20 protein-coding genes and 2 pseudogenes (1 of these 22 running past the window's edge) are annotated in these 57671 nt (G+C 73.1%); 9 read left to right on the forward strand and 13 right to left on the reverse strand.

Going from position 1 to position 57671, the window contains the following annotated elements; genetic code table 11:
• Nucleotides 1–562: 562 nt before the first annotated feature.
• The gene (locus WBG99_RS00005) at nucleotides 563–2929 is read left to right on the forward strand and encodes a Helicase associated domain protein (RefSeq protein ID WP_338894289.1); all 2367 of its coding nucleotides are present in this window, start codon (nucleotides 563–565) and stop codon (nucleotides 2927–2929) included.
• 93 nt (nucleotides 2930–3022) lie between these two features.
• On the opposite strand, the gene WBG99_RS00010 is transcribed toward WBG99_RS00005, so the two are convergent.
• Together WBG99_RS00010 and WBG99_RS00015 are read right to left on the reverse strand one after the other, a co-directional pair.
• Complete coding sequence (locus tag WBG99_RS00010; protein WP_266082908.1) at nucleotides 3023–3208, reverse strand: hypothetical protein; 186 nt, start codon at nucleotides 3206–3208, stop codon at nucleotides 3023–3025.
• A gap of 203 nt (nucleotides 3209–3411) precedes the next feature.
• Complete coding sequence (locus WBG99_RS00015; RefSeq protein ID WP_338894290.1) at nucleotides 3412–4110, reverse strand: Clp protease N-terminal domain-containing protein; 699 nt, start codon at nucleotides 4108–4110, stop codon at nucleotides 3412–3414.
• Between the two features lie 293 nt (nucleotides 4111–4403).
• Between WBG99_RS00015 and WBG99_RS00020 the strand changes: the two genes are divergently transcribed.
• On the forward strand, nucleotides 4404–6518 hold the full coding sequence (locus WBG99_RS00020; RefSeq protein WP_338894291.1) for a helix-turn-helix domain-containing protein: 2115 nt from the start codon (nucleotides 4404–4406) through the stop codon (nucleotides 6516–6518).
• A gap of 91 nt (nucleotides 6519–6609) precedes the next feature.
• Nucleotides 6610–7167 (forward strand): XRE family transcriptional regulator, encoded by a 558-nt coding sequence (locus WBG99_RS00025; protein ID WP_338894292.1) that lies wholly within the window; start codon nucleotides 6610–6612, stop codon nucleotides 7165–7167.
• 77 nt (nucleotides 7168–7244) lie between these two features.
• On the opposite strand, the gene WBG99_RS00030 is transcribed toward WBG99_RS00025, so the two are convergent.
• Nucleotides 7245–8318, reverse strand: a complete 1074-nt coding sequence (locus WBG99_RS00030) for a hypothetical protein (RefSeq protein WP_338894293.1) — start codon at nucleotides 8316–8318, stop codon at nucleotides 7245–7247.
• Nucleotides 8319–8643: 325 nt separating this feature from the next.
• Here WBG99_RS00030 and WBG99_RS00035 point away from each other — a divergent pair.
• Nucleotides 8644–8757, forward strand: a pseudogene (locus tag WBG99_RS00035) (S24 family peptidase); the annotation flags it as partial.
• Nucleotides 8758–9023: 266 nt separating this feature from the next.
• Here WBG99_RS00035 and WBG99_RS00040 read toward each other — a convergent pair.
• Nucleotides 9024–9977: a helix-turn-helix domain-containing protein gene (locus tag WBG99_RS00040; protein ID WP_338894294.1), complete on the reverse strand. Its 954-nt coding sequence runs from the start codon at nucleotides 9975–9977 to the stop codon at nucleotides 9024–9026.
• A 70-nt stretch (nucleotides 9978–10047) separates the two neighbouring features.
• Here WBG99_RS00040 and WBG99_RS00045 point away from each other — a divergent pair, with 70 nt between their 5' ends.
• Nucleotides 10048–10887 (forward strand): alpha/beta hydrolase, encoded by an 840-nt coding sequence (locus WBG99_RS00045; protein WP_338894295.1) that lies wholly within the window; start codon nucleotides 10048–10050, stop codon nucleotides 10885–10887.
• A gap of 81 nt (nucleotides 10888–10968) precedes the next feature.
• On the opposite strand, the pseudogene WBG99_RS00050 reads toward WBG99_RS00045, so the two are convergent.
• Both WBG99_RS00050 and WBG99_RS00055 read right to left on the reverse strand, forming a co-directional pair.
• Nucleotides 10969–11809: pseudogene (locus WBG99_RS00050) on the reverse strand (transposase family protein).
• A gap of 64 nt (nucleotides 11810–11873) precedes the next feature.
• Nucleotides 11874–12329 carry a hypothetical protein gene (locus tag WBG99_RS00055; protein WP_338900153.1) on the reverse strand — a complete coding sequence of 152 codons (456 nt, stop codon included), beginning with the start codon at nucleotides 12327–12329 and terminating at the stop codon, nucleotides 11874–11876.
• A gap of 193 nt (nucleotides 12330–12522) precedes the next feature.
• Between WBG99_RS00055 and WBG99_RS00060 the strand changes: the two genes are divergently transcribed.
• The 4 genes from WBG99_RS00060 to WBG99_RS00075 all read left to right on the forward strand — a co-directional run bounded on the left by WBG99_RS00060 (nucleotide 12523) and on the right by WBG99_RS00075 (nucleotide 16193).
• Nucleotides 12523–12834 (forward strand): hypothetical protein, encoded by a 312-nt coding sequence (locus WBG99_RS00060; protein WP_338894296.1) that lies wholly within the window; start codon nucleotides 12523–12525, stop codon nucleotides 12832–12834.
• 805 nt (nucleotides 12835–13639) lie between these two features.
• Complete coding sequence (locus WBG99_RS00065; protein WP_338894297.1) at nucleotides 13640–14341, forward strand: hypothetical protein; 702 nt, start codon at nucleotides 13640–13642, stop codon at nucleotides 14339–14341.
• Nucleotides 14342–14358: 17 nt separating this feature from the next.
• On the forward strand, nucleotides 14359–15414 hold the full coding sequence (locus WBG99_RS00070; protein WP_338894298.1) for a ketoacyl-ACP synthase III family protein: 1056 nt from the start codon (nucleotides 14359–14361) through the stop codon (nucleotides 15412–15414).
• A complete protein-coding gene (locus tag WBG99_RS00075) occupies nucleotides 15411–16193 on the forward strand; it encodes an alpha/beta fold hydrolase (RefSeq protein WP_338894299.1) in 783 nt (260 codons plus the stop codon). Before WBG99_RS00070 ends, WBG99_RS00075 begins: the two co-directional genes overlap by 4 nt.
• Before the next feature lie 18 nt (nucleotides 16194–16211).
• Here the strand turns inward: WBG99_RS00075 and WBG99_RS00080 are convergent, their stop codons facing one another.
• The 7 genes from WBG99_RS00080 to WBG99_RS00110 form a co-directional block, all read right to left on the reverse strand.
• Nucleotides 16212–17024 carry a methyltransferase domain-containing protein gene (locus WBG99_RS00080; RefSeq protein WP_338894300.1) on the reverse strand — a complete coding sequence of 271 codons (813 nt, stop codon included), beginning with the start codon at nucleotides 17022–17024 and terminating at the stop codon, nucleotides 16212–16214.
• A 71-nt stretch (nucleotides 17025–17095) separates the two neighbouring features.
• Entirely contained in the window at nucleotides 17096–18205 is a 1110-nt protein-coding gene (locus WBG99_RS00085) for a MupA/Atu3671 family FMN-dependent luciferase-like monooxygenase (RefSeq protein WP_338894301.1), read from the reverse strand.
• 8 nt (nucleotides 18206–18213) lie between these two features.
• Nucleotides 18214–32604 carry an SDR family NAD(P)-dependent oxidoreductase gene (locus tag WBG99_RS00090; protein WP_338894302.1) on the reverse strand — a complete coding sequence of 4797 codons (14391 nt, stop codon included), beginning with the start codon at nucleotides 32602–32604 and terminating at the stop codon, nucleotides 18214–18216.
• Nucleotides 32601–43112, reverse strand: coding sequence for an SDR family NAD(P)-dependent oxidoreductase (locus tag WBG99_RS00095; RefSeq protein WP_338894303.1), 10512 nt, complete (start codon nucleotides 43110–43112; stop codon nucleotides 32601–32603). Before WBG99_RS00095 ends, WBG99_RS00090 begins: the two co-directional genes overlap by 4 nt.
• 2 nt (nucleotides 43113–43114) lie before the next feature.
• Nucleotides 43115–56146 (reverse strand): SDR family NAD(P)-dependent oxidoreductase, encoded by a 13032-nt coding sequence (locus WBG99_RS00100; RefSeq protein WP_338894304.1) that lies wholly within the window; start codon nucleotides 56144–56146, stop codon nucleotides 43115–43117.
• Nucleotides 56147–56307: 161 nt separating this feature from the next.
• Nucleotides 56308–57174 (reverse strand): ACP S-malonyltransferase, encoded by an 867-nt coding sequence (fabD, locus tag WBG99_RS00105; RefSeq protein ID WP_338894305.1) that lies wholly within the window; start codon nucleotides 57172–57174, stop codon nucleotides 56308–56310.
• Nucleotides 57171–57671 carry the 3' portion of a PfaD family polyunsaturated fatty acid/polyketide biosynthesis protein gene (locus tag WBG99_RS00110; protein WP_338894306.1) on the reverse strand. The gene runs 921 nt beyond the window's last position, so the window shows 501 of its 1422 coding nt (coding positions 922–1422); the start codon falls outside the window, past its right edge; the stop codon is at nucleotides 57171–57173. The genes fabD and WBG99_RS00110 overlap by 4 nt, the downstream gene beginning before the upstream one ends.

A 57671-nucleotide genomic window follows, 5' to 3' on the forward strand; every position in this document is an offset into this window, starting at 1 on the left:
GGATACCAGCGCTGGCGCGCTGCATAGGGAGCGGCTCCGCTGACGCTCCGCCAGATTCTCGCGCAAGCGCGAGAATCGAATTCCGCTTGCGGAATTCTGAGTGGGCGTTAATTCGCGCAAGCGCGAATTAAGGGAATCCCGCAAGCGGGATTCCTGAGGCTGGCAGTGAGGGGTGGGTGCATCACCCGCAGGACTGTGTAGTGCTTGGGATTCCCAGCTTTCACCCCTGTAATGGATGTGACAGGCCGTCGGCCTGACGGGGTGCCGACCTTGTTGTAGTGACGGGTTCCGCTGCGCTCCACCCTGAACCTCTCCCCCATCGTCTGCCTGTCCTGACATGTTCACCAACGCCCTGTCAACGTACAGGGAAACCGGGTGTTCGTGGGTGAGCTTGAGCACTGTGTCACCCACGGGCGCGAAAGTTGGTGTGCGGGTGATGCATCACGAGTCGTGACTGTGTAGAGTCTGGGATCAGATGCTACACCCCTACCGCCGCGCACCTTGCGCCTGGATTCCATTTGTAATTACGCGCTGCATTCCGCGAAAAGGAGAGCACGGGGACATGGCCGTGAAGCTGCGTGATCACCAGGTCGAGGCCGTTGCCGCCATTGTGCGTGGTCTTGATGTTCCGCCGGGTGGAATTCCCTGGAATGGTCTTCGTGGGCAGGTGCACGCCGCGTGTGGCACGGGGAAGACCATCATGGCTGCCGCGTCGGCGAGGCGACTTGTGCCCAGGGGGCGTGTGCTCGTACTGGTGCCGACGCTGGATCTGCTGGCGCAGACGGTGAGGGCGTGGCACGAGGCCGGGCACAGGGGGCCGGCGGTTGCGGTGTGTTCGCTTCAGGACGATCCGGAGTTGTGGTCGTTGAAGGTGCGCTCCACGACGAACCCGATCCAGTTGGCGCTGTGGCACGGCTCCGGGCCGGTCACCATCTACGCGACGTACGCCAGCCTGGGTGTCCTGGCGGAGGCGTTCGAGGGTGTCTACGGTCAGAAGCTTGATCCAGTAGACCTTGCGGTGGTTGATGAGGCGCACAGGACAAGTGGGTCGATGGGTAAGGCGTGGGCGGACATCCATGACCAGACCGTCATCCCGGCGTACCGGCGGCTGTACCTGACGGCCACACCGCGGATCTGGGAAGAGCGGCTCAACCGCGAGGTTACGGAAGGGGTGCGGGATCCGCTGCCGCGTGAGATGGCGGCTTCCATGGACGACGAGAGGGTCTTCGGGCCCGTCTTCTACAAGCTCTCGCTCGCATCTGCCGTGTCCCGGGGCTTGTTGGCGCGGTACCAGATCATCGTCCTGGAGCTGAAGGACCCGGTCGTCACGCCGGAGCGGCTGATGGGCGAGGAGCGGCACACCGAGGAGGTCCGCGGGCAGCGGCTCGGGGCGCTGCAGGCCGCGTTGCTGCACACGATGGCGCAGCACGACCTGCAGACGTGCATCACCTTCCACCACCGCACCATCGAGGCACAGGCGTACGCCGAGGGCCTGGAGCGCGTCGCTGCCAAACTGCACGCCGACCAGCCCGAGAGGTACCCGGCTCGGATCTGGGCCAACTGGCTGTGCGGCGAGCACGTCCCCGAACGCCGGCGGGAAGTCCTCGGCTCGTTCGGGGCCACGGCGCAGCGGGCCGTGCTCTCCAACTGCCGTGTCCTGGGCGAGGGCGTCGATATTCGAAGCGTGGATTCAGTCGCCCTCCTGGACCCCAAGGGCGCGCCGCACGACATCGTCCAGGCCATCGGCCGGGCACTCCGTCAAAAACCCGGACAAGGCAAACTCGCTTCTCTGATCGTGCCGGTATTTCTCCAGCCGGGCGAGCAGCCGGAGGACATGTTCACCTCGGGGTCGTATCGCCCTTTGGTGAAGGTATTGGAAGGTCTGCGCGCTCACGACGAAGAGGCAATCGAATTGCTTGCGATTCCGCAGGAGCCGCAGAAAGACGTCGCGCAGCCGTCCGTGAACATCGGCGTCGCGCCAGAAGACGGCGCGGAAGAATCCCGGCTTCTGCTCCGTTTCGCCGCCCCCAGGGATCCGGTGATGGTCGCAGACTGGGTCTCCTTCAACGTCATCGACACCGAACGCCAGGACTGGGCCCGCGGCTGGGCGGCACTCAAAAAATTCACCGCCCGCGAGCGGCACGCCCGCGTGCCCTACGGACACCGCGAGGGCGCGACACCGCTTGGACAATGGGTCGCAGAACAACGACGCGCCTACGCAGCCGGGCAGATGACCGGCCAGCGCGCGAGGCGACTCGAGCAGTTGGGCATGGTGTGGTCGCTGGCCGATGAGCGGTTCCAGGAGAACCTGGAAGCCGCCAAGGCCTACTACGACCAGCACTGGACACTGTGCGCGCCCCGGCCCGCGACCATGCTCGACCGGCCGTTGGGGATGTGGCTCGCGAATTTGAGGCGGCCAGGTGCGCTCGACGGACACCCCGAGTGGAAGACGGCGCTGGAGGCCGTGGACGAGGACTGGAACCCGTCGTGGCCAGCGGAGTGGCAACGGCACTACGCCGCACTACGCGAGCTCGTACGCGACGAAGACGGACAGGCCGACGTCCTGCCCGGCCTCACCGTCCACGGCATGGACATCGGGAAATGGCTGGCCCGACAGCGGAAACCGGCAGTCTGGCAGGCCCTGACCGACGGACAGCGCGAACGCCTGGAACGGCTCGGCATCACACCGCTCGCCCCGGAGCCGGAGGAGCCCGCGAGGGCTTCTACGACGTTCGAGCGGGGCGTCGCGGCCCTCGCGCAGTACAGAGCCCGCACCGGCACCGTGACCGTCCCACGCGGGCACACAGAGCGGCTGGAAGACGGAACCGAGGTCCGACTCGGGGTATGGCGCAGCAACATGCGCAGCAGGCGAGACTCGCTGCCCGATACGCGGCGCCAGCTGCTCGCGGACCTCGGTCTGTTCGACTGAGGGATGGCTCAGTGGCTGGTCGACGCGCTGCGTGGCGGGGGGCTGCTGAACGGGACTTCTGATCGCAGAGTTCTGTCTACGTCCCCGCTTCGCTCAGGAAACCGGCTCGGGAACGTCACCCGGCTTGACCGGCACGATCTCGACACGTGTGCAGCCCACAGCTTTGAGTTCGGTGCGGCGACGCTTCGCCGACCGTTTGTCGTACCTGCCGGCCGACGCCTGCGGGGCACCGTCAGGGTCGGTCCACAGCAGACCGTAGTGCTGCATCACGCTCGTCATGGCGATCACACTTCCCCTCCCCCGACGGCCATAAGCACGCTGCGCGAAGTGTCCCGTCTCAGGTAAGTCCGGGCATCATGCGGTGCTGACCTGCGGTGCCCGGACTGGAGTGAGACGGAATTCGGTGGAGTGTCTCACTCAAGTCCGGGCAGGTGGGCCTCGCTCTCGCAGTCCGGGTTGCTGTCCCTGGGCTGTTGCTGAACTCAGGTTTCGGCAGGCGCGGGGTCGAGCGTTGCCGGGTCGAACCCGGCGTCGGCCAGAACAGCGGCGGCCACTCCGCGGCCGACCCGGGCAAGACCGATCAGCAGGTCCTCGCAGTCGATGCGGTCGGACCCCTGCTGCTCGGACCGTGCCTCCGCGATGTCGATGGCCTTGCGGGAGTAGGGAGTCCAGGCGATCCGTTCGGCCGCCTGGGAAGCCCCCATGCTCAGCCGGGTTCCGACGGATTGGTGGACCGTCTCCGGTGAGACGCCGACGGCCTGCAGGAGCCGGGTGGCGCTGTTGTCCTGCGCGGTCAGCCCCCAGAGCAGGTGCTCAGTGCCGATGTAGTTGTTGCGGTGGTGCACCGCCGCCTGTTTGACGTGGACCATCGCCTGCCGGAGGTCGTCGGTCATCGTCTCGGGGCTGTAGCGCTTGTGCGGGGCGTGGAAGCGTTGCTGGACCGCTTGTCGGGTCACGCCCAGGGCGGTGCCGATGTCTGTCCATGAGTTGCCGTGCATCCGGCAGTGCTCGACGTAGTCCTCGACCAGGTCGTCTGCCAGGGCCTGTAGTTGACCCGCGAGTTGGGCGGCGGCCGTGAGCAGGGCGAGCCAGTCGGGCTGTTCTTGTCCGCCAGGGCGGTGTGCGGTGTCGCATCTCCGGTCCACTTCCGCGATGAGATCGTCCAGGTCTGGAAGAGACATGAGGCAAGTACGCCTTGACATTTCAGGATTGTCAAGGCGCACTTGCCTCTTTAGGGGCCGCAGGCACAGCCACAAGACGTACCCGCGAAAGACCGAGGCCCCACCAAGTACCCGTAGATGGCTGAGGCGTCAGCCCACTTGTTCTTCGAGACTTGCCCGGACATCACAGAGACAGGACACGAAGCCCACCGCCGGCAAACTCACCGCACCCGCCGCGCTGGAATGTGCGCAGAAAGGTTAAGGAGTGGGATAAGTTTGTGGTTAAGGACTGCCTGGAGCAAGGGTGCAGGGTCATGCCATCCGAGGAAGAGCTGTTCGCGTCCGTTGACGCTCTGCTGAACGAGGAGCCGCACCTGCCGCCACCGGCGGAGCGTGCCCGGCTGCGTGAGGCCGCCGGCATTACGCAGGCCCGCCTGGCGGCCGCGTTGAAGACCACGACCCAGTCGGTGAAGAACTGGGAGAACGGCCGCAGCGAGCCGAAGTCGCCGCGCCTGGATGCCTACCAGCGGCTGCTGAACGGGTGGGCGGCGAAGTACCCCGCCCCCGGCACAGCTCCGACAGCTCCGGTTGCCGCGACCGTGCCTGCGGCGTCTGCCGAACCGGGTGCGTCCAGGGCGGAGACGGCAGATGCCCCGACCCCGCAGGCTTCCGCCGTTCCGGCTGCGGCGCCGGCACGCCCTGCCGTCCGGCCCGCTGCGCCGTCGCGGCGTCCGGCCACGAAGAGGGCGGCGCTGCCCGCAGCAGACCCGCGCTTCCCGCACGGCCCGCTCGCGGTCCTGGACGGTGACGGCTGCGCGTACGGCACGGGCGGGATCGTGCTGGACTGCCCGGCGACCACCGTTCCGGAGTTGGTGGAGTGGACGCTGCGCGAGTCCGGCCTCGGTGCCGCGAAGCTGAACCGCTACGGCAAGGACTCCGACCCGCTGGTCGTCCTCACCGCCGCAGCCGCCGTGAAGCTCGGACTGCCCGAGCGCCTGGAAGGCCACGAACAGCGCCGCTCTCTGCGCCTTCCCGAGGATCACCCGGTGGTCAAACAGGTGGCGAAGGCGAAGTGGCGGCTCACCCAGCGCGGGTTCGGCCCCTGGGCAAGGATCTACCGCAAGGCCCAGGGACGCGACCGGCAGTGCGTACAGCTCGCCATCCTGTCGTGGGACGCCCTCGATGAGCGGTCCTGGCCCGGCGTGAGCGAGATGGAGCCGGCCGACGTCGCCCGCGTCCTGGGGGTGTACGCGACCCGGGTCATCACGCCGCGCGGATCGACGGCCGTATCGGGGCTGGAGCTGATGACCGCGCTGCGCCCGCCCACCCGCGCGGTGCGCGACGAAGCTACCGGGAACTGGGTGCCCGGCCACAACCCCGGCAGCCTTGGCACCGAGCCGATGGACCCCGCGCCGCCGGAAGCCACCCCCGAACACCCGGTCGTCGTGGACTCCGGCTGGAACGGTGGGTTCCTCAACGAGGAGGCGTACCAGTGGATGCGGCCGGTGGACCTACTGAGCGATGAAGAGTGCACACTGCCGTACGCGGTCGGCCTGGACCTGAACACCGCCTTCCTCGCCGCCGCGGCCCGCCTGGTCGTCGGCCTGTCCGGCCCCGACCACTTCCACGCCCCGACGTTCAACCCGAAGATCCCCGGGAGCTGGCTGGTCGACCTCTCCCACGTCGAGGGGGACCCGCGCCTGCCCTCACCGTTCACCCCGGACGGCACCCGCCCGACAGGACCGGCCTGGTACCAGACGCACACCGTCGCCTACGCCCAGGAACTCGGCCACAACGTGGCTCCCCTGGAGGGGTACCTGCGCCGCGAGACCGGCGCCTACCTGGACCCGTGGCACGACCGGCTCAAGGAGGCGTACGTCGACACCCTCGCCGACCTCGGCGTCACCAAGGATCTGGACGACCACGCCTTCCTCGCCGCGATGGAGCGGCACAAGGACGTCGACCCGGCGATGGCGGCGGTGCTGGCCGCCATCAAGGCCACCGTCAAGGGCGGCATCGGCAAACTGCGCGAGCGCCCCCAGGGCAAGAAGTACCAGGAGGGCGAACGGTGGCCCGCCCTCCAGCGCCCGACCTGGCGCCCCGACATCCGCGCCGCCGTCATCTCCAAAGCCCGCATCAACATGCACCGCAAACTCACCAACATGGCCAAGATGACGGGCCTGTACCCCCTCGCCGTACTCTCCGACTGCGTCGTCTACCCCTCGCCGGGCGACAGCCCGCTCGACTTCCTGCCCTACGCCGCCTCCGGCAAGCCCCAGCCCGGCGGATTCCGCCTCGGCCCCACCCCCGGCCTAGCAAAGCTGGAAGGCGCCCAGTCGATGCTCTGGGCCGTCGACCTCATGGAACAGGGCCACAACCCCGCCCGCCACATCAAGGGCGGCGACGCCGTCCTCGACGAAGGCGAGTAGGCCAGTGCCCGACACCGGATGGACGCACACGACCCGGACCCCGCCGACCGACACCGGCGGCCAGGATCCCACCGTCGAGAAAGGCTGAGCCGTGGCAGAGATCGACGACGCCATCGAACGCGCCGACCGGGAGAACTTCACCCGCCAGCCGCCCAAGACACTCCAGGCGCGCATCAACTTCCTGATCAAGCAGCTCAAGACGACCAAAGCCGTTGCCCAGGAGATCGGGGTCAGCCAGCGGTCGGTGGAGCGATACCGCAAGGGCGAACGCAAGCACCCGCCCAAGGCGATCACGGACCGGATCGACGCCGCCGTACGGCAGCGCTGGCAACCCCAGGTCCGCAAACGCCGACAGAAACAGGCCGCCACCACAACCGGGATCACCGTGGAAACCAGGGCCCGGTTCGGATACACCGCGCCGATCGGCACGACCGACGACGGACGGTTCAGGCGCCTTACCGTGCACCTCCCCCCGACGTACGCACAACGCCTCTTCGACGCCCGCAACACAGGCGCCAGCGACCAGCAGATGCGCGCGATCATCGCCGAAGGATTCAAAGACATCTACTTCCAGGACGGCGGAACCCGCGCCACAGGACTCACCGACATCACCCTCAACGACATCGACTACCTCGACCTCGACTACTAACCCCGACACCGACCCGCAGGCCCGGCACCTGCTCGTTGAGCCGAAGCGGGATAGTTGTCACAAAGGCATGGTTCTTGTCACCGGAAGCGAGCGATGCGGGCGGCCAGGCAGTCGGGGCACAGCCCAGAGTCCTCGCCCGGCCCGGGCGAGTAGTGCTGCTCGCAGCTTTCACACTTCCCCAGGGTGTCGAATCTGGTGCCGCAGGCGAAGCACACCGAGTGTCGGTGGCCCGGGGCGGAGGCTACGGTGGCGAGGTCAACCAAGACCGCATCCTCGCAACACTCGGGACAATGGGTGACTTCGACACCCCATTCGGCATGCGCTAGGCCGCTGTCCGCGGCCGCGAGCTCGGCAGTAGGCCAGGCGTGGTGACAGAACCGGCAGGACAGCGGCCCGCCGCCGGATCCGAGGACCACGGCCCATTGGGCGCACAACGCGCACTGCGCGGTGGCGTCGCGGACCTTCTCCAGCTCGAAGCGGAGCTGGTCGTGGCGCCGCTTGAGGAAAGACTGGATGGTGCTGAGCCGCGCGCGGACGTATGCCAGCTCTTCTTCGACCTTGTCGAGGGGGTATCCGGGCTGCACGGGCAGTTCAGCGTGGATGAAGTCCATGAGGAAGTCGAGGACTTCGGCGGCGCGGGCCTCCACCGCGGGGGCCGGGGCGGTCAGGCCGTAGTGCTGCAGAGAGTTGCGGGACTTGGCCAGCGCCTCCAGAGCCCGGGAGCCCTTTTCGTTGACGTCCACGCCGGCGATGTTGCGCAGTCGGTCGACGGCGGCCTTGGTGGTGCAGCTATCGAAGTCGCCGGCCTCGAACTTTGTGCGGGTGGCGGTGCCGGGATCCTTGAAGACAAGGCTCCAGTGCTCCTGCACCAGACGGGACTTGAGCAGGACCTCTGCGGCGGCCTGGAGATGCAGCACGGCGTACTTCAGGTCCCGCGGGGCCGGCGGGTCGACAACGGTGAGATGGTCGACCACGCTGCGCAGGTAGTCCAGACCGTTCTCCACCGGGGGGAAGTCCACGTGCGCCGCCTCCGCACGGCGCCGTGCGCTCGCCCGGGTGCCGTTCTTCGAGATCTTCCCGGCAGGGGCGGGCGCCGAGTCGGGGGCGGCCTGGAGCGGGGGCACATCACCCGGCTGGTCGTCATGGCTCATGGACGCATTCTGCAGAATTCACGGAGACACGGCCGCACAAGTGCCTGAGCTCCCCGTGCTGCTCAGGCGGTCGACGGTCTCCCAAGCCAATGACAACAACAGTGCTTCCGTTCTGCAAGTGACAAGTAAGCTCGCCGCCCCCGTGACAACCTCGTTGCCCTGCCTTGCAGGAACCGTAGGCCGATGCGGGCCGACGGTAGCAATCATCGCGCTTCGGCATATTTGCGACTGAGCTCTTCAGTTGGTGGCCGATGTGGCGAGCTCTACGCCCAGGCTCGCTCCGCATCGACACAGACGTAGATCAGGCCTCTTGCGCCTTCAGATAGGCGACTGGACCGCCGTCCGGTGTCAGCCGGTTGCGGAGAACGGTGACATCGTCGCCGCCACGCTCGACGGCGAGGCCACCGTCAAGCGCTTCAAGCGTGAGGACGGCCATGTCTGACTCCTCCCGCACAACTCGGCGTACGAGCCGATCCCGGGCGACGACGCGGCGGTACTGCGGCGCGTCTAACAGTGAGCCCTGTGCAACATGAAGTTTGCAGGTCACGGGTGCTGGTGTGAAGGGCGGGCGGGATACTCGTGCTGGGCGTCGGCCGGTGTCCACGGTGAAGATCGTCTGGCGTGCCGGTCTGGGCCGGTTGCCGGGTTCCGCTGCGTCGGCCACCGCGTCGCTCCTACGATCCGTGACTGGTTCCCGCAGCTTGATTACCGGGTTTCGCCGAAGGTCCGTCGGTAGGCGCCGGGTGTGGTGCCGAGGTTCGCCCGGAAGCGGCGGCGCAGGTTGACTGCCGAGGTGAGTCCGACCCGGGTGGCGATGGCTTCGACCGGAAGGTTGGTCTGTTCCAGCAGTACCCGTGCCGCGTCGAGGCGCTGGCCGAGCAGCCACTGTCCCGGGCTGGTGCCGAGCTGTTCGGTGAACCGGCGGGCGAGGGTTCGGCTGGACAGCCCGGCGTGTTCGGCGAGCCGGTCGAGGGTCAGTCGGGTGTCGAGGTGGGAGGTGGCCCACTCCAGCAGTGGCGCCAATGACTCGTCCGCCCTGGCCGGGGCGGGCTGTGTGGCGTACTGGAGTTGGCTGCCCTCCCGGTGTGGCGGCAGCACCATGCTCCGGGCGATCCGGGCGGCGTGTGCCGCGCCGTGGTCGGAGCGTACGAGGTGTAGGCACAGGTCGATGCCTGCGCCGGTTCCGGCGCTGGTCGCCACGTCGCCGTGGTCCACGTAGAGCACGTCCGGGTCTACCTGCACCTCGGGGAAGGTGGTGGCGAGTTGGGTGGTGCGGCGCCAGTGGGTGGTGGCGCGGCGGCCGTCGAGCAGTCCGGCCTGGGCGAGGACGAACGCCCCCGTGCAGATGGCGACGATCCTCGCCCCGCGCTGGTGGGCGGCCCGCAGCGCCTCGGTGACGGTCGGCGGCACAGGTGTGCCGGGCGGCTGCCAACCGGGGACGATCACGGTGTCCGCCTCCTGCAGGGCTGCCAGCCCTGCGTCGACGAGCATCGCGTAGCCGACGGTGGTCTGCAGGGGCCCGGGGCGCTCCGCGCAGATCCGGAAGCTGTAGTGGGCCGGCTCGTCCTGCGGGACGGTGCCGAAGACCTCGGCGGCACAGGCGAGTTCGAAGGGTGACTGGGGCGGGTTGAGCAGGGCTACCACCCGGTGGAGGCTCATGGCAAGAATATATCCATGGGTGTCTTTCTTGACTCTCGGCCGGGGGGCCGGCCCCGGTCACAGTGGTCCCATGAGTGAAACCACTGAGACGAGAGTGTTGAGGACCGCGGTCCAGGTCGACGGCGAGGCGGCCAGCTACCTGACCGTGGAGCAGGACGGCCCGGTCGTGTTGCTGCTGCATGGCACGTATTGGAGCCGTGTCTGGCTTCCGGTGCTGGGCGGCCTCGCGGAGGCGGGGCTGCGGCCCGTTGCGCTCGATCTCCCCGGACTGGGGCGCTCGGGAGGCGAGCTCACCCTGGAGACGGCCACGGTCCCGGCCCTTGCGGATTGGGTGGCGCGATTCGCGTCCGCGCTGAAGGTCTCCGGGCCGATCGCGGTGGCAGGTCATGACATCGGCGGCGCCGTCGCCCAGCATCTCCTCGCCCACGATCGGCTGGAGGTGTCCCGGCTGGCCTTGGCCAACTCGGTCCTCTACGACTCCTGGCCAGTGCCTGGCGTGGCCCGGTTCCGGGACCCGGAGGTCGTCGCGGCGACCACCGCCGATGAATTTCTCGCCGCCCGCCGACAGGCCGTGACAACGGCGCTGGCCGGTGCCGCCACCAAGCAGCGGATCGCTGACTATCTGGATCCGTGGACCGCTCCGCGGGTTCGCCGCTCTTGGATGGCCATGGCGGGCGCGGCCGACAGCCGCTACACCCTTGATCTCGTTCCCGCGCTGCAGCGGTCCACGACGCCCAAGTTGCTGATCTGGGGCGAGGACGACAGCTTCCAGAAGGTGGAGTACGCCGAGCGGTTCGCCTTGGAGATCCCGCACACCACGCTCATACGTATCCCAGAAGCGGGGCACATCCCCACGGAGAACGCCTCCAGCCAGGTCGCCCGCGCGCTCATCGATTTCTTTACGGAGTAGAGGTCTGCCTGTTCTGCATGGCTGACCTCCTGTACGTGACCAGCACATTGGTCGAGGTGTGACTTCGGCGAAGATCGTCGGTCATCGGGATACTTCGCGGTTGGTGAGGACGAGTAGGGCCCTGACCAGGGCGGTCGCCCACCTCGGGTCGGTGCGTACCTTGCCGAGGACGCGCCAGTTTTTCAGGTGGGCGAAGCCGTGCTCGACCGGTGCCCGGACGGCGGCCAGCGCCTTGTTGGACAGTTTCTGCCCGCGCGTGAGCGGCCGGTTCCGGGCGGCTTTGTAGCCGGTGATCACCGCCGGGTCGGCGGCGGGGGCACTGTCGTCGAGTCCGACGAATCCCAGGTCGGCGATGGCTCCGAGGCCGGCCGCCCGCAGCTTGGCGGTGAGCTGGTCGTGGCGGCAGGCGGTGATCTCCGAGGTCCGTCCCGGCCGGGCCGCGGAGACCCAGAGCAGCCGGCCCCGGTCGTCAGTGAGCGCGATCACGAGCAGGCCATGGCATTTGCTTTTGCCGGAGTAGTTCTTCCGGTTCTCCGTGCCGGTGCGCCGCCGGGTGCGGATCAGCGTGCCGTCCAGCAGCACCACCCCGCCACCCTTCCGGGCGATCTTCTTGCACGCCCGGTCCAGGCGCGGGGCGCGGGCGGCCAGCAGGCCGACGACCTCGCGGACCCACCGGGTGACGGTGGTGCGGTGTATGCCGTTGCCGCCGGCCAGGTCGCCCGGCCGCTGGTCACAGCGCAGTACCGCCAGCACGAGGGCGGCGATCTTTCCCGGGGGCAGCGCCCGCCACCGGGAGCCGATCTTCTTCAGGTGGCCGCGTATCAGGTCCGGCGAGCCAGTTCAGGGTGGCACTCGACAGCGGCAGGCGGACCGTGTAGACAAGGCCGTCAGGGCCCTCGGCGGCGTGGTTGTTTTTCTTCACACCAAACTCAACTGCCGCCGGGGGCCTGCCGGTTACGCCCCTTCGGCGCCCGCCTCCCGCGCGGTCAGCGGCGTGCCGTGAACCTTCCGTCGAGTCGTTTGTGCAGCCAGCCGCGGTCGGCGAGCTTGGTCATCTTCGCCCGCAACGGTTCCAGCTTGCCGCGCACCGTCATCTGAAGGCCCAGCTCCTCACCGACGCCCCTGACCTGGACCGGGCCGTCGGCGGCCCGCACGATCGCCAGGATCCTGCGGTAGTCACCGGGCAGGGCGGCCTCGTCGGGAGTCTCGCTGCGGTGCGGGATCAGCAGTACCGCCCGCCCCGCCACCCGGGCGGGAGTCGGGGCAACGGCCGCGGCGGCCTCCGCCGCGGCCCGGTCCTGCTCAGCCAGCCGGTTCAGGACCCGCTCGGCGATCACCAGCTCTTCCCGCTCGGCCTGGACCTCCTGCAGCTGCTTGACCAACTCCTCGGCGAGCGTGTCCAGTTCACTCCGGCGAGCCGTGATCCGTTCCAGCTCCTGCATCGCCACGCCCTCCCACGCTCTCCTGACGTACCGACCCGGTGACGGATCGTAAAAGCAGCACGGCAGTCGGCGCAGCAGAACCCGACAACGCCTCCGGCCGACGAGCCGGACGATCTTCACCATGGACACCGGCTGACGACCAGCGTGAGTATCCCGCCCGCCCTTCACACCAGACCCGCGACCTGCAAACTTCATGTTGCACAGTGCTCAATGGGCCCTGCACCCCGCCCCGCTGGCCGTCTCGCCCGCTCTGCCCTCCGCCCTGCGGCTGACCGCACTCGCCCTGGCCGCCCACAGCACTGCTGAGGCGGGCGGGGCCGAACTCGAGGCCCTCACCCGCCAATGCGGGCAGCCGCCCCAGCAGCTGGAGGACCTCCTCGACCAGCTGGTCCGTGCCCGCCTCGTGACCACCTGGCACCACCATCACGACAGCGACGAGGTCAGGTGGGAGCTGCCCGCGCACTCTCCGCCCAGCGAAGGCGTCACCCAAGAGGCCGGCGGGTAAAGGCGGCACGGTGGCCCGTATACCTGGCCCCGGCCATCCTGCCGCTGCGCGTGCCGGCGGGGCACCTCCTTTGCTTCGCTGCTGTCTCAGCGGTATATCGGCGGCACGAAGTCGAGCCGGGACGCATCTGCGCTGACACGGCTCTACAAGTGGGCGAAGGCCAGTCCCCTCCCGGTGGACGTGGGGCGGCGCGGGGGCAGGGCGGGAGCGCATCAGCAGTCCGGCCGACCGATTCACCGGCCGCGATGTTCTGGCTGACTCCGCGGACCTGGAGGTTGTGGCTGGACCTGGGCCTTCGAGGGCTCGGTCGCGACGGGGCGCCGCTGCCCGGCTGGGACGGACGGACCGCGCTGCGGAACACCTCGTTCGTTGGGCTGACGCTGAGCGCGGGGCTGCGGCGGCAGGAGGCCGACGCGGCCACTCCGGTCCGGGCGCTACTGCCACGGTCAGGTGGCCCGCGCTCTGTCGCGGTCGAAGCGTGACCGGACCTGCTACGCGTCGGTCGAGTCGGTGCGCCAGGTCGGCGCCTACCCGAGTCCGGGCGGGCGTAGCTGTCCAACGCGCCCAGGAGGAAGGCCTCTACGAGAAGCTCAGCACGATTGACCCCTGGTAGCGCCCGGGACCGGGTCGACGGAATGGTGGCGCACCAGCGGCTCCCGGTGTATCTGCACGCTCGTTGAGCGCCGAGTACGCGGAACTGGGGTCAATGCTGGGGCAGGTACCGGGGCGGTCGTCCCCGCCGGTGCGCAAGGCTCGTCATCCGTGACGACTTCGCGCCCGTTGCCGGGCTTCCCAGGAGCGCCTCGTGAGTGACCTCCCCCTCGGTGAGACCGCACGCACGCGGCTGCGTACCCACCTCGCGGCCCAGCGTCAGCGCTACTTGGTCTACCTGGGCGGCTGTCTGCTGTTCTCCAGTGGGGCGGCCGCCTTCATCCACGCCGACCTGGGCACCGACCCCCTCGACGTCTTCGCACTCGGGATCCTCGAACACGCCCCGTTGACCATCGGCATCGTCCAGGCCGCGGTGGCCGTGGTGTGCCTCGTCATATGGGCGGCCTGGAACCGGCGACGGCCCCCGCTATCGCCGTTCTTCACGTTCTTCCTGTGCGGCAGCATGATCGACGTGCTGCGGGCCGCGGAAGCAGCCGGCCACCTGCCGCTCCCGGACGGCGGCATCATGGCCGTCGGCGTCCTGCTATGCACGTACGGGTCCGCGCTGATCATCATGAGTGGCGTCGGGATCCGCGTCATGGACCTGGTGGCCATCTCCATGACGCACCGCTGGCGCTGGCCGTTCTGGGCCGCCAAGGGCAGCCTCGAACTCGTGTTGCTGGGCTGCGGATACGTCCTCGGCGGGCCCGTCGGACTCGGCACGATCTGCTTTCTGGTGTTCGTCGACACCCTGATCCAGCCCTGCATGTCGCTCACGACCCGGCTGTTCTCCCTGCGCAACCACGGACTGGAACAACCCACCCCGGTTCCTGCCTACCGGACCGATCCCGCCTGACCGAGAGGCCTTCCACCATGCTTCTGTCCGACCTGTACATCGCGGGTCTGGGCGCCCGTATCCCCGAGCGCGTCACCACGAAGGAGGCCGTGGCCGCCGGGTGGTACGACGCGGCGGAGGCGGAGGCCCTCAGCTGGGAGTCGGTGGCCGTCGCGGGCGACGTGCCCGCCCCGGACCTGGCGATCGCAGCCGCGCACCAGGCCCTTGAGGTGTCCGGGCACGCCCCCTCCGAGGTCGACATCCTGATGCACGTGTCGTGCAACCACCAGGGCCCCGACCTGTGGTCCCCGCAGCACTACGTCCTGCGTAACACCGTCGGCGGGAGCATCCCCGCCCTGGAGATCCGCCAGGGCTGCAACGGCTTCCTCGCCGCGATGGAACTCGCCGGCACCTACCTGGCGGCGGCCGAGGACCGTACAGCCGCCCTGATCACGTCGGCGGACAACTGGGGGGACCCGCTGGTCGACCGGTGGCGGGCCACCCCCGGCGGCCTGTTCGGCGACGCGGCGACGGCCTGCGTGCTGTCCCGCCGGACCGGCTTCGCACGGCTGGTCAACGTCCGTGCCGTGTCCCTGCCGGAACTGGAGGAGCTGAACCGGGGCGGCGAGCCGCTCTTCCCGCCGGGGTGCACGACGGGCGTCAAGGTCGACCTGCGGGAGCGTGCCGCCACGTACAAGGGCGGTCAGGACCTGGTGAACGCGGGGCAGTTGATGGGCGAGACGCAGCGCGCCCTCATCAAGGAAACCCTTGACGAGGCGGGGCTCGCCCCAGGCGACATCACCCGCGTCGCCCACCAGTTCGTCGGCGACCTGAACGTGCTCCACCGCCTGCTGGAACCATTCGGCGAGGAAGCCGGTGTCACCAAGGGCGTGTGGGACTTCGGGCGTTCGGTCGGGCACACGGGCGCCAACGACCAGACCAGCGGCCTGCACCACCTGGTGTCGACCGGTCAGCTGCGGCGCGGTGACCGGGTGATGCTGCTGGGCGCCGGGGCCGGGATCTCCTTCTCGTGCGCCGTCGTGGAGATGCTGGACGTCCCCTCGTGGGCCGCCGTGCCGGACCGGGCCGCATGACGGTCGACGCACCGGTCCAGCTGGCCAATCTGTGGGCGCTGCGGATGCGGGAGGCCACGGCGCCCGCTCCGCTGCTGCGGCTGATCTGCGTCCCCTACGCGGGTGGTGGCGCCGCCGTCTACCACGGCTGGGCGGACCGCCTGCCGGGCGTGATCGAGCCGTGGGCGGTGCGCATGCCCGGCCGCGACGCCCGGCTGCACGAACCGCTGCGCACGGACCTGGTGGCGACGGCGGGGGAACTGGCCGACGCCCTCGCGCCCCTGCTGACGCAGCCGTACGCCTTCTTCGGGCACAGCCTCGGCGCGCTCCTGGCGTTCGAGACGGTGCGGGCGCTGCGGGAGCGGGGTGCGCCGGAGCCGGCCTTGCTGGCCGTGTCGGCGCGCAATCCCCCGCAGCAGCGCACGTACGGGGGCGGCGTGCACCGGCTGCCGGACGACGAGTATCTCGACGTGCTGGACAGCCGGTACGGGGCCATCCCGCCGCTGCTGCGGGAGGACGCGCAGATGCGGGCGCTCTACCTGCCGATCCTGCGCGCAGACACGACCATGCTGGAGACGTACCGCTATGTGCCGGGGCGGCCGCTTGGGTGCCCCGTCGTTGCCTACGGTGGTGCCGAGGACCCGGAGACGTCGGCGGCGACGCTGGGTGCCTGGGCGGAGGTGACGGGCGCCGGGTGTGCCACGGACGTGCTGCCCGGCGGGCACTTCTTCCTGGGGTCGTCGCGGGAGGAGTTGCTCGGCCTCCTGTCGGCCGAGCTGCTGAGGGCTCTCGTGCCCTGAGGGGACGTCACGTGCGGGTCAGCGGCGGCGTGCGGTGATGAGGACGTAGCCGAGGCCGGGCGTGTAAAAGGTGTCGGTCTCCGGGTCGAGCAGGGCGCGCACCACCTCCTCGCCGGCGATGTCCACCCATTCGGCGCGGTGTTCGAGCATCATCGCCCGCAGCCCGTGGCGCACGGGTTCGGGGACGCGGATGTGCGGCGTGATGTCGGTGATGTCCAGGACGTCGAAGCCCGCCGCGGCGAGCATCGGTTCGTACGCGTCGAGCGGTATCGCTGTGACCAGGGGGTGGATCGCGGACCAGTCCTCGCCAGGCTCGTGGAACATGTCAGCGATGGCGAGCCGGGCGCCGGGCCGCAGGACGCGACCCGCCTCGCGCAGCGCCAGCGCCTTGTCGGGCATGTGGATGAGCGACTCGAAGAACCAGCCGGCGTCGAACGACTCGTCGGGATAGGGCAGGTGCTGGGCGTCCGCCAGCTCGAAATGCACCCGGTCGGCGAGCCGGAGCTCGCGGGCCCTGGCGCTGGCGTGCTCGATCTGGCGGCGGCTCACGGACACGCCGACGATCTCGACCGCGTGTCCGCCGGCCAGGTGGAAGGCCGGCTGGCCGATGCCGCAGCCGATGTCCAGCACGCGCTGACCGGCCAGCGGCGCGAGGCGCTCGACCATGAGTGCGGTCAGGTGCTCGGTGGCGGCCTGGAAGGTGGAGTGGTCGGCAGAGTCCGCCCAGTAGCCGAGGTGCAGGTTGCTGTCACAGATCCTGGCGTGGAACTCGCTGAAGCTGTCGTACAGTTCGGCCACGGCCTCGCTGTTGGACTCGTTCGTTGCAGTCATCTTGTACCCCTTGCCTCTCGTGTTGTGGTGCGGCGTGACGGTTGGTGCCGTGGCGGCGCCGCACGCCGGGGTCAGGTGGTGTAGTACCAGTTCATCGGGTCGGCTTCGGCGCGCTCGGGCGCGGTCCGTCCGGCCGGTTGTGGCTCGGGGCGGGCGGCGCAGCGGCGGCGCAGGGCGTCGAGGGCGGGCAGGGCCCGGGTCACGGTGTCGAAGGGCAGACCGAAGTCGATCAGGCAGGCGACCTCGTCCACCCCGGCCGCGCGCAGCCTGTCCACGGTGGCGGCGCACTTGTCCTCGGTGCCGAGCAGGGACCGGCGGCTGTAGTAGTCCTCGGCCATCAGCTCGGCGAGCCGGTCCTGTTCGGCGGCGTCGGTGCCGCGGGAGGTGCCGCTGACCGCGTCGTCGTTGCGCTTCTGCGTCATGAACGAGGCGAGGTAGCGCTTGACCGGCTCGCGCACCACGTTCCACACCTGCTGTTCGTCGTCGCCGACGTAGGTGTGCATGCCCACGGTGACCGTGCCGGCCGCCGGGTCGTGTCCGGCTCTCTCCCGGGCCGCGCGGTAGCGGCTGATGTCCTCTTCCAGTTTCTCCCAACTGGTCAGCAGGGACAGGATGTTCAGCCCGCGTTCGCCCGCGTCCACCCAGGTCTGCGGGTTGGAGGTATGCACCAGCCACATCGGCAGTTCCGGCCGGCAGGGGCGCGGATAGGTGCGTACGTCCAGGGCGCGGCCGTCCGGGCCGGGGAAGGTGCGGGTCTCGCCCCGCCACAGCGCGGCCACCGTGTCCACGTTGTCCAGGGTGTACTGCCTGCGCTCGGCGTAGTGGTCGGGGTAGAAGACGAAGTCGCCCTGGTGCCAGCCCGTGGCGACGCACACGCCCACGCGGCCCTGCGAGAGCTGGTCCACGAGGGACCACTCCTCCACGACGCGGACGGGATGGTGGTGCGGCAGGACCACGCTGCCGGCTCGCAGGTGCAGGTTCTCGGTGGCTACGGCCAGCGCGGCGGACAGCACGGCCGGGTTGGGGAAGCTGCCGCCGAACTCCTGGAAGTGGCGTTCCGGCGTCCAGATGGCGGTGAAGCCGTGCCGGTCGATGAAGCGCGCCACGTCCAGGATGAAGCGGTAGCGGGTGCCGAAGTCGTTGCGGTCGTTCGCGGAGAAGAAGTAGACGCTGAAGTCCATGGGGCTCCTCACCTGGTGCCGTCGGGGCCGGCCGGATTGAGCGAGGCCGGGAACAGGCTGGTCGGGAAGTTCCGGGAGGCCAGCACCGGGGACAGCATCCGGGCGATGCGGGCGAGGTTCTCGTCGTGGGCGATGGTGTGGTGGTCGGCGTTCATCTCGTGGATGGTGATGCGCGGGCCGACGAACTCGGCAAGCCCGTTGGACTTGTCGTCGCTGGTGCGCGGCACCGGCGGCAGGTCGTTGCTGTTGCCCGGGGCCAGGAAGCCCTGAGTGGCGTGGAAGAGGGTGGTGGGGACTGTGGTGCGCAGCGGGGCCGGCCGGTAGGCCTGGAGCAGGTCGCCGTTGTGCAGCATCAGTTCGTGCCGGACCAGGATCTGCTGCTTGATCATCTCCCGGTCCGGCCGGGCGGCCGAGCGGTCGCGGATGTGGCCGGCGACCAGGTTGAGCTGGGCGTGCAGGTCCAGGCCGGTGAGGGAGGCGAGGCCGATCTGCTCGCTGACGCCCCAGCGCTGGCACATCGCGTTGCCGAGCATCACCAGGGAGAAGGCCTCCGCCTCGACCTCGGTGACGGTGCCCCAGTCCACGCTGTCCCAGGCCTCGGTGCCGGGCATGATCGGGTCGATGGCGATCAGGTGCGTGACTTCCTCGCCGGCCAGTTGCAGCTGCCGGGTCATCTCGTAGGCGAGCACCCCGCCGAAGGAACAGCCGCCCAGGAGGTAGGGCTCGCCGGGGAAGCGGTCGCGCAGTTCGCCGACGTAGTGGGCGGCCATCTCCTCCACGGAGTCGTACCTGCGGGGCATGCGGTCCGCGGCTGCCGCGCCGATCTGTTCCAGGCCGATGACGGGGTTGTGCAGCCCCAGGTGGCGGGAGAGGTAGATCGCGTAGCTCACCTCGCCGTACAGGTTGTGCGCCCACACGGACCGCCGGTTGTCCCCGTGCCGGTTGATCGCGACGACCGGCGAGGCCTCCTGCTGCCGGGGCGCGGCCAGTTCCTGTACGGCGGGTGGCGAGCACACGCGTGCCGCGTTCCCGGCGGAGACGAGGAGCCACGGCTCGACGTCGAGGTCGACCAGGTCGGGCGGCGGCGCGATCCAGCGGTGGTAGTCGCCGTCGCCTCCCCCTGCCGGTACGGCCCGCACGACCACGGTCCGCTCCAGTCCGCCGAGGGGGCGCGCGTGGTGCACGGCCGCGGCGGCGACCAGGGCGGACCTCCAGGCGGCGGCGCGCTCCAGCCGACCCCGGAGCGCATCGGCGCCCATCGGCGCGGACGGGGCGAGGGCGGCGGTCACTCGGTCCAGCGCGGCGTGCGGTGCGAGTCCGGCGAGGTCCGCGTCGCCCGCGAGCGGCCGGTCGGCTCCCCAGACGCCGGCGAGGGGCGCGGCCACCGCCGCCAGCGACTCGGTCTCAGTCTCGGCGAGCGGCCCCTCCCCCGGCCCGGGGGGCTGGACGAGGAGCAGCTCGGTGATCTGCAGGCCGCGGTCCTGCAGGATGCGGGCGGTCTCGACGGCGACCAGGCCCGCGACTCCGTACCCGGCGATCCGGCAGGAGGCGCCGGGGTGGGCCGCGCCGATCGCGTCGGCGCAGGTCCGGGCGAGGCGGTTGATGTCGGCGGCCGGGGCCGCGCCGTCCGGGAAGCCGGGCGCCTCGACGCCGGTGACCGGGCCGTGCTCGGCGAGGTGCCGGCACAGGTGCATCACCCAGGTGAGTTCGCCGGTGTCGCCGAAGAGGCAGTAGATCGGGTCTCCGGCGCGGCCCTCGGCGAGGGGCACCAGCCGCGGCGCCGCGACCGCTGCGCGTGCGGCGGGCAGGGGCCGCTCCGTCTTGAGGGCGGGGCCGGTGTCGACACTGTCGAGGGTCTCCGGTACGGCGTCGGGCAGCACGTAGCTCTCGTCGAGGTGGACGACGAGGCGGTCGACGCTGGGGTGTTCGAGGATCGCCGCCATCGGGATGTGGTCGCCGTAACGGTCTTGGACGGTCTGCATGATCCGCATGGCACCGATGGAGTCGACGCCGTAGCTCGCAAAGTCCCGTGCCGGGTCGACGGCGTCGGGCGCGATGCCGATGCCGTCCGCCACGGCCTCTCGGACGTGCTGTCGGAGGGTGGCGAGCCGGTCGGGCAGCGCGGGGGTGCGGGCCGGTCGGGGTGCCGAGGTGGGCGCCGGTTCGGGGGTGGCCGGGGCGGGAGGCGCGGGGGGCGCTGCGGCGGCTCGGGGTGCGGGGGCGGGTGTGGTGGCTTGGCGTACGGGCGTCTGCGCGGTGGCGCGGGGCGCCGTCCCGGATGTGGTGGCCGCCGGGAGCCAGTGCTGTTCGGGGGCGAACGGGTAGGTCGGCAGGGAGACCCTGGTGCGGTTCTGCGTTGTGTGCAGGGACCGCCAGTCGACGTCGGCGCCCGCCGCCCACAGTGTCGCGAGCCTGCCGAAGTCCCCGCCTGCGGCCCTGCGTACGGCGTCGCTCAGGTCGTCGGCGTCGCCGGAGCGGGGGCCCGTGTCACGGCTCGTCGTCAGGCGCGGGTCGTCGCCGTCGTCGAGGTGGGTCCGCAGGGCGTCGGCGAGGTGGGCGAGGTTCGGGGCCGCGACCGCGAGCCGCGCGGCGAACGGCCGGCGTCCCACCTGGAGCGTGTAGGCCACGTCGTCCGGTGACACGGCGTGCAGTCGTCCGTCGCGTTCCCAGCGCTCCAGGTGTTCGAGGAGGCGGCGGGCCACGGCCCGCAGGCGTTCGTCGTCGCGGGCGCTGAGCACGAACAGCCGGTCGCCGTCCGGCGCCGGGGCGGACGGACGGGGGGTGGCGGGCGCGGGGGCCTCTTCGACCACCAGGTGGGCGTTCATGCCTCCGAAGCCGAAGGAGCTGACACCGGCACGCCGGGGCAGGGGCGCGCCGCTGCTGGCGTCCGTGAACGGCGTCCAGGGGCGGGCGGAGGTGACGAGGTGGAACGGCGAGTCCGCGAGCTTGATCAGCGGGTTCACGCGTTCCACGTGGAGGGTAGGCGGCAGCATGCCGTGCCGCAGGGACAGCAGCACCTTGAACAGGCCCGCCATACCGGCGGCCGTCTCCAGATGGCCGATGTTGGTCTTCACACTGCCGAGCCCGCAGAACTGCCTCGGAACCGGCGCCGTGCCGCCCGCTCCGGGCCGTTCGAAGGCCGTGCGCAGGCCGGTCACCTCGATGGGGTCGCCCAGGGCCGTGCCCGTGCCGTGCGCCTCCACGTAGCCGATGGTCTCGGGTCGCGCCCCCGCGCGTTGCTGGGCCCGGGAGATCACCTCGGCCTGCGCGGCCGGGTTGGGGGCGGTGAGCGAGGTGGCGCGTCCGCCGTGGTTCGTCGCGGAGCCCGCGATGACGCCGTGCACGTGGTCGCCGTCCGCGAGTGCCTTGCTCAGCGGCTTGAGCAGGACGGCGCCGACTCCTTCGCCGCGCACGTATCCGTCGGCGCGGTGGTCGAAGGACTTGCAGCGGCCGTCGGGCGCCAGCATCCCGGACCGTCCGAACGCCTCGAACGCGGTCGGCGCCACGATGACGTTGACGCCGCCGGCGACGGCCAGGTCGCACTCGCCCGTCTGGATGGCGCGGACGGCCCGGTGCACGGCGACGAGGGAGCTGGAGCAGGCGGTGTCCACGGGTTCGCTGGGTCCGCGCAGGTCGAGCAGGAAGGAGACCCGGTTGGCCAGGACGCTGTGGTCGTTGCCCGTCATCAGCTGGCCGTCGACGTCCACACCGCGTTCGCGGGCCAGTTCGCCGTACTCGGAGGAGGCCACGCCCACGAACAGGCCGCAGGCGCTGCCGGCGAGGTCGGCGGGGTCGTGGCCCGCCTCCTCGACGGCCGCCCACACGGTTTGCAGGAACAGCCGAGCCTGCGGGTCCATGACGCGCGCCTCGCGCGGAGTGATCTGGAAGAACCCGGCGTCGAAGCGGTCCACACCGTCGAGGAATCCGCCGCGCACGGGAGTCGTGCCCGCCGCGGTGGCGAAGCGCTCGGGCGGTGCCTCGGAGATCAGGTCGCGGCCCTGGACCAGGTTGTTCCAGAAGCTCTCCAGGTCCGGCGATCCGGGGAACGACCCGGACATGCCGACCACGGCGACGGGTTCGGCGGCACGGTCGTGGGGGGTTCCGGCCGCGATTGAGGTGGTTGCCGGGGCAGTCGTGATCGCCGGGGAGGCGGTCGTCGCCGGGGGCGGGGGCCCGGCCGGGGGTACGGCGGGTGCGGCTGCCTCCAGCGGCGCGGGGGCCGGCGGCTCGTCGGCGGACGGGGCGGGTACGGGGGCGCGGGCGGGTGCCTGGGCCGTGGCGGCGACGAGATGGTCGACCACGGCCGCCATGTCCCGGCAGCCGTACAGGACGTCGGGGGTGAGGCCGACGCCGGTCGTCCGCGAGAGGCGGTCTGCGAGCTGCACCATGGTCACCGAGTCCAGCCCGAAGTCGCTGAGGTGGTCACCGGGGTCAATGTCCTGCGGCGTCACTCCCACCAGGGCGCAGATGGCCTCGGTGACGACGTGCCGCATCGCGTGGACGGCGGACGGTGTGCCGCCCGCGCTGTCGGCGGTCGGGTGCGTGAGGGTCACAGAGGGCTCCTCGGAGGGGCTGGGACCGATGGCGGGCGGAAGGGGCTCGATGGCGTCGGCGGTGCGGTGCGAGGGGGCGGGAGCTGCCGCAACCGGATCTGCAAGGACCGGGCCCGCCGGAACCGGATCTACGGGTACGCGACCTGTCGGCACCGGCCCCGCCGGGACCGGACCCGTGGTGCTCTGGTCGGCGGCGGGGGTGGTCCGGAGCCAGTAGCGGCCGTCGGCGAAGGGGTAGTGCGGCAGGGAGACGATCCGGGCGCCGGGCTCGGGTGCGGCGAGGGCGTCCGGGGGCTCGCCGTCCGTCCAGCGCCGGGCCTGTGCCAGGACCTCGGCGTCAGGGGACGGCAGGCCGTGCCGGTCGGGCGCCTCGTCCCGGGGGCCGGTCACCAGCCGGTCGTGGGGCCGGTCCTCCGCGTACGCGGTGAGTACCGAGACGATGTCGGCGAGGTCGTGGACGACGGCTCCGAGACGGGCAGCCAGCGGTTCGCGTCCGACCCGCAGGGTGTGGGTGACGTCCACCGGGCTCAGCGCGGCTCCGGGACCGGCGAGGAATGCGGCGAGGCGCCGGGCGTACGTGCGCAGGGCGTCCGGCCGGCGGGCCGACAGGAGCAGCAGGAGCGGCCGGGAGGGCAGGCGGTCGTCGGCGGTGTCCTCGGACCGGTCGGGCCGCGGGGCCTCCTCGATGACGACGTGGGCGTTGGCGCCGCCCGCGCCGAAGGAGCTGACGGCGGCCCGCCGGGGTTCCCCGGTCGGCTGCTCGGGCCAGGCGACGGGCTCGCGCGGCACCAGGAAGCAGTCCGCGGTCGGCGGTCCGTCGGTGCCGAGGGTGGGTGCGAAGGTGCGGTGCCGCAGTTGGAGGATCAGCTTGGTCAACTGGACTACGCCCGAGGCGGCTTCGAGGTGTCCGGTGTTCGGCTTCACCGATCCGATCCGCAGCCGGTGGCCGTCGTCCCGGACGCCGTACGCCTCGAGCAGGGCGGCCAGTTCGACCGGGTCGCCGACCGGTGAGCCGGTGGCCTGCGCCTCCACGTACTGCACGCTGCGCGCATCGGCTCCGGACGCCTCCAGGGCCTGGGCGATGAGGTCGATCTGCGCCCCGGCGCGGGGCACGGCGTACGCCTCGGTCGGGCCGTCGGCGTTGACGGCCGAGCCGCGGATGCACGCGTGCACGCGGTCGCCGTCGCGCACCGCGTCCGAGAGCCGTTTCAGGACGAGCGCTCCGACGCCCTCGCCGGTGACGATGCCGTCGGCGGCGGTGTCGAAGACCCGTGGTGTGCCGTGCGGGGACAGCATCCGCGCGGCGGCCAGGTCGGCGTGGTGGCTGGGGTGGAGGATGACGTTCACTCCGCCGGCGATCGCCGTGCCGCACTCGCCCTCGCGTAGGCTCCGCACGGCGAGGTGGACGGCGGTGAGCGCGGAGGAGCACGCCGTGTCCACGGCCATGCTCGGGCCGGTCAGGCCGAAGGTGTGCGACACGCGGTTGGCGACGGACCAGCCGGAGGACAGGGCCTGTACGGCGTTCCCGCGTCCGCGTTCCTCGGCGCCGAGCAGCGCGTACTGGTGGTGCATGAGGCCGACGAAGACGCCGGTCCTGCCGCCGTTGCCCTCGGCTCGGGCGCGCAGGCGGGACGGGGGCAGCGCCGCGTCCTCCAGCGCCTCCCAGACCGTCTCCAGGAAGAGGCGTTCGGCCGGGTCCATGCGCTCCGCCTCGCGCGGCGAGATACGGAAGAGGAGGGGGTCGAAGCGGTCGACGTCGTCGAGGAAACCGCCCCAGGCACGCCCGTCGCCGTACTCCCCGTCGCTCCATCGCCCGGGGGGCACAGGGGTGATGAGGCTGCGTCCGGCAAGCAGGTGCTCCCAGAGCGTGTCGACGTCTGCGGCACCCGGGTACCGGCCGGCGATCCCGACGACGGCGATGGGCTCGGGAGCGGGCAGGGCGGTGGTGGTGGTGTCGTGCGGTGAGGCTTCTTCCGGCGTCCGCGACGAGGAGTCGGCCTCGGGAGCGGTCAGAGACGGCATGTCGGCGGTGGGAGGGTCGTCGGTCCGCGTGTCGGCGACCCGTGCGTCGGCGGTTCCCGTGTCGTCGGTCGGCACGGCGGCGACTCCTGTCAGCGCCGCCAGTTCCGTCCCCTTCGCGCTCACCAGGGCCTCGGCCACCGAGCGGAGGGACTCGCCGGTCACCAGCAGTTCCTGCGGCACCGGGCCGATATCCCGTTCCAGGCGCTCGACGGCCTCCATCACCGTCAGTGAGTCCGTGCCGAGGGACGCCAGGGGCACGGCCGGGTCCATCTCCTCCGGCGGCAGGCGGAGCAGGTCCGCGAACAGGTTCCGCAGATGCTCCGTCGTGCCCGCCAAGAGCTGGTCACCGGAACCGTTCGGGGACGACGTCCGGGCCTGCGGTCCGGCCGGTGTCACGAGTTGGGTGGCGGGATCCTGCCGCTGCCCGGGCAGGGGGGCGGTAGGCGGCGGCGTACGCCAGGGCCCGCGTTCCGCGAGGAAGAGGTGCTGTCCGGCCTGGTGGTCTGTCCAGCCCTGCACGCCGAACCGCCTGCTGCGGTCGAACCCGGCCTCCGCCAGGAGCGCCTGCCAGGTGAGCGGGGCGAGCAGCGGTCCGTGCGGGAGCCTCAGTCCGGCGTCCCCGGCGAGCCACCACCCGTCGGTGAGGCCGAAGACCGGGGTGACCGCGTCAAGGACGCGGGTGGCCTCGTTGACGGCCAGCAGGCCGCCGGTCGCGGTGAGTTCGGCGACGTTGCGCAGGGTCCCCCGCATGTCCCGGGTCGCGTGCAGGACGTTGGTGGCGACGACGATGTCGTACCGGTCGCCGTCGAAGCCCTGCGTGGCCGGGTCGTCCGCGATGTCCAGGACGCGGAAGTCGGTGTGGGGCCGGCCCTCGGCCAGCCGCCGGCGGGTTCCGGCGACCAGGGAGGGCGAGATGTCAGTGACGTCGTAGGTGAATGAGGCCCGGTGGTCGTCGATCGCGTCGAGCACGGCGCGGGTGGTGGCGCCGGTGCCGGCGCCGATCTCCAGGATGCGTACCCGCCGGGCCGGGTCGGCCGCGACGGCGTCGGCGACCGCCGCCCGTACGGCAGCGGCGGTGAGGCGGTTGAAGTGCCGGGTGCGGGGGTCGTCCGCGTACAGGGCGGCCATGCGCCGGTCGGAGCCACCGGGGAAAAGGACATCCAGGCCGCGCCGCCGGCGGGCGAGGACGTCGGGCAGCGCGGCGGCGCAGTCGTCCAGGAGGTCCAGCGTGGGCGCCAAGTGGCCGAAGCGGTCGGTGAGTTCGCGCCTGAGTCGGTGCCGACGGTCCGCGTCGGCCGCAACCGGTGCGGTGAGCCGGCCCCGCTCGGACCGTACGTGACCGGCCGATTCCAGGGACGCGAGCAGCGCGTCGAACAGCGGCAGCCGTTCGTCGTGGACCGCGAGACTCCGCAGCAGCTCCGCGCGGGTGACGTGCGCGCCGAGTGCCAGGCAGTCGGTGGCCCCGCTCAGGGCTTCCAGCAGGGCAAGGCGCGCGTATTCGTCCACGGCGTCCAGGTAGTCCCGCGCGTAGGGTTCGCCGTCGGCGTGCTGCGCGGCCAGGACGGCCGCGGCGGGCGCGGCGAGTACGTCCCGGCCGGTTTCGGCCTGGGCGGCGGGTGCGGGAAGGGCGGTGTCGGCGGCCGGTCGCCGGTGGCGCGTGCCGGGCTCCAGGGGTGTCACACGCCCCAGTTCCGCAAGATCCGCGCGCAGTGGTGCGACCTGGGTGAGGCTGGACGCGAGGACCTGGCGGAAGGCGTGCAGTCCCTCGGTGGCGGTCAGCGGCTGCACGCCCCAGCGGGCGAGCCGCTCGCGGTGCTCGGGGGTGGCGACGGCGCCTTCGTCGCCCCAGAAGCCCCAGTCGATCACGGTGACGGGCCAGTGCAGCCGGGTGGCTAGGTGGGCGCCGTAGGAGCTCATGAACGTCGAACCGGCCGCGTAGTTGGACTGGCCGGGGTTGCCGGTGTGGGCGATGGCCGAGGAGAAGAGGGCGAAGAAGTCGAGCGGTTCGGCGGTGAGCGCGTCGGCGAGGGCGACGGTCCCGCGTGTCTTGGGCGCGAAGGCGGCGTGGAAGACGTCGTCGTCGGACTGGGCGATGGTCCGGTCGGCGAGGACGAACGCCGTGTGCACGGCTCCGTCGACGCCGCCGTACCGCTCGTGCATCAGGCGGACGGCGGCCCGCGCGGCGGCGGGGTCGGTGACGTCGCCCGGCAGGTACTCGACCTGCCCGCCGTGCGCCCGCAGCCGCGCGAGCGTGCCGTCCGGCAGGTGCCGTTCGGGCCTGCGTCCCATCACCAGCAGCCGGGCGTCCCACTCGCTCAGCAGGTGTTCGCTGACGACCCGTCCGAGGCCGCCGAGACCGCCGACGACGAGGTAGCGGCCGCCGCGCCGCAGGGGCAGCCGGTGGTCGGCGGGGGCGGGCAGTTCGGCCGGGGCGAGCCGCTTGACGAGACGGATGCCCTCGCGCAGCGCGGCCTCCGTGAAGGGTGCGGCGGCCGGCTCGGCGGCGACGGCAGGCACGAGGGACTGCCAGTCGCCGGAGGCGCGGCATCGTTCGAGGTCGGTGCCCGCGAGGTCCAGGCAGACCACGTCGAGGAACGGCAGTTCGCGCGAGAGCGTGCGCGCCATGCCGTGCAGGGATCCCGCGAACGGGTTGTCGACCGGGCCGCCGGGCAGGGGCTGCTGGCTGTCGCTGGTCAGGACGACGAGGCGGAGGCTGCGCGGGCGCTGGGCTGCCAGTGCCTGCGCCAGGTGGAACAGGGCGAGGCAGCCGTGCCGCTGGGTCCGTTCCAGGTGGGCCAGGTCGGTGGAGGAGTGACGGCGGGTATCGACGCCGCCGGCGAAGTAGAGCGTGCGGACACCCGGGTGCGCCCGGAGCAGGGCCACGTGGTCGTCGCGGTCGCGCATTGCCGTCAGGTCGACCGCCTCGCTCGCGCCGCCGTGGTGGCGGACCAGCTCGGCGGCGAGACCGGCGTCGTGCCCGGCCGTGAGCACCAGGGCGGGTCCGGGATCCTGGTCGTCCAAGGCGTGCGGGGCGTCGAGGCGGGGTGCCACGCGCCACACGGGCACCAGGTGGGGGACGTCGGCGGAGCCGGAAGCCCGCACCACGGTCAGCCCAGTGAACTCCACGAGGGCCCGGCCCGAGGCGTCCGTCAACAGCACGTCGCACTTGACGGTCCCGCGTGCGGGGTCGGCGGCCACCAGACGGGCGTGGGCGTGGCGGACGGCTCCGTCCGCGCTGTGCAGGCGGACCCGTTCGACGGCGGCGGGCAGCGTCGCCGGTTCCTCCCACGCGGGCACGGCTCCGTGCACGGCGTGCAGGGCGGCGTCGGTGACGCCGGGATCTCCGATGCCGCCGTGGGCTCGGCCGGGCAACGGCGCGGACAGTCCCGCCCGCTCGGCAGGTCCGGCCGGTTCGGCGGGTTCCGCCAGTTCGGCCAGGGCCTCTCCCTCACCGCACCACAGGCGCTCCACTCTGCGGTACGACGGCCCGTAGTCGAGGCCGGTGGCGCGGGCCCGGTCGTAGAACGCCTCGTGGCTCACCTCCCGGGGGCAGCGGAGCCGCACGGCCGCAATGTCCAGCGGCGCCGGCGCGGGGGGCGGGTCGTCGGAGTGGGGCGCCCGGGTCCATGCCGTGACCGTGGCGTGTACGATGCGCCGTTCGCCGGTGCCGGTGCAGGTCTCGACGCGGACGGCTCCGTCCCCGGCGGCGGGTAGGACGCGTACGACGGGCTGCTCGTCGGTGTTCACGACGAGGGCGGTGCGCCAGCGCACCTCGCTCAGTTCGGTGACCGGCCGTCCCGCCGCTCGTTCCGCCGCCGCGCGGGCCAGCGCCAGGTGGGCGACGCCTGCGAGGACGGGCCGGGCGTCGACGAGGTGGTCGGCCACCCACGGGTGGTCGGGGGTGAGCGTGGCCGCGAACTCGGCCGCCCCGTCCACCGCGACAGCCATCTCGGCGAGCGGCGCCCGGTCGGCCACCGCGGGTACCGGAGTCCGGCCGGGGGCCGCAGCCACCGCCGGGTCCACGGTCTCGGGCCAGTGCACGGGACCGGCGAACGGGTAGGCGGGCAGAGGCACGGCGTGGGGCGCCCGGCCGTGCCGGTCGCGCCGCTCGGCGGCCTCCGGCCAGTCGAACTCCTCCCCCGCGACCCAGCGCGCGGCGATCTCGTGCCAGCGGCGCCCGGCGAACAGGCCGCGCATGTCGGCCGCCTCGTGCCGGGGCACCTCGGGTGCGACGCGGCCGGCCGCGTCGGCGGCGCCGGTTGTCACGTACCGCGAGAGAGCCTCCACGAGCCGTGCGCGGGTCGGCACGACGAACGCGACGCGGTGTTCGAAGGCTTCACGCCCGGTCTGGAGCGTGTGGGCGATGTCGCCCAGGCGCAGTCCGGTGGCGTCCGGGCCGGTGAGGCAGCGGGCCAACCGGTCGGCGGCGGCCTTCAGGCGGTCCGGTGTCCGGGCGGACAGGACCACCAGGTGGTCGTCGCCGTCGGCCGGACGGTCGTCGGTGCGCACGGCGTCCAGGTGTTCCTCGATCACGGCGTGCGCGTTGGCGCCCCCCGCGCCGAACGAGCTGAGAGCGGCCCGGCGCACGTCGTGCCCCGGCCGGGGGTGCCACGGTTCGGCGGTGCGCTGGAGGCGGAACGGCGTCCCGGCGAAGTCGATCTTCGGGTTGGGCGGGTCGCTGTGCAGGGTCGGCGCGAGCGTGCGGTGTCGTAGCTGGAGGAGGATCTTGGTGAGCCCCGCGATGCCCGCCGCGGCCTCCGCGTGGCCGATGTTGGGCTTCACCGAGCCGAGCGCGCAGTACTGGCGCTCCTCGGCGGACCGGCCGAACACCCGGGCCAGGCCCTCGATCTCGATGGGGTCGCCGAGTTCCGTGCCGGTGCCGTGCGCCTCCACGTAGCCGATGCCCGCCGGGTCTAGTCCGGAGCGGCGCAGTGCCGAGCCGATCACGGAGGCGTGGGCGCGCGGTGAGGGCACGGTGTAGCCGTTGGTGTGGCCGCCATGGCTGATGGCGGTGGCGCGGATGACGCCGTCGATCCGGTCGCCGTCGGCGCGGGCGGCGGCCAGCGGCTTGAGCACCACCGCGCCCACGCCCTCGCCGGGGACGAACCCGTTGCCGCCCTCGCCGAACGCCCGGCAGACCCCGTCGGGGGAGATCATGCGCTGCTCGGCGAGCATGGCGTACTTCATCGGGTGGAGGTTGAGGTAGGCGCCGCCCACGAGGGCCGTCCGGCACTCGCCGCGCCGCAGGCTCTCGCAGGCCAGGTGCAGGGCGGTGAGGGAGGCGGAACAGGCGGTGTCGACGGTGAGGCTCGGGCCGTGGACGTCGAGGAAGTAGGAGAGCCGGTTGGCGAGGGAGAACTCCATCGAGTAGGCCGGGACCGGATTGCCCTTGCCCCACTCCTCGGCCCCGACCAGGCCGTACGCCAGGCCCGTGGCGCCCACGAAGACGCCCACCGCGTGTCCCTCGTCCGTGCGGGTGGTGCGGTGCAGCCGGGAGCGGGTGTAGCCGGCGTCCTCCAGCGCCGACCAGGCGACCTCCAGGAACAGCCGCTCGGCGGGGTCCATGCGGCGGGCCTCGCGCGGTGCCACGGAGAAGAACAGCGAGTCGAAGCGGGCGACGTCCTCGAGGAAGCCGCCCCAGCGTCCGTAGCTGGTGCCCGGCCGGCGCTCACCGCGGTCGAACCAGCGCTCCTTGTCCCACCGGTCCGACGGGATCTCCCCGATCGCGTCCCGGCCCTCCACGAGCATCCGCCACAGCTGTGACACGTCCCGCGCGCCGGGATAGCGGCCCGCCAGGCCGATGACGGCGATGGCGTCGCCGGGCGCGGCGTCGGCGTCGGGCAGTTGGGCGGCGGGCCGGGGCGTGGTCTGCGTGACGGGGCGCACGTCGAGGGAAGGGACGGCGGGCTCGGCGGCGGGAGCCGCGGGTATACCGGCCGCAGTAACCGGGCCGCTGTCGGGAGTAGTTGGTGTACCGGCCGGGGCGGCCGGTGTGCCGGCCAACGCGGCGAGGGCCGGACGGTGGTGGGCCACCAGATGGTCGGTGAGGTCGTCGACCGTGCGGTGCTCGAACAGCAGCGTCGCGGGCATGGACCCCAGCCGGTCCTCCAGGGCGGCGGTGAGGCGCTTGACCATCACCGAGTCGATGCCGAGCGCGGAGAACTCCTGGTCGGACCGGAGCCTGCCGGGCGCGATACGGGTCAGCCGCGACACCAGGTCCAGCAGGAAGGCTCGTGCCACCTCGGCCGCCGCTTCCGGCTCCTCCGGCGCCGCCGCAGGTTCGCCCGGCCGCCCGGCCGCGGGGGCGCCCGGCGTCGCCGTGCTCGTGAGGCGGGCCCGTACGAACTCCTCGATGCGGCTGCGGTGACCGTGGACGACGACGACCTCGCGCGCCTCGGACCGCAGCGCCGCCGTCATCACGGCGAGGCCGGTGTCCGGCGGCATCTCGACCATGCCCTGGAGCACTTCGACGGCCCGGCGGTCGGTGTCGCTGAGGGTCATGCCGCCGTCGGCCCACAGCGGCCAGCCGACCGACACGGTGCGTCCGCTGCGGCGCCCCGCCTCGACGAGGGCGGCGCGGTGGGACGCGAAGCCGCCCAGCGCACGGCTCGCGGCGGCGTAGTCGGCCTGTCCGGGATGGCCCGCGTACCCGGCGAGGGAGGAGAACAGCACGAAGTGGCGCAGCGGTTCGTCCCGTGTCGCCTCGTCCAGGTTACGGGCGCCGGCCAGCTTGGGAGCCAGCACGCGCGCGTGGCCGCCGGGTGCCTTGTTGGCGATGTACGCGTCCTCGTTGACCCCGGCCAGGTGCAGCACGTCGGTGACCGGGCCGAACGCCGCACGGGCCTCGGCGACGGCACGCCGTACGTCGTCGGGCCGGGTCAGGTCACCGCGTACGTACCGGATCCGCTCCGTGCCGGTGCCGTTGGCGCGGCGCAGCGTCTCCGTCACGCGGGCGCCCGCGTCGGAGCGGCCGAGCAGGACGATCCGGGCGCCGGGCGCCAGGGCGAGCCGCTCCGCGAGGCTCAGGGCGATGCCGCCGCCACCGCCGGACAGCAGGTGGACTCCGGCGGCGGGGGGGCCGGCGAGGGCCAGCGGGAGGGACGTCATGGTCCGCACCCAGCGGCCGTCGGCGTCGTGGCGGACCTGGTACAGGGGCGCGACGGGTTCCGCCAGTTCGTCCAGGGCCAGGGCCAGGGCGACGTGGTCGGCCGAGCCGTCCGCGCAGACGGCGACCGGATGGATCCGGCTGTCCTCCTGGGCGGCGATCGAGCAGAAGCCGCCGAGCGCGTCTGCGGCCTGGGCGCTGTCGTCACCCACCGCGAGGCAGGCGATGGCCAGGCGCTCGCCGACCCGGCCGCGGATCAGGGTGCGCAGCGCCGGGTACACGACGTCCAGGCAGTGCTCGGGCCCTGCGGCCGTGACCAGGACAATGCGGTCGGGCAGGTCTCCGTCGGCGGCGAGTGCCGCCCACAGCCGCTCCCACGACGCGTCGTCGGCGAGCGAGACGGCGCGGGTGTCCGACGCGGGCACGGGCCCCGCGACGGCCTCGACGACCCTGCCGGTCCCCGGCGTCACGATGCCGGGCCGGCGGGCGGCGGACGGGTCCAGCACGATCAGTGGCGGGCGTCCCTGCGCCGGGGGGCGGTGCGCGGTCGGCGCCGTACGCTCCCAGTCGGACGTGAAGGCCACCACCTCGTGCGCGCCCGCCACGGCGGCCGTGCCGGCCGGGGACGCCGCGCCCATGAGGGCGACCGCGTCGGAGACGGTCAACTCACCCGCCTTGACGCGCTCGAGGATGTCCCGACGGTTCTGCCTGGAGATCACTGCGCACCTTCCATGAGCCGTTCCGCTTCATCCACCGAGAGGCGGCCTTCGTTGAGTGCCTGGAGCAGTTCGGGCAACGCGGTCCCGGGGGCCGTCGCCGGGGCGGGGACCGGCGCCAAGGCCGGGGCGGGCGTCACGGGTTCGAGGGGTTCCGCCCAGTGGCGCTGTTCCTCGAACGGGTACGCCGGCAGCGACACGCGGCGGCCCGGGGAGGCGGGCAGCCGGCCCGTGCCCGACACCCAGCGCCGGGCCGCCCCGTAGGGATCGGGGTCCGGGGCGTCGGCGCGCTCGTCCGCGACCCGGCCGTCCGGTCGCCGCTCGGCGCTGCCGGTGAAGGTGTCCGGGCCGGGCTCCTCGTCGAGCAGGCGGCGCACCGCGACGACGAGTTGCTCCGTCGTCGCGGCGACGAACGCCGCCCGGTGGGCCATCGCGTCCCGTCCCTCGGCGAGGGTGTGGGCGATGTCGGTGAGCGCGAGCGGTCCGGCCTGCTCGGCCGGGTCCCGCGTCAGGAAGCCGTGCAGTTCCCGCAGCCGGGCCCGCAGCCGCTCCGGGGTACGGGCGGACAGCGGGACGACAACCGGATCCCCGGGCGTGCCCGGCGCTGCGGGCCGGGTGTCGGGGTAGTCCTCCAGCAGGACGTGCGCGTTGGTCCCGCCGAGGCCGAAGGCGCTGACGCCCGCGCGCCGGGGTGAGCCGCCCGCCGGCCAGGGGGTCAGCCGGTCCACGACGCGGAAGGGGCTGCCGTCCAGGTCCAGGAGCGGGTTGGCCTCGGTGAAGTGGAGCGTGGGCGGCAGCATGCCGTGCCGCATGGCCAGCACCGTCTTGACGACGCCGGTCAGTCCGGCGGCGGCCTCGGTGTGCCCCACGTTCGACTTGACCGTGCCGAGCAGGCACCAGGGGTCGACCGGCTCGCCGTCGGGCCTGCCGTCGAGCGCGGCGAATGCCTTGCGCAGGCCGCGTACTTCGATCGGGTCGCCGACCTCGGTGCCGGTGCCGTGCGCCTCCACATAGCCGACCGTGCGCGGGTCCACCCCGGCGTCGCGGTAGACGGTGGCGATCAGCTCCGCCTGGGCCGTCGGGTTGGGCATCATCAGGGAGTCCATGTGTCCGCCGCCGCCGTGCGAGACCCCGCTGCCGCGCACCAGCGCGTACACGGTGTCGCCGTCGGCGAGCGCCCGGGACAGCGGCTTGACCAAGACCGCCACCGCGCCCTCGCCGCGCACCATGCCGTTGGCCCGCCGGTCGAACGCGGCACAGCGGCCGTCGGGCGACATGATGCCGAGCTGGCCGAGGGCGACGAACAGGTCGGCGGTGAGGAACAGGTGCACCCCGCCGACGAGCGCCGCCTCGCACTCGCCGGACCGGACCGCGCGCACCGCCCGGTGCAGCGCCGTCAGCGAGCTGGAGCACGCCGTGTCGACGGCCTCACTCGGGCCGCGCAGGTCCAGTTGGTACGAGATGCGGTTGGCGATGAGGCAGTGGCCGTTGCCGCTGACGACGTGGCCCTCGCGGTGGCGGCCCGCCCGGTGCAGCTGCCAGTCGTAGTCGCGGGAGGTGGCGCCGATGAAGACGCCCGTGCGGGTGCCGCGCAGGGACGCGGGTCGGTGGCCGGCGTCCTCCACCGCCTGCCAGGCCGTCTGCAGCATGATCCGCTGCTGGGGGTCCATCAGCTCGGCCTCCAGCGGCGTCATGCCGAAGAAGTCGGCGTCGAAGCGGTCGACGCCCTCGATGAAGGAGCCCCAGCGGCTGTTGACCGTGCCTGGTGTGCGGTGCGGGTCGCCGAAGACCTCACGCCAGTCGAACCGGTCCTGCGGGATCTCCCCCACCAGGTGCGTCCCGTCTCGCAGGTGCCGCCACCAGGTGCGCAGGTCGGGCGAGCGTGCGAAGCGGCCCGCCATGCCCACGATCGCGATCGGGTCGTCCTCGTCGGCGTTTGCCGCGGAGGCGGGGTGCGGTCGCGGGGTGTACGCCGGGGACACGGGTGCCGCGGCGGCCGGCTCGTGCACCGCGTCCGGGGTCTGCCGCGGCGGCTGGGCGTTCGCGGTGACCGTGGTACCGGCCGGGACTGCCGGAACGTGCTTCCGCGTAGCGACCGGCGCGTGCTCAGCGAGGTGCGCCGCCAGCGAGTCGATCGTCGGGTGCTCGTAGAGCAGGACCTTCGGCAGCCTGCCGAACTCCGGTTCCAGGCTGCGCACCAGCTGGATGGCACTCAGCGAGTCCATGCCGTAGTGGTCGAAGGTGACGGCAGTGTCCACCTGCTCTGCGGCCAGTCCGAAGAACCGCGCGAAGACGGGAACCAGCCGCTCGCGCACCTCGTCGGCGTCGGCCGTCACGGGCTCCGGGGCGGCGGACCAGTCCTGCCGCTGGGGTTCCGGCGTACGCGGCCCGCTCGGGCGTGCGTCCGACGGCCGTGACTCCAGCGGCGCGGACGGCTGCGGGGCGGGCTGGGTGGGGAGGGACGGCTGTGGATGGGTCTGGGCGGGCGTCCGCGGGCGGGTCTCCGCCAGGCCCGTAACCCGCGTACCGCCGCCGGTCACGGCCGCCGCCGGTACCTGGCTAAACAGCACCGCGTTGTCGAACTCCGTTTCCGGCAGGTCCGGCGCGCCGAGCGCCCAGGTCCCCTCGAAGCCCTGCTCCGCCAGCGCCGCGCGCCAGCGCGACACGTCGAAGAACGGCGAGTGCGGCAGCCGCGCCGCCACGTCCACGGCCGACCAGTAGCCGGGCAGCGGCCCGATCATGGCCGTCATGCAGTCGTGGTTGCGCACCAGTTCCTCGAGTACGAGCACACCGGACGGCGCGAGCAGGCGCCGGATGCGTCCGAGGCTCTCGCCCAGGTGCCGGGTCGCGTGGACTGAGTTGGCGGCGACCACAATGTCCGCGCTGCCCGCTTCGAAGCCCTGCTCCACCGGGTCCCGGTCGAGGTCGAGGACCGCGCAGGTGAAGTCCACCCGGGTGTCGGCGAACCGGGCGCGGGCGGCGGGCAGGAACGCCGGGGAGACGTCCGTGAACCGGTACTGGACGGCCTCCCCGTGCTCGGCGACGGCCTCCAGCAGCCTGCGCGTGGTCCCGCCGGTGCCGCCGCCGATCTCTATCAGACGTACCGGCCGGTCCGGGCGGGACTCCCGCAGGGCACGCACCCGGCCGGCCACCAGGCGGGCCACGATCTCGTTGTGGTGGTCGGCCACGGTATTGCCGTCGTAGATGCCCAGCAGCAGGTCGGGGTGATCCGGGGAGAAGAACACCTCCAGCGCGTCGGCCCTGCCGGTCAGGATCTCGGGCAGCCGGGGCAGGCAGACCCGTACGAGTTTCAGCCACGGGGCCAGTTCGGGGTGTTCGGCGGCCAGTTCGGACGCCTCGGCCGTGAAGTCCGGGGTGGTCGTACGGGACGCGGAGGGCGTCTTCGCCATCAGCGCGGCCAGCGCGTCGGCGAGACGGCCGTAGCCCTCCTCGTCCGCGAGCAGGGCGCGCAGGCGCTGCGCGGTGGGCGGGGTGCCGCCGTCGGCGAGCAGATGCGCGCACCAGCGCCTGAGCAGATCGTTGAGCCTTTCCATCCCCTGGGCGGCACGGCGTCCGTCGAACCCGCTGCCCTGGATGTGGCGCCGGACGTCGCGCACCTCGGCCGGGACGGCGGGCCGTTCGTCCACGGGGACGGCGGGCCGACGGGCGTCGGCCGGGACGGCGGGCCGTCCCCCGTCGGCTCCCGGCAGTACGGCGCGCTGCCGGGCGGCGGGACGCAGGGCGTCGGGGTCCGCCCGTTCGGTCGCCGCCTCGGCGAACCAGTACCGCGCGCCGCCGAAGGGGTACGTCGGCAAGCTGATGCGCGCCGTCGCGGGGTCCGGCGCGGTCGTGGCGGGCAGCGGGGCGCCCGCCACCCAGGTCCGGGCCGCCTCCAGCAGCGGCTCGCCGGGGTCGTCGGCGGTGGCCGCCACGTGCACGCCGGCCGGGGCGTCCGGGTCTGCGAGGTACGCGTCCATCGCAGCCAGCAGTCCGTCGTGGGAGTCCGCGACCAGGACGACCCGGCGCGCCATGGCCTCCCGGCCTTGGTGGAGGGTCGCCGCCATCCGGTCGAGCGGCGTGTCGGGCGCGGCGGCGAGGAAGTCGCGGTGGCCGCGCACGAGCCGGCGCAGTGCCTCGCCGTCGCGGGCCGAGTACGGGAACAGCCGGGGCATGCGCGGGGCCAGGGCCGCCTCGCGCACCGGAGCCTGTTCGACGACGGCGTGCGCGTACGACCCGCCGAAGCCGAACGAGCTCACCCCGGCGATGCGCGGTCGTCCGTCCGGCGTGTGCCAGCCGACGGGACGCGTGTTGACATAGAGCGGGGTGTCGTCGAAGCGGCAGTGCGGGTTGGGCTGTCGGTAGTCCGGCATGGCCGGGATGACGCCGTGCTGGATCTGGAGTACGGCCTTGACGACGCCGACGAGGCCCGCGGCGCCCTCGGCGTGTCCGAGGTGGGCCTTGGCGGAGCCGACCGCGCAGAAGGCGGACCGTGCCGTGTGGCGGCGGAATGCCTCGACGGCGCCCTCGATCTCTATGGGATCACCCAGGGCGGTTCCGGTGCCGTGCGCCTCCAGGTAGCCGAGGTCGTCGGGCTCGATCCCGGCGCGTGCCCAGGTGTCCAGGAGCAGCTGGGTCTGGCGGGTGGGGCTGGGCGCGGTGACGGACCCGGCGCGGCCACCGTGATTGACGCCGACCTCCCGGACGACGGCGTGGATCGGGTCGCCGTCGGCGAGGGCCCGGTCGAGGGGCTTGACCAGGACGGCGACGACGGCTTCGGCCGGGACGTAGCCGTCGGCCCGGGCGTCGAAGGTGTGGCAGCGCCCGGACGGCGACAGGGCTCCCAGCGCCGAACTGCGCACGTAGTGCTGCGGGTCGAGGATCAGGTTGGTCCCGGCGGCGAACGCCATGTCGCATTCGCCGCGCCGCACGGCGGCGACCGCGAGGTGCAGGGCGTACAGGGACGAGGAGCAGGCCGTGTCAACGACGAGGGAGGGGCCGGTCAGGTCGAAGTGGTAGGCGATCCGGTTCGCGGCCATGGTGACGGAGGTGCCGGTCACGTCGTGGGCGCCCATCCGCCGTCCGGCGGCGGTCATCGCCTGGTCGTAGTCGCTGAAGCAGCGGCCTACGAAGGTGCCGGTCGCCGAGCCGCGCAGCCGGCCGGCGACGCCGGCGTCCTCGGCGGTCCGGTGGAGGACCTCCATCAGCTGGCGGGTCTGCGGGTCCAGGCCCTCGGCCTCGGCGGGGGTGAGTCCGAAGAAGGCGACGTCGAAGCGGCTGACGTCGGTGAGGAAGCCGCCGTGGCCGCAGTCGGTGGCGTCCGGCCGCTCGCCGTGCGGGTCGTGGTAGAGGCGGTGGTCCCACCGGTCGGCGGGGACGTCGGTCACCAGGTCGCGCCCGCCGACGAGGTCGGCCCAGAATCCCGCGATGTCCTCGGAACCGGGGAAGCGTCCCGCCATGCCGATGACGGCGACGGGCTGTTCCGCTCCGGGCGCGCCATCACGGCCGTCGGCGCCCGCTCGGTGCTGCGGTGCCACGGGCTGCTGTGCCGGTGCGTCGGTGGGTGCGGCCTTGTCGTGCGCGGAGGCCGCCTCGCGGCGCAGCGCGGCCTGTACGGCGTCGGGGTGGGTGTTGAGCAGGTGGTTCACCAGGCGGTCGGTGTCCGGGTACCGGAACAGCGTGGTGGCCGGCAGGTCGACACCGAGCCAGGCCCCCAACTCCGAGGTGAACGAGGCGAGTTCCAGGGAGTCCAGGCCGAGGGCCATGAATCCCGCGTCCCGCACGGACGACGGCTGCGCCTCCTTGCCGGCGCGGCGCAGGGCCGTGGTGAGCGCGGTGACGACGTGAACATCGAGTGCGCCGCGCGGGTCCGGGACGTCGCCCGCGTCGGCGACGGCATCGGCGGCCGTGTCGGCCCTCGGTGTTTCCAGCGCGAACCTCAGGCGGGCGGCGTCGCCGTGCAGGACGACGACGCGTTCGACGCCGAGCCCGAGGGCGGTGTCGAGGGTGTCGAGGGCGGTGACGGTGTCGAGCGGGACCGATCCGGTGCGGGCGAGGACGCGGTCCTGGAGCGCGGGGTCGATGTGCATACCGCCGTCGCGCCACAGCGGCCAGTCGACCGCGACGGTCACGCCGTGCCGTTCGCCGGCCCTGCGCCGCTCCTCGCGCCAGGCCGCGTAGGCGTCCAGAGCACGGTTGGCCGCGCTGTAGTCGGCGCCGCCCGTGCTGCCCGCCGCCGCTGCGAGCGACGAGTAGAGCAGCAGGTAGTCGAGCCGGTCGTCGCTCGTGACGGCGTCGAGGGCGGTGACGCCGGGGAGCTTCGGGGCGAGGACCCGCTCGACCGCCGGACGGCTCTTGTTGACGACCAGGGAGTCCTCCAGGACTCCGGCGGCGTGCACGACCCCGGTCAGTGGTCCGAACCGTTCGCGCGCTTCCTGTACGGCGGCGGACAGTGCGGCCCGGTCGGTCACGTCGGCGCAGAAGTAGGCGGCACGCGCGCCGAGGGCCTGGAGTTCGGCGACGGCGCTGTCCGTGTGGGCGCTCCTCCGGGAGCGGCCCAGCAGGGCCAGGCAGACGTCACCCGCCGCGGCGATGCGGCGGGCCGTGTGCAGGCCGAGTCCGCCGGCCCCGCCGGTGATCAGGTAGACACCGCCGGGGCGGCCGAGGCGCACCGGGGCGTGGGAGGCGGAGGGCGGCCCGGCCGGGACGAACAGCTCCGTGAGTCGGCCCTGGGCGGTGTGCCGGACTTCGGTGCCGTAGGCGTCGGCCGGTGCGTACGCCTCGGCGAGCAGTGTCCGCGCCTCGACGGCCGACGTCTGGTGCCACACCGTCTTCAGCAGGAGCTTCGGCTGTTCGAGCCGGACGCTGCGGGCGAGGCCGCCCACGGCGGCGTGCGCCGGGCTCGCGCCGCGGGCGGCGTACCCGTACACCACGGGCAGCGGCCGGGTCAGGCCGACGGCGAGGGCGCGGCACAGCAGCAGGGCGGACAGAACGCCGCCGGTGCTCGTCTCCCCGGTGGTGTCCCCGGACAGCGGCCACAGGTGGAGGACGGCTCCCGGGGCGCGGTTCTCCGCACGGAGGGTCTCGGCGAGCCGGACGTAGTGCTCGGCGTCGCCGGGCTCGATCTCGAACTCGTCGGCGGACACCCGCTGGTAGGACATGCCGGGCCGGACGCGGACCACGTCGGGGTGCAGCGCGCGTATCTCCCGTACGCGGTAGGTGTCGGCGTCCAGGAGCAGCAGTGGGCCGTCCGGCACGGGCGTGGCCGCGGTGGCCGGCAGGGGCAGGGGGCGGGTGTCCGGGACGTACAGCAGGGTGGCGGGACCGTCCGGGCTCGCGGCAGCGGGCTCGTCGCGGGTCGGGGACGGTTGCCCCGGCCCGGGGTCGCCGAGCCAGTAGCGCCGGCGCTCGAAGGGGTAGGTCGGCAGGGAGATCCGCCGCGCCGCGTCGAGGGCGGGCCAGTCGGACGGGCCGTCGGCGGCCCACAACCGCGCGGCCTCGGTCTCCTCGGCAGCGCCGCTCGTGCTGGTGCCGACGGTCTCCGTACCGGCGTAGGCGGGGCGGGCCGGCGGACGGCCGTCCGCGAACGCCCGCAGTGCGTCGGCGAGTTCGGACGTAGAGGCAGCCACCACGGCGAGGCGGTGCTCCATGGCGCGGCGGCCGGCGCGCAGGGTGTGCGCCACGTCGGCCAGGCGCAGTCCGGGCCGGGCCCGCAGGTGTTCCGCCAGCCGCCCGGCCTGCTCGCGCAGCCGGTCGGCGGTCCGCGCGGACAGCGGGATCGCGAGGGGCCGACCGGTCCCGGGCGGTTCGGGGGCGTCCGCGGCCGCGAACTCCTCGATGACGACATGGGCGTTGGCGCCGCCCGCCCCGAAGGCGCTCACGGCGGCCCGCCGGGGCAGCGGGCGCCCGGTGTCCGGGTCGACCGGGGCGGGCCAGGGTTCGGGGGCGGCGGCCAGCCGGAATGGCGTCCGCTCCCAGTGGATGCCGGGGGCGGGCGCGCCGATGTCGCCGACGGCCGGGAGGGTGCGGTGCCGCAGCGCCATCAGCGCCTTGGTGAGGCCGACCATGCCCGCCGCGGCCTCCAGGTGGCCGACGACCGGCTTGGCGGAGCCGATCACGCAGTACCCGAGGTCGCTGGTGTGCCGCGCGTACACCGAGGTGAGGGCCTCGACCTCGATCTGGTCGCCGAGGGCGGTGCCCGAGGCGTGCGCCTCAACGTAGCCGATGGTGCGCGGCGCGACACCGGCGTCGGCGAGCGCGGCGGAGACCACCCGTGCCTGGGCGTCGGGGCTCGGCACGGAGTAGCCGCCGGTCCGCCCACTGTGCAGCAGCGCCGAGCCGCGCAGCAGCCCGTAGACGTGGTCGCCGGAGGCCAGCGCGTCGGACAGCGGCCGCAGCAGCAGGGCGCCGACGCCCTCGCCGGGTACATAGCCGTCCGCATCCCTGCCGAACGGACGGCAGCGCCCGGTCGGCGACAGCAGCCCCAGCTCGGCCAGCCTCAGGTATTTGTACGGGTGCAGGGACAGGTTCACCCCGCCGACCAGCGCCGCGCGGCACTCGCCGCGCCGTATCGCGTCGGCGGCGAGGTGCAGGGCGGCCAGGCTCGCGGAGCAGGCGGTGTCCACGGTGATGCTGGGCCCGGCGAAGTCGAAGGAGTACGACAGCCGGTTGGACAGGGCGGAGGACCAGGAGCCCGCGACGTCGGCGGTCCCGGCGCGCAGCCGCTCCAGGCCGTGCAGTTGGTAGTCGTTCCACATGGCGCCCGCGAAGACGCCCACAGCCCGGTCGGTCTGGGCGGCGAGCCCGTCCGGAGTGTGTCCCGCGTCCTCAATCGCCTCCCACGCCGCCTGGAGCAGCAGCCGTTCGTGCGGGTCCATCAGTTCCGCCTGACGGGCGCTGAGGTGGAAGAAGGGCGCGTCGAACTCCGCTACGCCGTCGCAGAAGACGCCCCAGCGGGAGTACGTGCGTCCCGGTGTGCCGCGGGACGGGTCGAAGTACGGTTCGTGGTCCCAGCGTTCGGGCGGGACGGGCGTTGCCCGGTCCTTGCCGTCGGTGAGTACGTCCCACAGTTCGTCCGGGGTCCGGGCGCCTGGGTAGCGGCCGGCGAGGCCGACGATGGCCAGCGGTTCGGACTCGGGAGTGCCGTCTGCCGGACGGGCAGCGGAGACAGGCGACGCGGCGGGCGACGACGGCCGGCCGACTGCCGGGGTGCCGGCCAGCGACCGGCCCACCGCTTCCCGGTCCGTGGCTCGCGGTTGGTCCGCTTCCCGGTCCCCGGCGGCCGACAGGCTGTCCATCTCCCGGTCTTCAGCACCCAGTTGGTCGACTTCGGGGTGCTCCGCCCGCAGGTGGTCCGCGAGGCGCCTGACCGTGGGGTGTTCGAAGAGGAGCGTGGGGTAGAGGTCGGTGCCGAGCATCTCCTCCAGGTCGCCGACGAGGCTGAGCAGGTCGACCGAGCTGAGGCCGCACTCGTAGAAGCCGAGTTCACGGTCGACACGGGTGGGCTCGACGCCGAGGCGCCGTGCGACGAGTGCCGCGACCCGTTCCTCGAACGCCCCGGCGTGCACCGGTGCAGGGGTGGCCGACAGCGGCTCCGGGGGCCGTTCGGCGGGCGGCCGGGTGCGGTCTGTGATGAGGGCGGCGGACCGGACCCGCTTGGCGCGGAAGCCGACCAGTTCGGCGACGACCTCGCCGTCCGTGCCGCAGATCTCTATGTCGGCCTGGAAGAGTTCGCTGTCGAACCCCCCGGTGACCGGTCCCGGCACGTGGACGAGATTGTCGGCACCCACGCCGGTACGGGCGCGCAGCGACTCGATGTAGAGGGGGATGTAGGCGTGCCGGGGCGTGCCCAGATCCTGCTCCGGGAACAGCAGCATAGGCACCAGCGTGGCGAAGTCGAGTACCGCCGGGTGGGCGTGGAAGTGGCCCACGTGCTCGGCCGCCTCGTCCGCGAGCCGCATGCGCGCCAGCGCGTGTCCCGGGGCGACGTGCACCGTGCCGGACGCCTGCATGAAGCCGCGGTGGTGGATGTCGAGGGCTCGGACGTAGCCGTAGAGCTTGTCCACGTCGACGGTGCGTGTCGCCGACGCCGCCAGGCCGGCCGGGTCGATCCGCCGCCACGGTGTGCCGTCGGCGGGGTGGATCTCGGCGGTGCAGTTGGTCTCCCACGCGGCCTGGGGGTTTCCGGCGGGGCGGCTGCGCACGGTGACGGTCAGCGGCTGTCCGGGGTCCGCGTCGCCGAGGACGACCTCGACGGCGCTGCGGTCGCCGGAGCCGACGATGGGGGCGTGGAAGACGATGCGGCGCAGGACGACGAGGCCGGGGTCGACTCCCGCCCGCTGGACGGTCCGCAGCACCAGGTCGAGGAGGAAGACGCCGGGCAGCACCGGCACTTGGTGGACGAGGTGGTCCCGGACGGCCGGGGCGTCGGCACCGACGCCGGTGGTGGCGCGGCGGCCGGCGAGCGGGCGCAGCAGGTCGTGGGGGCGCTGGACGGATGACCGGTTCTGCGGCATGACTAGATCAATTCCTCCAGCTCGAGCACGGGACGGGGCGTGATGCGCAGGGGATCGTCCTGGCCGGTGCGCTCGACCCAGTGCCGGCGCCGTTGGAACACGGGCGGCGACAGGGGCGTCCGTACGGTCTTGCGGCCGGTTTCCTCGGGGCCCACAGGCTCGCGGAGGACGACGTGGCAGTTGGTCCCGCCGAAGCCGAAGGCGCTGAGGCCGGCTCGGCGTACACCGTGCCGGGGCTGCCAGGGCTCCAGCCGGTCCTGGATGCGGAACGGCGACGTCTGGAAGGCGAACCTCGGATTGGGGCGCTCGCAGTGCAGGGTGGGCGGCAACTGCCGGTGCTGGAGCGACAGCACGATCTTCTGGAGGCCGGCCATGCCCGCCGCCATCAGCAGGTGCCCGACGTTCGACTTGACGCTGCCGACGCCGCAGAACTGGCTCTCGTCGGTGGACTGCGCGAACACGCTCGTCAGAGCCCGCAGTTCCATGGGGTCGCCGATCATGGTGCCGGTGCCGTGCGCCTCGACGTACGACACGCTCGCGGGGTCGGCCCCGGCGCGGCGCAGCGCCTCGCGGACGACCGCCTGCTGGGCGTCGGGGTTGGGGGTGGTCAGGCCCATGGTGCGGCCGTCGTTGTTCATGGCCGTCGACTCGATCACCGCAAGGACACGGTCGCCGTCGGCGAGGGCGGCGGCCAGCGGTTTCACCAGGATCGCGCCGACTCCCTCGCCGGGCACGAAGCCGTTGGCGGACGCGTCGAATACGTGGCAGGTGCCGTCGGGCGACAGGGCGCGGGCGGCGCTGAGCGAGAGGTACGGCGTCTCGTCCAGCAGCAGGTCGGCGCCGCCTACGACGGCCATCTCGCACTCGCCGAGCTGCAACGCCTGCCGGGCGAGGTGCAGGCTCGACAGCGACGACGAACAGGCCGTGTCCACGACGAGGTTGGGTCCGCGCAGGTCGTGCAGGTGGGCGAGGTGGGCGCCGATGAAGTTTTGGTTGAGGCCGGTCGCGGTGGCTCGGCCGGGAATGGTGATGCGCGACGCGTAAGTGCTGGTGCCGGAGCCCACGAAGACGCCGACGGCCCGGCCGCTCAGCTCCTCGCCCCGGTATCCGGCGTCCGCGATGGCCGTCTCGGCCGTCTCCAGGAAGAGCCGGGTCAGGGGGTCGACGTGCGCGGCGTCCGCCTCGGGGATGCCGAAGTAGGTGGGGTCGAAGTCCTCGATGCCGTCTAGGTAGCCGCCCCACTTGCTGATGCTCATGCCGGGCGCGTACTCGGGCGAGTAGCGGGAGGCCACGTCCCACCGGCTGCGCGGGACCTCGCGGACGCCGGACCGGCCGTTGCGCAGCAGGTCCCAGAAGGCCGCGGTGTCGGGGGCGCCGGGGAACCGGCCCGCCATGCCGATGACGGCGAGGGGCATGCCGGGGCCGGTGCCGGGGGCCGGTTCGCCGGTCGGTGCGGGCGCGGGCAAGGGGGCGGGGCGGGGCGCTGCGGGCGGGACGCCGGTCGCCGGCTGTCCGGTGGGTGCGGCGGGTCCGGCGGGTCCGGCGGGTCCGGCGGGTCCGGCGGGTCCGGCGGGTCCGGCGGGTCCGGCGGCCCAGCGGGTGATGCCCTCGCGGTGGGCGTGGACCAAGTGGTGGGCGAGCCGTTCGACCGTGGGGTGTTCCAGGACGACGGACGGGTCCAGGGGCGCTGCGGTGGCGGCCTCCAGCCGGACGACGATGCTCGCGATGAGGATCGAGTCGACGCCGAGGTCGGCGAAGGGCCGGTCGTGTGCGATGCGGTCACGTGGCGTGCCGAGCACCTCGGCGAGGACGTCCGCGACGTGATCGGCGCAGCGTTGGACGAGCCGCGTGTCGTCCGGCGCCGACGGCGGATCGATCCCGTCCGCCACCGGTCCTGCCTCGGATCCCGCCACCGCCCCCACCTCCGGTCCCGTCTGCGGCCGGGGCTGGGCGTTCGGCTGGGAGGTCCCCTCCGGGGGCGCGTCGTCCGGGGCGGTGCCGGACCCGGTGGCGACGGGCCGGGTGGCGACGGCCGCGAGCGCGGCGTGCTGCTCCGTCGCCAGCGCGGCGTCGAGCAGGATGAGTCCGTCCTCGGGGCGCATGGGTACCAGGCCCACCTCTCCGTAGCGGGGCGTGGTGACCTCGCCCATGCCGATGCCGGACCAGCTGCCCCAGGCCAGGGACAGCCAGCGGGTGGCACTGCCGCGAGCGCCGGCGCGGGCTTGTGCGAACTCGGCGTAGTCGTCCAGGGCCGCGTTGGCGGCGGCGTAGTCGCTGAGGCCGACGGAGAGCCGCGGCATCAGGGCCGAGACGGAGGAGTAGAGCACGACGAAGTCCGGATCTGCGTCGGCCAGGGCCCGGTCGAGCGCGGCCAGCGCCGGTCCCTTCGGCTCCCACGTCATGTCGAACTCGTGCGGGGGCTTGTGCACGAAGGCAGGGGTGGGTGAGACGGCACCAGCGCAGTGCAGAACGCCCGCCGGCGGCCCGAAGCGGGCGCGCACGTCGTCCAGGAACGCGGTCAGCCGGTCGGGGGGACCGTGGTGCAGCAGCACCTGGGCTCCCGCCGCCTCCATGCGGGTGATCGCGGCCGTGCGGGTGGCCCACCAGTCGTCCGCCGTCGCGTGTGCCCAGCGCTCCCTCGGCGGCAGGGCGCGGCGGCCGGTGAGGGCGAGCCGCCGGGCGCCGCGTGCGACGAGCAGTTCGGCGGCGGCGATCCCGAGGCCGCCCGTTCCGCCGGTGATGAGGTACGGGCGGTCGGCGGTCACGGCGACGGAACCGAGGCGCCCCTCGTGCCCCGCGGCCGGTACCGGGACCGGCTCCAGGTCCCCCACGTGCCGTGCCCCGCGGACGTAGCGGATCTCGGCGCCCTCGGCCGCTGTCACGGTGGGGAGTTCGGCGGCGGCCAGCGCCACCGGGCCCGGCAGCCTCTCCGGTACGGCGTCGTACTCGACGGTCACGGCGGTGACGGCGGCGTACTCCGCACCGACGGCCCGTACGCAGCCGGCCATGCGAGCCGCGGTCAGCACCGCGTCCCCCTGCCCGGCCTCGGCGGGTCGGGTCGCAGGCGTCGGCCGGACGTGAACCACGGTGACCGCGTGGTCCCGGGCGCGGGACGCCAGCTCCTGGAGCAGCGCGATCCGGCCCGCGTGCCGGGACGGCCGTCCCGGAGCGGCGAGGGCGTCGACCGCGTCGATGACGACGTCGAACGGCCCGTGGGCGGTCAGTTCCCCATGCAGGACCTCGCGGGTGCGCTCCCGGTCGTTGAGGTCGGCCTCCACGGTGCGGGCGCACGGGAGCGGCAGCGGTGAGGGCTCGCGCAGCACGACGACGTCGTGTCCGTCGAGCCCGGCCAGTTCCTCCGCCAGTCCGGCGTCGGCCTCGGCGCCGACGAGCACCAGGGTGGTGAGGCGCCCGGCGGACGGCGCCATGCCGCGCGCGGGCGCCGGCGTCCAGGTGCGGGCGAGCAGCCGCAGTGATGGCGTACCGGCGTCGGCGGCGGGGCTCTTTTCGGTGGCCGGGGCGGTAGCGGCGGTGGGGGCCATGGCGGCCGTGGGGACCGTCCGCGCCACCGAGGCCGTCGGAGCGGTCGGAGCCGTCGGCGCTGTCGTGGCTGTCAGGGCCTGGGGACCATACTGGTTGGAGTGGTCGAACGGGCGGGCCGGCAACGGCACTCGGCGTCGCCCCGGTTCGATCGGCCAGGAGACGTCCTCACCGGCGACCCACCGACGGGCCGCCTCGTGCAGATCTGAACCCGCACCCGAACCGGAGCCCGACCCCGAACCACGATCGGGGCCCGCGCCGTCGGCGGCGGCCGCGGCGGTGCCGGTGTGCAGCCCCGGTGCCGTACGGCCGTCGAGGAAGGCGTCGAGCGCGGCCACGGCCTGCGCGCGACCGGGAACAACCAGCGCTAGCCGGGCGCGCATCGGGTCGCGTGCGACGCGCGACGTGTGGGCGAGGTCGGCGAGATCCTGCCCGTCCTGCCGCAGTACGTCGCGCACCACCCGGGCGTAGGCACGCAGCCGGTCGTCGTCGGGGGCGGACAGGACGAGGACCTGGTCCCCGGCGGGCTCCGGTCGCGTCGCGGCCACGGTGCGGGCGGGAGGCTCCTCCACGACCAGGTGGGCGTTGGCCCCGCCGAAGCCAAAGGCGCTGATCCCGGCGCGCAGCGGCAGGGGCGCCCCGGAATCGTCGGCGGGCCGCCACCGCCGTGGTTCGCGCAGTACGTGAAACGGGGTGCCGTCGAGCCGCAGATGGGGGTTGGCGCGTTCCCCCACGGCGTTCGGCGGCAGGGTGCGGTGGCGGATCGCGAGCAGCACCTTGAGCAGCCCGGCGATACCGGCGGCGGACTCCAGGTGCCCGATGTTCGCCTTCACGGCGCCCAGGTGGCACCAGGGTCCTGCGGTGCGTGCGCCCGGCCGGTCGAAGGCGGCGGTCAGGCCCGCGATCTCGATGGGGTCGCCGAGCCGGGTGCCGGTGCCGTGCGTCTCGACGTACGTGACGGTCCGCGGGTCGACGCCGGCCCGGTTCAGCGCGGCGGTGACGACCTCGGCCTGGGCCTCCGGGCGGGGCGCGGTCAGGGAGTGGGCCCGGCCGCCGTGGTTCACGGCACTGCCCCGGACGACGGCTCGGATCGGGTCGCCGTCGGCGAGGGCCCGGTCCAGCGGCTTGAGGACGACGACGCCGACGCCCTCGCCCCGTACGAACCCGTCGGCCCGCTCGTCGAAGGTCCAGCAGCGGCCGGTCGCCGAGAGCATCCCGGCCTGGCCGAGCGAGTCGAACCACGCCGGGGAGAACAGCGCGTTCACCCCACCGGCGACGGCGAGTTCGCACTCCCCCGCCTCCAGCGCGGCCAGCGCCCGGTGCAGTGCCGTGAGCGAGCTGGAACAGGCGGTGTCGACTACCTCGCTCGGCCCGCGCAGGTCCAGCAGGTATGACAGGCGGTTGGCGATGACGCTCTGGACGTGCCCGGTGATGCTGTGGGCGGCGACCTCCTCGCCCGCCCGGCCGAGCAGGTCGGCGTAGTCGGACAGGGTGGCGCCGACGAAGACGCCGGTACGGCTGCCGGCGAGGGACTTCGGGCGGATCGCGGCGTCCTCGACCGCGTGCCACGCGGCTTCCAGGAACAACCGCTGCTGCGGGTCCATCAGGCGCGCCTCGCGCGGGGAGACGGCGAAGAACTCGGCGTCGAAGGCGAGGATGTCGTCCAGGAACCCGCCGGCCGGCACGGAATCGCCGAAGCGGTCCCCAGGCGCGGGCATGACGAGGTCGCGGCCCTCGATCAGATGGGCCCAGTAGGCGTCCAGGTCCGGCGATCCGGGCAGCCGACCGGCCATGCCGATGACGGCGACCGGGGGCATGGTGCGGGGGTGCGCGGGCCCCGAGGCCAACGGTCGGGGATCGGTCACCGCTGCGGTGGGCGGCTGCGCTTCGGCTCGGGACGCGGACCCGGACACCGCCAGTGCCGTGGGCGTGGGGGTGGGGGTGGACGCGGGTGGGGGCAGAGGCGTGGCCGGGGCTGTGGGTGCCTCCGGTACGGCCAGGGCGGGTGCCGCGCTCTCCAGCAGCGCCGACGCCAGCGCCTCGACGGTCGAGTGCTGGTAGAAGACCACCGGCGTCAGGGCCAGCCCTAGGCGGTCGTTGAGGCGGTTGGCGAAGTCGGTGAACAGCAGGGAGTTAAAACCGTAGTCGCCGAACTCAGCCGTGACACGGACCTGTTCGGCCGGAATCTTGACCAGACCCGCCGCCTCGTCGCGCAGCAGGTCGCGCAACCGCTCCCGGTCGGCGACCGGAGCCGCCACGGCCTGTATCCCGCCATCGGTCCGCACCCCGCCGAGGGCCTGCCCCCCGCCATCAGTCCGCAGCCCGCCATCGGTGCGCGGCGACGCCTCGGACACGGCGGATGCCGCAGCCCGGGCCGACACCCCCTGCCTGCCGACCATCCCGTGCCGCCCGGCGAGCGCCGCGCCGATCCGCTCCTGGTCGCCGAAGCCGACCAGGACGCGGGACCGGCCGAGGCGGAGGGCGTCCTCGAAGGCGGCCAGTGCGGCCGGTGTGTCGATCGGGGTGAGCCCGAGCGTGGTCTCGGTCAGGCGCCGGACGGCGGACGGCATCTCCATCCCGCCGTCCCGCCACAGCGGCCAGGCGACGGACACCGAGCGGCCGGACCGCTCGCCCCGCGCCACCAGAGAGGCGCGGTGCTCCGCGAACGCGTCGAGGAAGCGGTTGGCGGCGCAGTACGACGTCTGCCCGGCGTTGCCCAGGGTGCCGACGAACGACGACATCAGCAGGAAGAAGTCCAGCGGGTCCCCGGCGGTGGCCTCGTCCAGGGCCAGGGTGCCCCACGTCTTGGGTGCCAGCACGGCGCGCATCTCGTCCGCCGTACGGTCGCGGGCGGCGCCGTCGTTGAGTACCCCGGCCGCGTGGATCACGCCGTGGACGGGGCCGAACGCCTCCCGTGCGTCGGCGAGCGCTGTGGCGAGGGCGTCGGGGTCCGTCGCGTCCGCCCGCACCTGCCGCACCGCGCCGCCGCTTCGGGCCGGCGACCGCAGCAGGGTCTCGCCGGGCCCGGTCTCCGCGCCGGAACGGCTCACCCACGTCACGCGTGCCGCCCACCGCTCGACGAGGTACGCGGTCAGCAGGCGTCCGACGCCTCCCGCGCCGCCGGTGACGACGTAGTGCCCTCCGTGCCGCACGGGCGGCGCCTGTCCGGCGGGCACGGTGGCCCGGGTCCATGCGCGGACGAGGTGGTCGGTGCCGTCCACGAGCAGTTCGGGCGCGCTGGTGGCGAGCAGGGACAGCACCTGCGCCAGGTCCGGTTCCCCGGCGTCGATCTCGCACCGCACCGAGCGGAACCCGGGGACCTCGCGCTCCAGGGCGCGCCCGAAGCCGACGGCCAGGGCGGCGGCGGGGCCAGCCCACTCGGGTGGGGTGAGGGTGACGTAGGTGACGGACCGGCTGGCGTCGGTGAGGCCGGCCAGCGTGTCGAGAGTGCCGGTCGCCTCGGTCAGTGACTGCGCGAGGGGTTCGGCGGCACGGTCGAGGGCGCGGCGGTCGACCACGACGGCGTGGCGCAGGCCGCGCACCAGGCCGGTGACGTCCCGGGGGTGGGCGACATGGTGGCTGGCGTTCCGCGCCCAGCCCGGCGTGCCGCCGACGACGATCACCGTGGCATCCTGCGCGAGTGCCGTCGGCATCGTCGGCGGGGCCGGGACGGGTGTCCAGTCGGGGACGTAAAGTTCGGCGCGCCGCTGCCTGGAGGCGGCGGCACCACCGGCCGGCGCGGCCGGTCCGGAGGCGGCGCCGGTCCGAGGCAGCCAGTGCCGTGTGCGGGCGAACGGGTAACCCGGCAGGGACACCCGCCGGCCGTCGGCGGACGGCAGGATGTTCCGCCAGTCCAGCCGGGCTCCCTGGCACCAGAGCCGGGCGAGCTTGGCCAGTTCGCCACGCTCGGCGAGGGCGCGCAGGGCCTCGGTGGTGCCCGGCGTTCCGTCGAAGACGTCGCCGAGCCGGCCTCCGTCGTCCAGCCTGCCGAGCGTTGCATCGGGGGTGTCCCGCACCGCCTCGTGCAGTTGCCGTCCCGGAGCGCCGAGTTGCTCCAGACGGTCCGCGAGTTCGCCCGTTCCCGCGACGACGAGCGCCAAGCGCGTGTCGAAGTGCTCGCGGCCCTCCCGCAGGGTGAACGCGACGTCGGCCAGCCGGAGTTCGCGCTCTGAGGCGCGCAGCCGGGCGGCGAGCCGCGCGCAGGCACGGCGCAGTTGCTCCTCGTCCCGCGCGGACAGCACGACGAGTTCCGGCCCGGCCGGTGCCGCGCCGGCCGCCGGGGTGGGCGGTGCCTCCTCCACGACGAGGTGCACGTTGACCCCGCCCGCGCCGAAGGAGCTGAGTGCGGCGATCCGCGGGGCGCCGTCGGCGGTGGCGGGCCAGGCAGACGTGGACTGCTGTACGTGGAACGGCGTGGCCGCGAAGTCGATGTCGGGGTTGAGACGTTGCGAGTGCAGGGACGGCACGAGCGTGCGGTGCCGCAGTTGCAGGAGCACCTTGGTCAGTCCGGCCAGGGCGGCGGCCGCCTCGGTGTGCCCGATGTTGCCCTTGATGCTGCCGACGGGGATCGACGCCGGGGTGTGCACGGAGGCGTAGGCCTTGCTCAGACCGCGGATCTCGATGGGGTCGCCCAGCGGGGTGCCGGTGCCGTGGGCCTCGACGTATCCGACGGCGGACGGGTCGGTGCCCGCCCGCCCGAGGGTGCGGGCGATGAGGTCGGCCTGCGCCTGCGGGCTGGGCACGGTGAAGCCGTTGGTGCGTCCGTCGCTGTTGGCGCCGACGGCCCGGATGACGCCGTAGACGTGGTCGCCGTCGGCGAGGGCGTCGCGCAGCGGGCGCAGCAGGACCGCGCCGACGGCCTCGCTGGTCACCATGCCGTCCGCGTCGGCTCCGAAGGGCATGCACCGGCCGGTCCGCGAGATCATGCCGAGCTGGGCGTACTGGATGCGGCGGGCCGGGTGCAGGACCAGGTTGGCGCCTCCCGCGAGCGCGGCGGAGACGGCTCCCGCGCGGATCGCGTCGCAGGCGAGTTGCAGGGCGACGCCCGACCCGGAGCAGGCCGTGTCGACCGCGATGCTCGGTCCGGTGAAGTCCATGAAGTACGAGACCCGGTTGGCGATCTGGTAGAGGTCGCTGTTCGGGTACCGGCTGTGGCCGTCCAGCGCGGCGTTGGCGCTGAGCACGGCGTAGTCCGGGCCCATGGAGGCGACGTAGACGCCGACGTCGCGGCCGAGACCGGCGGGGGTGTGTCCGGCGTCCTCGACGGCGTGGTAGGCCGTCTGGAGGAAGAGACGCTGCTGCGGGTCCATGGTCTCCGCCTCGCTGGGGGCGAGTTGGAAGAACAGCGCGTCGAACTCGTCCACGCCGTCGAGGAGTCCACCGGCCGAGCTGTACGTGCGGTCCGGGCCGCCGTCCGGGTCGACCACGTCCCGCTGTTCCCAGCGCACGGCGACGTCGCCCAGCGACTCGACGCCCGCCTTGAGGTTGTCCCACAGTTCGGTGATGTCGTCAGCGCCCGGGTAGCGGCCGGCGATGCCGACCACGGCGATGCGGTCGTCCGGCACGATCGCGGCGTCGGTCGACGGCGCGGAAGCGATACCGGCCGTCGGCCCTGAGGCGTCGCCGGCCCCCGACACGGCCGCGGGCGACGGCCGCGACACAGCCGTGGGAGACGACTGTGGCACGGGCCGAGGGTGCGAAGTCCCCGGCGAGGCGGCGGGCGTGGACGGCTCCAGGGCGTGGGCGACGGAGCCGAGGGTGCGGTGCTCGAAGAACAGCGTCTTCGGCAGCCGTCCGAAGTCCTTCTCCAGGGCGACGGTGGCGTCGACGATCTCCAGCGACTCCAGGCGCAGGGACTCCACTGTGGTGTCCGGTGTGAGTTCAGTGACCGGGATCCGCTTGAGCCGGCTCACCACGGCCCGTACGGCGTTGAACGGATCGCTTCCGCCGCGCGCGGGCTCGGGCGTACGGGCGGCCGGCGGCGCGGGATCGGGCACACGCTCGCCGGTGACGGCGCGGTGCAGTGCGGTCATGTCGGTCAGCTCGGCCGCCAGGTGCGCCAGCGCCGCACGCCGGGCAGCGTCCGCGGTCGGGCTGCCGCCGGCCGGTGCCGCGCGGCGCTCCGCCGTGGTGTCCTCGGGCGCTGGTCCGTCATCGGGCCGGAACTTCAGCTCGGCGAGACGGTCCAGCGGCGCCGTGTGCAACCGCGCCCCACCCCCGCCGTGCGCGGACTCGCCCACCACGGCTTCACCGGTCGCGGCTTCGCCCGTCACCGCCTGACCCATCGCGGCCTCGAAGAACGTACGCGCGGGGGTGTTCCGGTCGGTCGGTCGGTGCTCGGCGGCGAGGACGGTGGGACCGCCCTCGGTGGTGACGGCGCGGGCCACCGCGGCCAGGAACTCGTGCTCCACGCCCCGCCCGAGGACACGGCAGCTCAGCAGGAACGTGTCGAGCAGGACCCGGTCGCCCTCGTCGCGGGTCACTGCGGCGCCCACCAGCCCGTAGTCGCCGAACCGGTCGCCGACCTCGGCCACCCAGCACCGGGCACCGTCGGCGAGCACGCCGCGCAGTTCGGCCTCGGTCCTGCGCAGCGGCGACAGGTTGAACTGGTTGGTGCGCTGCGTGAGCTGGGCGACGCGGGCCAGTTGGTCGTCGCGGGCCTCGTGGACGTCGACGCGCAGCCCGAGACCGGCGATGAAGCCCGCGAGGGACGGCGCCGCGTCACGGGCCTCCTCCCGGCGCCGGGCCGCGCGGTACATCTCGGTGCGCCTGCGGTCCTCCTCGGTGACCTGCGCGCGGTCGAAGGCCCAGAGCCGGGCGAGGAACCCGGCCCAGTCCGCCTCGTCGGCGGGCAGCTGGAGGGCGAGGACCTGCGGCTGCGCCGAGCGTACGGTCGCGATCTCGACCGGGTTGTCGTCGAGGAAGACGAACGAGTCCAGCCCTACGCCGAGTTCACGGGCCAGCGCCTCAATGTTGCCGGCCTTGGCGTTCCAGTCGACACGGCGGGCGGCGACGTGCTCGGGGCGCAGCGGCATGTCCGGGCGCAGCCGGAACACCTCGTCCACGTCCTCGGCGGAGTTCTTGCTGGCCAGGCAGACGAGGACACCTTCGTCGTGCCGTCGTACCGCCCACTTCTGTAGGTGGCGGTGGGCGTCTTCCAGCTCCACTCCGAGGGGGCCGTCCTCGCCGCAGACGCCGCGCCACAGGGTGTTGTCACAGTCGAGGACGAGCACCTTGTACGGGCGGCCGAGCAGGGCGTGCACGGTGCGGGCGACCGCGGTGCCCAGTGCCGTGCAGGCCTCGGGGGTGTAGGGGATGTGCGCGTGGTCCTCCCGCGCCGCGTCGTGGTGGTCGGCCACCCAGTGGCCGTCACGCCGGTCGTCCAGCCGGGTCAGGTGCAGTCCGCGGGTCCCGTCGAGGGCCCGCCACAGGCGGTCCTCCACGGCCTTGAGGGCTTCGGCGCGGCGGGCGAGGGCGGGCGGCGACGCAGGGCAGAGCGCGACGAGCAGCGGCGCCGGGAGGCGCGCCGCCGCCGTGCGGGCCGCGGCGGCGAACTCGTCGGCCGTGCGATCGCCTTCGGGTCCTTCCGGCCAGTCCTCCACGCGCACGAGCACCGCGTTGCAGCCGCGCCGGTTCGCCGCGAACGCGCCGGACAGGTCCAGGAGTTCCTGGAACACCTGCCCGTACGCCGCCGGCCGCACGGCCAGGTCGAGTCCGAGCCGCTCGCACCAGTGGGCCAGGACGGGATGGAGCGGGTCGGTGGTGAAGGTGGCGGCCACGACGAGGGTGCCGCTGGGACCGCCCACGAGGGCGTGGGTCGCCTCAGTCACGGGGGCGTCAGCCGCCTCGGTCACGGAGGCGCCAGCCGCTTCGGCGGCACGCGGTTCGCCAACGCCGGACGGGTGCCCCGGCCGGCCGTCCCCAGCTCCCTGCCCCGGCGCATCCGCCCCCGCACCGTCGGCCGGTTCCCCACGCGCTGTCCCGGGCACGTCGAACTCGGCCAGCACCTCGGTGGTCCCCGCCGCCACGCCGCTCGCCACGCGCCGAACCACGGCGGCGGCGACGGGCTCGACGTCCAGGGCGCTGTCGTCAGCCACGCTGTCGGCGAAGGTGGTCGCCAGGCGCGGCGGGCGGACGATCAGCGTCGCCAGCATGGGGCTGTCCACGACCACCGCCTCCGCGAGCCCTTCCAGCGCCCGCTTCGCGGCGGTGTAGTGGGACAGCCCGCGGTGTGGTGCGTGGGCGTACGCCGAGGACACGGCGATGACGAGACCGCCGCCGGCCATGTGCCCCGCGAATGCGGCGAGCGGCGCCTGGGCGAGCCGCAGTGCCGCCGTCACGTGTTCGCCGGCCCGTGCGGCCGTGTCCGGGTGCACGTCCATCGGCCGGGCCGGGGGGCCGGCGTTGAGGATCAGGAGGTCGGCGGTTCCGTCCCGCTCTTGCACGGCCCGGCGGAGTTCGGTGCACCAGGCAGGGTCGGCGACGTCCCCCCGGTGCAGGCGCACGCGAGTGCCGTCGGGGCCGAGCGCGGCGACGAGGGCCTCGGCCTCGGCGGTGCTGTCCCGGTAGGCCAGGTGGACGGTGGCTCCGGCAAGGGCGAGCGCCTGGACGAACGCCGCGCCGAGTCCGCGGCTGCCACCGCACACGACGGCGGTCCGGCCCCGCAGGGCGCCGTGCCGGGGTACGAGGAGGCGCAGCCGGTCCGGGTCCGGTGCGCTGGACTCGCGCCGGGCGAAGACGCGGACCTCCACGCGTGCAGTGGTGTGCCCGCCGGTCACGTCGCCCGTGAGCCGCACGGAGCGGTAGCGCGGGTCCACGTCGGCGAGAACTGCCCGCGCGGTGAAGCCCCGCCGTCCGGGGAGGGGTTCGAAGTCGGCGTCGATGCCGCTGACGAGGGCGGCGCGGCCGGGGGCCTCCATGCCGGCGAGCTGGCTCGCCCAGGCCAGCACGGCCGCATGGTCCACGCCCACTCCCTGGTCCACGAGCCCTTCTGCCTCCACGAGACGGAGGAGTGCCTGCCAGTCGGGGCGGTAGCGGGTGCCCAGTTGCGCGCCGGGGGCGAGCTGCGTCACCGGTGTGCGGGCCGCCTCGGCGGTGAACCGGTGCTGCGCGGGCCTGGCCGGCGGCGCGTGCACGGTGCCTTCGGCGTATCGGACCTCGATCTCGGCCAGGGTGCGCCGCCCGTCGAGGACGCGTACGGAGGTCGGGCCGCCGGGGGTGTGCTCCGCCTCCCACCGGTAGAGCTGGCCTGGGTAGACCGGCCCGGGGAACCGTGCCCGGAGTGAGGCTAGGCGCAGTCCGGTGCCCGGCGCGGGGGCCAGGGCCAGTGCCCGGAGCACGCACAGCGCGCCGTGCGCCACCGGCTGCCCGAAGGGCGTCCGGCGGGCATAGGTCTCGTTCACGTGCAGCGGACTGTGGTCCCCGCCTGCCTCCGCGAAGGCCAGGACATCTGCTCGCGTGACGCGAAAGTCACCCGTAACGACGTTCGGCTCCATGCGCCGTTGTTCCTCCAGTCCGGTCTTCTCGTCCGGTCATCCCGGCAGTCCTGGTCCCGGTCACCGACCGGTGCGGCCCTTCGGCAGTCCTGGCGTCCCGCTCACCGATCGGTACGGCTCGTCGGCACTCCCGGCGTCCCGGTCACCGACCGGCGCGCCCGTCAGCTGCTCGCCGGCGCCGCTTCGCGTGCCGCGCGGATGCGCCGGGTCAGGCCGGTGAGCACATTGCCGGGGCCGATCTCCCGCAGGTCGGGGTCGGGCAGCGTGAGCAGGTGGTGCACGGTGTCGGTCCACCTGACGGGGGACCACAGCTGGCGGCAGAGCAGGTCGCGTATCTCGTGGTCGCCGTAGGGCTGGGCGGTCGCGTTGGCGATGACGGGGATCTTGAGGCGGCCGAACACGTAGCCGTTCAGGAAGTGGCCGAAGCGTTCGGCGGCCGGTCGCATGCCCCGCGAGTGAAACGCGCCGCTGACCGGGAGCGGCACAACCGTGGCCGCCTGTGCCGTCAGCGCCTTCGAGACCCTGTGTACGTCTTCGGCGCCGCCCGAGACGACGATCTGGTCCGGGGCGTTGAGGTTGGCGAGGTCGACGTCGCCGCCCTCGGCGGCCAGGACGTCCCGGACGGTGGACTCGTCCAGGCCGATGACTGCGGCCATGGTGCCTGGCCCGGCGTCGGCCATGAGCGCGGCGCGCCGGGCGACGATCTCCAGGCCGGTACGGAAGTCGAAAGCGCCGGAGGCGAAGAGCGCGGCGTACTCCCCCAGGCTGTGACCGGCCACCACGTCGGGTATGACGCCTGTTCTGCGGACCGCGTCCAGGTAGGCGAGGGCGTCGACGACGTAGATGGCGGGCTGGGTGAACCTGGTGTCCGCCAGGCGCTCCGCCGGGCCGTTCAGACACAGGTCGGCGACCGAGTAGCCGAGCGCGTCGTCGGCCTGGCGCACCAGGTTGGGGTACGTCGCGAGCAACTCGGCTCCCATGCCGACGCGCTGGGAACCCTGTCCGGCGAAGAGGTGGGCGACGGTCACGTTCGGCTCCCGTGGGGTGTCTCGGTGGTCAGGCCGGCCAGCCTCGCCGTCATGACGTCCGCCGCTCCGCGCATCAGCAGGTCGGCCAGCTCGTCGACGTGGCGGTTGCGCCAGTGCTCCAGCTCGGTGCCGCGCAGGCGGGAGTTGAGCGCGCCGAGCGCGGGACCACAGTTGACCTGGTAGTCGACCTGGTGTTCCTCCGAGCCGCTCATGGCCAGGCGGATCGACTGTACGAAGTAGGCCTTGAAGACGAGCAGCATCTTGTGCTTCGGGTCCCGTTCGGCGCGGGCCAGCGATGCGGGGTTGGCCTGTGCGTAGTAGGCGCGGGTCTCCTCCCACACCTGGTCGAACGTCCGCCGGAAGTAGCGCCGCTGGAGCTGGTCGGCGGTGCGTATATCGAGGTCGTCCAGCGAGTCGTGGCGGCGGTAGAGCTCGTAGAGCCGGTTGGCGCGGGCCGGGTAGAACAGGCCGCGGCGCAGTACCTGTGCGCGGGCACC

Origin of the sequence: Streptomyces sp. TG1A-60, assembly GCF_037201975.1 — a bacterium.
In the GTDB taxonomy this organism is placed as follows: Bacteria; Actinomycetota; Actinomycetes; order Streptomycetales; family Streptomycetaceae; genus Streptomyces.

Coding starts and splice junctions, on each gene's coding strand:
- WBG99_RS00005 (WP_338894289.1), top strand. CDS start 563: ATGGCCGTGAAGCTGCGTGATCACCAGGTCGAGGCCGTTGCCGCCATT.
- WBG99_RS00010 (WP_266082908.1), bottom strand. CDS start 3,208: ATGACGAGCGTGATGCAGCACTACGGTCTGCTGTGGACCGACCCTGAC.
- WBG99_RS00015 (WP_338894290.1), bottom strand. CDS start 4,110: ATGTCTCTTCCAGACCTGGACGATCTCATCGCGGAAGTGGACCGGAGA.
- WBG99_RS00020 (WP_338894291.1), top strand. CDS start 4,404: ATGCCATCCGAGGAAGAGCTGTTCGCGTCCGTTGACGCTCTGCTGAAC.
- WBG99_RS00030 (WP_338894293.1), bottom strand. CDS start 8,318: ATGAGCCATGACGACCAGCCGGGTGATGTGCCCCCGCTCCAGGCCGCC.
- WBG99_RS00040 (WP_338894294.1), bottom strand. CDS start 9,977: ATGAGCCTCCACCGGGTGGTAGCCCTGCTCAACCCGCCCCAGTCACCC.
- WBG99_RS00045 (WP_338894295.1), top strand. CDS start 10,048: ATGAGTGAAACCACTGAGACGAGAGTGTTGAGGACCGCGGTCCAGGTC.
- WBG99_RS00055 (WP_338900153.1), bottom strand. CDS start 12,329: ATGCAGGAGCTGGAACGGATCACGGCTCGCCGGAGTGAACTGGACACG.
- WBG99_RS00060 (WP_338894296.1), top strand. CDS start 12,523: ATGTTGCACAGTGCTCAATGGGCCCTGCACCCCGCCCCGCTGGCCGTC.
- WBG99_RS00070 (WP_338894298.1), top strand. CDS start 14,359: ATGCTTCTGTCCGACCTGTACATCGCGGGTCTGGGCGCCCGTATCCCC.
- WBG99_RS00075 (WP_338894299.1), top strand. CDS start 15,411: ATGACGGTCGACGCACCGGTCCAGCTGGCCAATCTGTGGGCGCTGCGG.
- WBG99_RS00080 (WP_338894300.1), bottom strand. CDS start 17,024: ATGACTGCAACGAACGAGTCCAACAGCGAGGCCGTGGCCGAACTGTAC.
- WBG99_RS00085 (WP_338894301.1), bottom strand. CDS start 18,205: ATGGACTTCAGCGTCTACTTCTTCTCCGCGAACGACCGCAACGACTTC.
- WBG99_RS00095 (WP_338894303.1), bottom strand. CDS start 43,112: ATGCCGCAGAACCGGTCATCCGTCCAGCGCCCCCACGACCTGCTGCGC.
- WBG99_RS00100 (WP_338894304.1), bottom strand. CDS start 56,146: ATGGAGCCGAACGTCGTTACGGGTGACTTTCGCGTCACGCGAGCAGAT.